Below are 57,671 nucleotides of genomic sequence, written 5' to 3'. Positions count from 1 at the left end.
CCGCAACTTCAACGGCATGCTCGACATTCCCGAGAACGAATTTCTCCGCGAGACGCGCGCGACATTCAAACTGGGGATCGAATTCGTCGACTGGGGCCGCCTGGGCGACCGCTACATTCACCCATTCGGCAATCTCGGCCGCGATTTTCACGGCATCGGCTTCCACCAGCTGTTCCTGCGCGAAGTTTTCCGGGGCGCCGCCGACCCATCCTCTTTCGCGGACTATTCGATGAGCGCGGTGGCCGCCGGGCTCAAGCGTTTCGGCCGCCCGTCGGCCGATGCACGCTCGCCGGTCAGCGAGATCAACTACGCCTTCCACTTCGATGCCACCCTCTATGCGGACTACCTGCGCCGCCTTGCCGAGCGGCAGGGAACGGTGCGCCGGGAGGGGAAGATCGTGCAGGTCCACCGCAATGGCGAGACTGGCGATATCGCGTCGGTGGTGCTCGAAAGCGGTGCAGAGATCGAAGGCGACCTGTTCATCGACTGCTCGGGCTTTCGCGGGCTCCTGATCGAGCAGGAGCTGGAAACCGGATATGAAGACTGGAGCCACTGGCTGCCGATGGATCGCGCCATCGCAGTCCCGACCCAGAACGTCGCCTCGCCCGATCCCTTCACCCGCGCCACCGCGCATACCGCTGGCTGGCAGTGGCGCATTCCACTGCAACACCGCACGGGCAACGGCCATGTCTTCTCGAGCAGATACATGGACGAGGACGAAGCCCGCTCGATCCTGCTCGACAATCTGGAGGGCGAGCCGCTGGCCGAGCCGCGGACGCTGCGGTTCACCACCGGAATGCGCAAGAAGGCGTGGAACCACAACGTCGTGTCGCTGGGTCTGTCATCCGGGTTTATCGAACCGCTCGAATCCACCAGCATCCACCTCGTACAGAATGGCATCGCCCGGCTGTTCGCGCTGTTCCCGGACAATCCCATCAGCCCGGCCGAGCGCGACGAGTATAATCGCGGGATGCGCGATGTTTACGAGGATGTGCGCGACTTCGTCATCCTCCACTACAAGGCGACGCAGCGTGACGATTCCGCATTCTGGCGCGATGTCCGCACGATGGACGTGCCCGAAAGCCTGGCGCGCAAGATGGAGTTGTGGCGGCTGCACGGCCGTGTTTTTCGCGAGAATGCCGAACTCTTCGCCCTGCCCAGCTGGGTGGCGGTGATGCTGGGGCAGAACATGTGCCCCGACGCCTATGACGCGATCGCCGACACGCTCGACGAAGCGAAGGTCCGCACCGCGATGCAGCAGATGCGCGAAGGCTATCGCGCGACCGCCGAACGCCTGCCCACGCAGGAGGAATTTCTCCGCCGGGCTGGCGCCTGGTACGAGGACACGCCAGCCGCCCCCTCGGTAAGTTTCGGGAGCTTCTCTTGAGCGCACAGCCGGTCAGCAAGATCGTGATTGTCGGCGGTGGCACCGCCGGGTGGATGGCCGCGGCGGGATTGTCCAGGGTGCTTGCCGGCCCGCGTGCACCCACGATCACGCTTGTCGAGAGCGAGGCGATCGGCACGGTGGGCGTCGGCGAGGCCACGATCCCGCAGATCATCGGGTTCAACAAGCTGCTCGGGCTGGACGAGAACGAGTTCGTTCGGGAAACCCACGCCACCTACAAGCTCGGCATCGAGTTCGTCGACTGGCTGCGCCCGGGGCATTCGTACATCCACCCTTTCGGGACCTACGGGCTCGACATGCTGGGGATCGAATTCCACCATTTCTGGCTGCGCGGCCGCGAGCTTGGCGACGCGACCGAGCTGGACGCCTATTCGATCGCGGCTGCAGCCGGGGCGGCGGGAAAATTCTACTGGCCGCAGTCCAACAACCCCAAGTCGCCGCTCTCGAAGCTGGCCTACGCCTTCCAGTTCGATGCCAGCCGCTATGCCAGGTTCCTGCGCAAGCGGGCCGAGCAACAGGGCGTCGTGCGGGAGGAAGGCAAGGTGGTCGAGGTGATGCAGGACGCTGAAAGCGGCTTCGTCACCGGCGTCCGGCTGGAGGACAATCGCTTGATCGAGGGAGAGCTGTTCCTCGATTGCTCGGGCTTCCGTTCCTTGCTGCTGGGGCAAGCGCTCGACGTACCTTTCGAAGACTGGTCGAAATGGCTGCCTTGCGACCGCGCGGTTGCCGTCCCCTGCACGCTTGCGGGCGAGCACCAGCCGCTGACCCGCTCCACCGCCCGCCCCGCCGGCTGGCAATGGCGCATCCCCTTGCAGCACCGCATCGGCAACGGGCACGTCTACTCATCCGCGCATATGGATCAGGAGGCAGCGACCGATCTGCTGCTTGCCAATCTGGATGGCGACCCGCTGGCCGAACCCAACCACCTGCGCTTCACCGCCGGTCATCGGGAGCGGTTCTGGGACAGGAACGTGATAGGCCTGGGTCTGGCGAGCGGCTTCCTCGAACCGCTGGAATCGACCGCGATCCACCTCGTCCAGTCGTCCATCGCAAGACTGCTGGCCTATTTCCCGACCACGGCTTTCGGTGGCGCCGAAATCGATCGCTTCAATGCGGAGACCGCGCGCGAATATCTCGACATCCGCGATTTCCTGGTTCTCCACTACAAGGCGAGCGAGCGCGACGACAGCGAGTTCTGGCGCTATTTTCGCCATCTCGACCCGCCCGAGGGATTGGCCGAGAAGATCGAGCTGTTTCGCAGTTCGGGCCGCGTGATCCGCGAACATGAGGAATTGTTCACCGAGGCGAGCTGGCTGGCGGTGATGGCCGGGCAAGGCATCGAACCGCAGTCCTACCATCCAGTCGCGGCCCTGCTTGACGATGCAGAGACCTTGCAACGGCTGGACCATATCAGGCAGGTTGTCGCGCATGCAGTGTCACAAATGCCCACCCAGGATCATTTCCTCGCCCAGCAAGGTAGCGCTATCGACGCGTCGGAACGCCTGACGCGATGATTCAACCGAACGACCTGCAGCCGGTCGAGGAGCGCCCTGCCCCGAAGACCCCCGAAGAACTGCGCGCCATCCGCGACGGCGTTCGACCGGTGGTGATGCGCGGGCTCGTTGCCGGATGGCCTGCGGTCGCGCGCGCCAGTGAAGGGGACGAGGCGATTGCCCGCTATCTCCTGGAAGGGGGTGTGACCCGCCCGGTCAACGCCATTGGCGCAGGCCCCGATGCGCAAGGGCGGTTCTTTTACAATTCCGATCTGACCGGTCTCAACTTCATCCGGGTTCAGGGGCGGCTCGAAACCTTCCTGCAGGATCTGCTGAAGGCCCGCGGCGTTTCCAACCCTCCCGCGATGGCCATGCAGTCGGAAACCATCAGCAATCTGCTGCCGGGGTTTCATCGCGACAACCGGCTGGATATCCTTCCCGATGTCGAACCGCGCATGTGGATCGGCAATCGCATCCGGGTTGCGCCGCATTTCGACACCAAGGAAAATGTCGCGTGCTGCGTCGCAGGTCGCAGGCGGTTCACGCTGTTCGCTCCGGACCAGACCGCGAACCTCTATCCCGGTCCATTCGAGGTAACGCCCGCCGGAGCGCCGATCAGCATGGTCGACCTCGATAATCCCGATCTGCAGACCTATCCCAAATTCACGACGGCGCTCGAAAATGCCGTTCAGGCCACGCTAGAACCCGGGGATGCGATCTACATCCCCTATTGCTGGTGGCATGGGGTGGAATCGCTCGATCCGGTCAGCATTCTCGTGAATTACTGGTGGACCGAAGGCGAGCCGGAGGGGATCGGGCAGCCTTACGACGCCTTGCTCCACGCCCTCCTTTCCCTGCGCCACCTGCCCCCCGCACAGCGAGATGCGTGGCGCGAATTCCTAGATTACTATGTGTTCGACCCCGAGGGCAAAGCGGGCGAGCACCTGCCGAAACACGCGCAAGGCGTACTCGGCGCGCCGAGCCCCGCGCTGTTCGACCATATGCGATCGCTGATCCGCTCGACGCTCAGCTAGGCTGCGTTACGGCTGCAATCCACTCGGCATAGGGCGGCGCCGCTTCCAGCGCCCTGTTTGCCAGCGTAGCAAATTCTGCCTGGGCGGCTTCGACCCCGCCCGGATCGGGGGAGCCTTCCTGCGGCGACATCCGCCGCTCGAAACCCAGCGCGCCGAGCAGGTCCATCTCCTCTTCCCTGAGCAGCGCGGATTCCTCGTGGAAGGGCATGCGCCCCCTTCGCACGAATTGATCGAGCGCGATCTGCACTGCCTCGGGCACCTCGACCTCGCCGAAAACGCGGCGTGCGCGGGGCGTGGCGTAATGGAACGCGAGCAGGTCGCGCGTGGTGTCCATCATCAGCCCGGCGCGGCGGTTGTACTCCGCGCGTTCGAGCGGCTCGATCCCGCGACCGGGCAGCATTTCCAGCAGCAAGTCCAGCTGGCGGTGCGCAAGATCGAGGTTGAGGTTGGCCAGGGGTTCGAACTGCGCGCTGGAATCGCCGATGGCGATCACGTTCCCCTGCCAAGGTTCGGCGACTCGGCCGGGCGACACAGGCATTACGGCGATGGGATTGGTCCCCAGCGCCGCGATTGCCGCCTGATCGCTCGTCCGCTCGCCCACGCCCAGGATCGTCAGCAATCCGTCGCGCCCCGCCTGTTCGATCAGCCAGCCCTCTTCCAGCAGGGTGATACGATCTTCCAGCGCGATCATGGGCTCCCCGGCAGCGGCGATGAACACGCGGCGGGTGGGGAGCGATGCACTCCAGTCAATCGTCGCGAAGTCTGGCAAGGCCGAAGCGAGAAGCGCTGCCGGGCCGCTGCAATCGACGAACAGGTCGGCCTCCAGCCAGCCCAGCCCCTGGATGTTCAGGCCCCTGATACCGCCCGCCCCGTCGCGCTCGATCGTTTCGATCGGCGCCTGCACATGGCCGATGCCCAGTTGCCCGGCGTGCTCGACCAGCAGGGCGCGGTAGGCGGGAGGGTTCCAGCGCAGGGCGTACTCGATCAGCGAGAGCGGCGTCTCGCGATCCGCGGGCGGCAGCGCAAAGCGCCCCACGTCGGTGAGCACTTCGGCAAGCGATCCGGCAGGCCGTTCGCCACCTTCAATATTCGGCCCACCGCCCCAGTCGCGGCCGAACCGCGCGCGCATCGCGCGGCCATTCCACCCGCCATGCGCGAAAAGCCCGCGCTGATCTTGCGAACTCCAGCCGAAGTAGCGCGTGCTCAACCGATGGCTCGCAGCGGCGGTGGCGATCATCCGCTCTTCGTCGATCCCCAAACGATCGTGCAGGCTCGCCGTGAAGGCGAGCGAAGTGGCAGCGAAGTCGGCGAAGGCTGGCCCCTGTGGCGCGACCGCCAGCAGCACCACTTCAGTGGCCGGCAGGGCCCGACGCAGAGCTATCGCGGTGAGCAGAGCAACCTGCCCGCTTCCCGCGACGACTATCCTGCGCAAGGGTTCGCGCGGTTCGCTCATCACGGGCTCCTCACGATGCTTCTGCCAGACGGGATGTCTCGCGTTCCAGATACTCGCGATGGCCCGGCATCCGCGAGACCTCGCTGGCGATTTCCCGGCGCAGGCGCTCGGCGGCAGCCTTCAACCTTTCCGGGTCGACCATGCCGGTGCGGGAATCGTGCCGCTGCGGGAGCAACCCCTGCCCGACGTAGACTGCGATCCAGCTCGCATCGAAAAACAGGCCGTCGGAATATTTCTCGATCCGCCCCGTCTTTCGCCACAGTTCCAGCTTGTCGCCGAGGCTGTCGGGCACAGTCATCGTCCGCACATGGTTCCAGAATTCGGAATCGTCGCGCGTGGTGGCGTGATAGTGGAGGATCAGGAAATCGCGGACCCGGTCGTATTCCATGTCGACCAATTGGTTGAACGCATCGCGGTCTGCGGGCTCGATCCCACCGGGTTCGGGAAACAGCTCGATCAGGTAGGTAATCGCCATCTGCGCGAGGTAGATCGAGGTCGATTCCAGCGGTTCGAGGAAGCCGCTCGCCAGCCCGACCCCTACCACGTTGTGGCTCCATGACCTGCGCCGCCTGCCGGGCCGGAAGCGCAGCACGCGCGGGTCGGCCAGTGGCTCGCCTTCGGCGGCACTGCGGATCGCTTCGCACGCGGCATCTTCGTCGGTGAAGGCGCTAGAAAACACGTAGCCGTTGCCCATCCGGTGCTGGAGCGGGATCTGCCAGCGCCAGCCCGCAGGCATGGCGGTCGCAGTGGTATACGGCCGGATATCCTCGGTCGCGTGCGTGCATGGCATCGCGGCGGCACGGTCGCACGGCAGCCAGTGCGACCAGTCCTCCCACTCCTCGTCCAGCTCCTGCCCCAGCAGCAGCGAACGAAAGCCGGAGCAGTCGACGAACAGGTCGCCTTCGATCCGCCGCCCGTCGTTCAGCAGCAGCGCGGTGACATTGCCGGTGTCGCCATCGCGCTCGACATTCGTGACCAGGCCTTCGTGACGGGTCACGCCGACCGATTGGCCGAATTGGCGCATGAAGGGTCCGAACAAGGTCGCATCGAACTGGTAGGCGTAGCCATAGGTAGAGGAGAGCGAGAGGTCCTGGCTCGGCGGCTGGAATCGGTTGGCGAGTGCTGCGGCAACGCACATGGAATATTCGCCGAGGGGCGCAGCCTCGCCGCGCCGCTGAAGCTCCAGCCAGTAGTGGTGGAAGCCGACGCCGGCGAGTTCCTCTCCGAACGATCCGAACGGGTGGATATAGCTTTCGCCGATCCGCCCGAAATCGCGAAAGTCGATCCCCAGCTTGTAGGTCGCGTGGGTCGCCTTCATGAACTCGGCTTCGCGAATGCCGAGGCGTTCGACGAAACCGCGGATGTGGGGCAAGGTCGCCTCGCCCACACCGATGATGCCGATATCCTCGCTCTCGATCAGGTCGACCGAGGCGCGATCCGGCAACAGCTTGGCCAGGCTGGCGGCGGTCATCCACCCGGCGGTGCCTCCGCCGAGGACGACGACCTTCAGGGGTGCATGGCGATCCATCGCGACACGCTACCTGCCGGGGCCGCTCGCACGCAAAGCGACACGGCCCCGCACAGGGTCAGCCCTGCATGTCTTCCAATTCGATCCCCTTGGTCTCTCGCACAAGCATCCACACGAAGACGATCGAGATCGCGGCGCTGGCGGCGTAGAAGCCATAGGCGCCGGTCAGGCCGATGCTGGCGAGCATGATCGGGAAGGTCATCGTGATGCCGAAGTTGGCGATCCACTGCGCGAAGCCGCTGACCGCAAGGCCCGACCCGCGGATCTGGTTGGGGAACATCTCGCCCAGCATCACCCACATCACCGGGCCCCAGCTGAAGTTGAAGAACGCGACATAGAGGTTCGCGGCGACCAGCGCGGCCAGACCGGCATCGTCGGACAGGCTCAGCTTCCCGTCGATCAGCTCACCGCTCATGAACGACACCGCCATCACGGTCAGCGTGATCGCCATCCCGATGGAACCGATCAGCAGCAGCGGCTTGCGTCCGATCCGGTCGATCAGCAGGATCGCGAGCATCACCGCACCGATCGAGATCGCCCCGCTCAGGATGTTGATCTTGAGCGCATCGCTCTCGCTGAAGCCGACCGCCTGCCACAGCACCGCGCCGTAGTAGAACACGACGTTGATGCCGACGAGCTGCTGGAACACGGCAAGCCCGATACCGGTCCACACGATCGGGCGGATCTTGCCGGTGGTCTTGTTGACCAGATCGGACAGGCGCGGGCGGTGGTCGCTGGCGAGCGAGGCTTCGATTTCGCTCACCTTGCGCTGGGCGAAGTCCGCGCCGAACAGCCGCTCCAGCACGCCATGCGCATCGCCGCCGCGCGACCGGCTGACGAGGTAGCGCGGGCTTTCCGGGATGAACAGCAGCGCCACGAGGAAGATCGTCGCGGGCACCAGCTCGATCCAGAACATCCAGCGCCATGCCTCGAAACCGAGCCAGAATTCCTGGATCGACGACCCGGCATATTCAGCCAGAAGGTAGTTGGAGAGGAACGCGGCAGTCAGCCCGATGATGATCATCACCTGCTGGATGCTGGAAAGCCGCCCGCGGAGGTGTGCCGGGGTGACCTCGCTGATGTAAACCGGCGCGAGCACGCTCGCTGCGCCAACCGCCAGACCGCCGATGATGCGGTAAACGACGAACTCGGTCGAAGATCCGGCGATGCCAGAGCCGTATGCGCTGATGATGAAGCACACCGCCGCGATCAGCAGCGTCTTCTTGCGCCCGATAATGTCGGCCATGCGACCGGCGAAAAATGCGCCGACGGCACAACCGAGCAGCATCGATGCCACGTTGAACCCGGTCCCGACATCGTCCGAATTGAACGCCAGTCGCAGTCCATCGACCGTTCCGTTGATGACCCCGCTATCGAATCCGAAAAGAAATCCACCAAGCGTCGCGACCGCCACGATCGCCGTGATCAGCCCCATATTGGTGCCGCTTTGTGCGTTGTCCAAAATCCCACTCCCTCGCATCCGGTTGCATCACCGGCTCTTTATGTTAGCGCTACCTACGATGGAATCCCGGGCAAGCGCAAGACACCTTTCTACGCCGTGCCGCAGGATTGTCAGCCACCATAAATCGACAGGAGAGCGAGAGTGACGATTACGGGCGAAAACATGATCGCAGGCGAACGCCGCCAATCGGGAAAAACCTTCCGCGCGAAGGATGCAGCGACTGGCGAGGCTTTCGGCGAACCCTTCTTCGCAGCCAGCGATGCCGATGTCGCCGATGCATGCGAGGCTGCGGCCGAAGCGCAGAAGGCGTTCGGCGCCATGCCGCTGGGCGAGCGTGCCGCGTTCCTGCGCCTTGTCGCAGACAAGATCGACGCGCTCGGCGACACACTGACCCGGCGCGCGATGAAGGAAAGCGGCCTGCCCGAGGCGCGTCTGAACGGGGAGCGCGGGCGTACCGTCGGCCAGCTGCGCCTGTTCGCGGACGAGGTGGAGAACGGCGCGTGGCAGCTTTTACGCATCGACCATGCCGACCCGGGTCGCACGCCGCCCAAGCCCGACCTGCGCCTGCGGATGATCCCGCTGGGCCCGGTGGCGGTGTTCGGCGCGTCCAACTTCCCACTCGCCTTCTCGGTCGCAGGCGGCGACACCGCCTCCGCCTTCGCGGCGGGCTGCTGCGTCGTGGTGAAGGGTCACCCCGCGCACCCCGGCACCAGCGAACTGGTCGCGGGCGCGATCGAGCAAGCGGTTGCCGAAGCGGGACTGCCTGCGGGCGTGTTCTCGCTGCTCAACGGTACAGAGAATGCGCTGGGTGAGGCGCTGGTGAAAGACCCGCGCATCGCGGCGGTCGGCTTCACCGGGTCGCGCGGCGGCGGCCTTGCCCTTATGCGCCATGCTGCCAAGCGCCGCGTACCGATCACCGTCTATGCCGAGATGAGCAGCGTCAATCCGGTCACATTGCTGCCCGCACGCCTTGCCGAAGCGCCCGAGGATCTGGCGCGCGCCTATGTCGGGTCGCTGTCGATGGGTGCGGGCCAGTTCTGCACCAATCCCGGCATCGTGCTGGCGGTGGAGAGCGATGCGCTGGCCACCTTCATCGCCACCGCGCGCGACGAGCTGGCCAATGTCGCCGGACAGACGATGCTGACCACCGGCATCCAGCGGGCCTTCGACGAAGGCGCGGGACGTCTGGCAAAGCGTGCGGGCGCGGAGCTGGTCGGCTACGGCAAGGAAACCTCCGGCACTTGCGGACGCGCGCAGGTCTTCACCGCATCGGCGGACGCCTTCCTCGCGGACGAAGATTTCCAGGAAGAGGTTTTCGGCCCCGCCTCGCTGATCGTGCGGTGCAAGGATCTGGACCAGGTGGCGCAGGTGCTAGCAGGCATGGAAGGCCAGCTGACCACGACGCTGCACATGAATGCGGACGACCACGACGCCGCCGCGACGCTGATGCCGATCCTCGAACAGCTGGCCGGGCGCATCATCGCCAATGGATGGCCCACCGGCGTCGACGTGACGCATGCGATGGTGCACGGCGGGCCGTTCCCCGCGACTTCGGACGGACGCACGACCTCTGTCGGTACGCTCGCGATTGAACGCTTTGTGCGCCCGGTGTCCTATCAGGACATGCCCGAGACGCTGCTACCCGCCGCCATCCGCGACAGTGAAAGCGGCACGCTGCGCCGGATCGACGGCCAGTATCAGCTCTAGCCAATATAGCGGGCGGCTGGTCGCTTCCGAACAGCCGCCCGCTTGGGCCCTAACCGTGCGCGCCGAACTGATTGGCGATCGCTGTCGAGATTTTCAGGCACAGCTCGTACGCCTGCTCGATCGGTTCGATATAATCGCGCCGGATCGCGGCGTAGCCATCGCCCTCACCGGATGGATAATCGCCCGCCTCGGCAACGGGAAAATCGCTCTTGCGCGCAATGTCGGTCGGGTACGCACGGCGTAGCTGCGCGAGCGCGTCGTCGATCCGCAGCGAGAACACCATTTCGAGCACGTCGGTGCGGCTGATGTCGTTCGCCCGGCTGAACGCAGGCACCGACACCACTTTGAGGAACATGTGCTGGAGCAGTGCGAGACGCAGCGCCTGTAGCGCACCGATCGTGCGCCGCACGCTCTCGCGCTCTGGGTCGTGCGCTTCCTCGGGAAGCAATTCGAGCAGGCGGTGGAACTTGAGTGCATCGACGCGCAGGCGCGACGCCAGGCGGCGGAACACGCCCGTCCGGTCGTCCCCGATCAGGTATTCGGCCAGTGCTTCGCAGCTGCGTGCCAGATGGCCCTCGGTCCCGCGATAGGTACGGCTTGCCCAGTAGGCAGAGTTGAACAGCTCGCCATGCGCGGCAACCGTCTTGATGCTCGCCAGCGAATCGGAGGCCCGCGCCAGGCGCATGATCTGCTGGCCCCGCGCACTTTCGGAAAGCAGGGTGGCGATATCCTCGTAATTGCCTGCCGCCGCGCTCCCGATCCCGGAGATGATGTTTACCGGGTAGCCGAGTTGCTGGAGGATCGCATTGTGCGGGATCGCACGGATCTGCCGCAGGCTCATCTCGCGTTCGGCGTTGAGGTCGGACTGGCGACGCGACTTGCGGCTGCCGGTCTGGTTCAGCAGGCCCAGACCGAAACTGGTGATTGCCCGCGAATAGGTCCGGCTTTCCAGATGATCGTGCTGATGTTCCTTCACCGCACGATAGAAATCGAGGCTCAGGTCGGTGCGGCGGTAGAAGGGGTCGACCGGCGCGTCGGTGTCGCCGATCTCGGGCGTCAGCGCGGCAATCTGCGTCAGCGTAGCCAGTGCCAGTTCGGGGCCTGCGAAGAACAGGTATCCGTCGCCGCCCTGGAAACTCGCCTCGGCCTCCAGCCGGATTCCTGCTCGTGCGAAGCGGCGGCGGGCCCATGGGCTCAGCGGCCACTCAAGCCGGTCGGCAAAGCTGGCCGGATGGGCACCGCGGCCCATCCCCTCGCCATGCGTGTTGAAGATCAGCGCAGCGACATCGGTGAGGTCGTTCGCCACCATCGCTTCTGCAAGCCGCCCCTGAAGCCGCTCGATCGCGAGGCTTGCGGGCACCTGGCCGACGAAGCGGCCGGCATCGGAAAACCCGGTCTGGATGGCGATCCGCCCGCGATGGCGGGCGTAAGTCTTGTAGCTCTCCTCCGCGAGCAACGCGTCGAGGAAGCGACCGCCGTGCTCCAGCGCGCTCTCGGTCTCGAACAGGGGCGAAATGTCGATCCGGTCTTCGATCCCGAACAGGCGCGCGAAATAAAGCGCGGCGAGCATGGTCGCGGGCTGTTCGCATTCGGCAACCAGCATCCGGATCGGGGCATCGCCATCGATATGCTTGAGGATCTGCGCCATCGCGAGGAACTGGCGAACGGCGGTGCTGCTTTCGACGGCAAGGCTGGCGAAGTTGGCGCGCTGCGGTTCGGCGTTCGCCAGCAGATCGCGCAAGGCAGCCATCGCACCGCGGCTGGACAGGTCGATTTCCTGATCGTCCAGTTCGCGCCGGATGGCGTTATGGAGCTGCTTGGCGTTCACGCGGAAATGGATCCAGCCCATACCGAGCCCATCGGCGCGCATGGCGGCGGTCAGCGTGCGGAGCGCGACGGCCTTTTCCGGCTCCGCGTCGCGCGCGTCCGCCTCCAGCTGCTCGATCAGCGGTTCGAGCGTGAGGAGCTTGTTCTCCCCGTCCTGCGTCATCCGGTCCGCGGCGGCGGTCAGCTCGGTCGGGTTGGAGAGATCGCCTGCGAAGCTTTCTGCAAGGCTCGCTGCCCGGACCTGCGCGTCCTGGAGCGGGGCGAGCAGCGCGTGGCCGGCATCGATCCGGTCGAGCGCGTCGCCGTATCGTTCCAGTCGCTGCGCCTTTTCCGAAAGGCGGAACGCGATCGAGTTGTACCAGGTGATGTCGGTGCGCCCGTCCATGTCGTACCCGACCCAGGTGGCGAAACGGAACGGCAGCGGATCGAGCTCCTGCCAGCGATCGGGCCAGCGCTGCTGCGCTGCTCGCAGAACCGCCGCAACGATCATGTCGCGCGCATCCTGCGCGTGTGCCATCGCCGCCATCGCGCGCTCGTGTTCGTAGCGCAGGGTAATCTCGGGTGCTTCGGCCGTCTTGTCGCTCGGCGGGGTTTCGCCCGTTAGCGCGCCCTGCGCGACCGCGGCGGATTGCGCGGGAGTCAGCAGGAAGGTTGGATGGGCGGTGAAAACGGCGTGCATCCGGGGGTGCGACCACGCGTCGCGAAAAGCATCGAAGTCGTCGCCGTTCGCATCGGCCAGCGCATCGAGGCGGGTTTCGCGGGTGTCGGGTTCGAGCAGCCTGCGCAGTCGGGACGCGCGTGTATCGAGCGATTGTTCGACCAGCGCATCGACCAGCTCGCCGACCGCTTCGAGAGACACATCGCCCCCTTCGAGCGCGCGCGAGAAATCGTGCGCCAGCTGGAAGACGGGATTGAAAAGCGGTGTTTCACGCGTGCGCTGATGCAGTTCCTGCAGCCGCTCGGTGAGATCGTGCAGGCTCGTCAGGACCGGTTGATCGCTCATTATTTTCCCCTTGTCACGATGCCCGAACGGCTTCGGCGCGCGAGAGGTCCCAAGTCAAGCGAACGAGCCGCGCATGGCGGGCGCATTCGTCTGCATCGTGAAATATCGAAGGACAGCCCGCCGGGGATGGCGGCATTTCGATCCTGCGACTGCGATTTCCATGTTCCTGCGCGCTGTGGCATGGCAGACGTTTCCTTGGGAGGGGAAGACGCGCATGAAGCTGTGGCAAAAGAGCCTGATCGGGATCGCCGGTCTGGTCGTCGTGCTCGGCCTGGTCGGATGGATATTCCGCACCGATCTGCTGCTATGGGCGGTCTCGCTGAAGGACAACGGCCCGATCGCCGAAGAGACCATGGCGCTCGACTGGCATGTGCCCGGCGGGCCCGCACCCGCAACATCGGGCGATCGCCCACCCAATATCGTCCTGATCCTGGCCGACGATCTGGGCGTGAACGACATTTCGACCTTCGGCGGCGGCGTGGCCGGGGGGCTCGTCCCGACCCCGAACATCGACCGGATCGCGCGCGATGGCGTCGCCTTTACCCAGGGGTATGCCGGCAATGCGACCTGCGCCCCATCCCGCGCAATGCTGATGACCGGCCGCTACCCGACCCATACCGGCTTCGAGTTCACCCCCACGCCCGACAATATGGCGCGTGTCGTGACGACTGTGAATGCAGACATCCGCCCCGACCTGCCGCCGATCGAATACGACGCGCAGGCCAATCACGATGCGCCTCCCTTCGCCGAGCAGGGCCTCCCGGCGAGCGAGATCACCATCGCCGAATTGCTGAAAGCGCGCGGCTACAGCACGATGCATATCGGCAAGTGGCACATGGGCGAGGCGCGCGAGTTCGACGCATTGACGCAGGGCTTCGATCACAGCCTCGTCCTCAGCGAACTCGGCTATCTACCCAAGGACGATCCGCGCGTGGTCAATGCGCCGGTCGATTTCGATCCGGTCGACCGCTTCCTGTGGGCCCGGGCGCGCTTCGGCAATCGCTTCGACCGGTCGCAGGCGTTTACGCCAGGTGGCTACCTGACCGATTACTGGACCGACGAGGCTCTGTCCGCGATCGATGCCAACAAGGATCGGCCGTTCTTCCTCTACCTCGCACATTGGGCGGTGCATTCGCCGTTGCAGGCCACGCGAGAGGATTACGAGGCTGTGGGCGACATCCAGCCGCACCGGCTTCGCGTGTATGCAGCGATGGTCCGCGCGCTCGACCGAAGCGTGGGGCGTATTCTCGACAAGCTTGAAGAGGAAGGGCTCGCCGGTAACACACTCGTCCTGTTCTCCAGCGACAACGGCGCGCCAGGATATATCGGCCTGCCCGATGTCAACGCGCCCTATCGCGGCTGGAAGATCACCCTGTTCGAAGGGGGCGTGCGGGTTCCGCTGATGATGCGATGGCCCGCGCAGCTCCCCGCAGGGCGGCAGGTGCGCGCTCCGGCAACCCATGTGGACCTGTTCAGCACCATCGCCGCTGCCGCAGGCGCCACCCTGCCCGGCGATCGACCGATCGACGGGGTCGATCTGCTGCCCGTCGCGAGCGGCCGTGGCCCGCTCGAACGGCCGGACGGCGCGATCTTCTGGCAGAGCGGAACGATCCGCGCGGTGCGCGCGGGCGACTGGAAACTGATGACCGACGATATCCGCAAGTCGGCTTGGCTTTACGATCTGGCGAACGATCCGACCGAGCGGGTCAATCTGATCGGCAAACGCCCCGAACAGGAAAAGCGCCTGCGCGCCATGCTCGCCGCGCATCACCGCAATCGCGAGCCGCCGCTCTACCCGTCGGTCGTGAAAATGCCCGTCATGATCGACAAGACACTGGCGGACACCTACGAGGATGGGGACGAATACACCTATTGGGCGAACTGATGCCGGTGGGAGAAGCGCATTTCCAGCTTCACCCCCGGCCGCCTATCTCCCGGCCACGCACCTCATTGGCGGCGCACCGCGGCAAGCTGACATGCGTTCCCCGGCCGCGCTGAAGGACATAGACCTTTCGCGCATCGGCCATCGCGCCTATTCAGCGCACTCCATCGAACCCCGACGACACCGACAATGTCCGCCCCCACCCCCCTCGGCCTGGCCTTCCACGAGCATCGCGACCAGCTGCTCCGGTTCCTGCGCGCGCGCGGTGCGGGCGATGCGGCGGAAGACCTGCTGCAAGAGGTGTGGATCAAGGTGAGCAGCGCAAAGCCCGGCCCGATCGCGTCGCCCAAAGCCTACCTGTTCAGCACCGCGAACCGGCTGATGATCGATCACTACCGCTCCGCCAAACAGGCTGCGCAGCGCGAACGCAACTGGACCGAGGCGAGCGGTGGTGCCGTGACGGACCAATCGGATGCCCCTTCGGCGGAGCGCGTGGTGCTAGGGCAGGAATACGCCCTCCTCGCGCAGCGGACGCTCGACGAGCTGGGACCCCGCCCCGCCGCGATCTTCCGCCGACACCGGGTCGACGAGGTTCCGCAGCGCAAAATCGCGGAGGAATTCGGGGTCAGCCTGAGCACGGTCGAGAGCGATTTGCGCCGTGCCTATCGCGCGCTTGCCGAATTGAAGGAGCGTATGGATGAGGTTTGACGTCCACGTCTCCGTCCTTGCAGCAGGAGATTTGCATCGTGTTGCATGACGATACCATTCGGGAAGAAGCGCTGGCTTGGGCCGTGCGTACTGGCGACCCGGCATTCGACGACTGGGACGGCTTCACCGATTGGCTCGAAGCCGATCCGGCGCATGCCGCCACCTATGATGCCGTGGCCGCTGCGGTGACCGATGGCGTCGCGGCAGAGGCGAGCCGACCGCTGGCGGACAACGATGACGATGCCATCGAACGGCGCGTCACGCGGCGCCGGTTCGGCGGCGCGATGATCGCAGGCCTCGCCGCGCTGGCCGCTTTCGGGATGTGGCAGGCGGAAGGCGGGCCGACGACCTACAGCACCCTCCCCGGTAAAACGCGCCTGATCGCGCTCGACGACGGCGGATCGATCGAACTGGCGGGCGGGTCCAAGCTGATTCTCGGCGAAGAGGGCGATCATTTCGCAAGGCTGGAGGACGGGCAGGCGCTGTTCACGCTCCACCACGACGCCAGCGAGCCCTTCACGGTTGCTATCGGGGAGGACCGGCTGGTCGATATCGGCACCGTGTTCGACGTGCGGACCGGCGATGGTGATTTGACCGTCGCCGTGTCGCAAGGGGCCGTGCTGTTCAATCCGCAAGGCCAGAACGTGCGGGTCGATCCGGGCGAAGTGCTTACCAGTGCAACCGGTTCGAGCGATTACGAGGTGAGGAGCGTCCCACCCGAGATGATTGGCGAATGGCGCGACGGGCGGCTGACCTTCCAGCAGGCAAGCCTTTCCCGCGTCGCCACCGATCTGAGCCGGGCGACGGGCATCGATTACACGGCTGCGCCCGGCAACGAGACGCAGTCGGTCTCCGGCAGCGTGCTGATCGCGCCGCTCAAGGACGATCCGCAGGCGATCGGGGCCTTGCTGGGTATCTCTGTCCGCAAGGGCAAAACGGGCTGGGTGCTGGACGCGCGCTAGAATGCGGATCGTCTGGATCCTTCTGGCCGCGTTCGTCGCGCTGCTGTCTACCCCCGCCGCGGCGGAGCGCGTCGCGGTGCAATCCCCTGCGGGGACGCTTTCGGATGCGGCCATCGTGCTCGCACGCCAGACGCGCACCAGCATCGTCATTACCGACCCGGCCCTGGCCAGACGACACGTGAAGGCGCTTCGCGGCCAGATGGAAACGGACGACGCGATCCGACGCCTTGCCCGGATGGCCGACGCGCGGGCGGTCTCCGTCGGGCCGTCGGCTTGGCGGATCGAAGCCGGCGAAAAGCGACCTCGGAAGGCCGCCCAGCCCCGTACCCGTAAGCCGCCCCCTGCCGTGGCGCCCAGCGAGGCGGCGCCCCCACCCCCACCCCCGCCCCCGGTCGAGATTTTGGTCGTCGCCAGCAAGCGGAGCGCCCGGCTGGAAGAGTTCGCCGGGCAGGTCTCCATGCTCGATGGCGACGATCTCGAATTCGGGGGGATCGGCGGGACCGAGAAGATTGCGGAGCAGGTCGCGACCGTCTCCTCCACCTATCTCGGCAGCGGGCGCAACAAGCTGTTCATTCGCGGGATCGCGGATTCGAGCTTCACCGGGCCTACACAGGCGACCGTGGGGCAATATCTCGGCGACCTGAGGCTGAGCTACAATTCGCCCGACCCCGATTTGCGATTGTCCGACCTGAGCCGGGTCGAAGTGCTCGAAGGCCCTCAGGGGACGCTTTACGGTGCAGGATCGCTCGGCGGGATCATCCGGCTCGTGCCCAACGAGCCCGAACTGGGTTTGTTCGATGCATCGGGTATGGTGGGCGGATCGGTCACGCAGCACGGCCAGCCGGGTGCAGACTTGAATGCGATGCTCAACATGCCGCTGGCAGGCGACAGCGCCGCGTTGCGGCTGGTGGTCGATGCCGCGACGCAGGGCGGCTATATCGACAAGCCTCTGCTGGGGCGAAACGACGTCAACCGGACGGACATCCTCGGCGGTCGCGCGATTGCCCGGCTCGAATTCGCACCCGGGTGGACGGCAGACCTGATCGCGCTGGGCCAGTCGACTCGCGCTGCAGACAGCCAGTATGCCGATCGCTTCGGCCCTCCCCTGACGCGGGCGGCGCGTGTTCGCGAAGGGGCGGAAGCAGACTACAGGCAGGGGCAGTTCATTATCTCCGGCGCATTCGGTGCCGTTCAGTTTAGAACCTCCACCGGTATCGCGTGGCACGATCTCGAAGAACGGTACGACGCAACCGCACCCGACGGCGCGCCGCGCCTATTCACCCAGCGCAACGACACGCGCATGATCGCGAACGAGACGCGGCTGTGGCAGCCGCTCGGCAGCCGCTTCGGCTGGCTCGCGGGCATCAGCCTGACCGAGAACCGCACCCAGCTGAACCGGTCGCTCGAAACCGACGAGCTCAGCGCCAGCGCCACCGGCGTTCTGAACGAGGTTTCCGAATTCACGCTTTACGGGGAGGCGAATGCGCGCCTGTTCGACGGGCTGATCGCCACCGCAGGCGCACGCTATACGCGATCGCAACTTGGCGGCGCGGGCGAGGACGTCCCGCTTGCCGTCGCCATCGCCGGACGCGAGATCACCGCCAGCCGCGACGAGACGGCCTTCCTCCCGTCTTTTTCGCTGCTCGCCGAGGTGTTACCCGAAACCAGTCTGTACCTCCGATATCAGGAGGGGTTTCGCCCCGGCGGGCTCGCCATCGAAGGCAACTTCGTGCGCCGTTTCCGCAATGATCGGGCGGCGACCTTCGAATTCGGCCTGCGTCATGGGCGGCCGGGGCGCGGGCCTTTCGATCTGACCGCCAGCATCGCGCATACCCGCTGGCGCGACATCCAGGCCGATTTCATCGACGCCTTCGGCTTGCCGAGCACCGCCAATATCGGCGACGGACGGGTCTGGACCGCCAGCATTTCCGGCAGCGTGGAGCTTGCGCCTGCGCTCCGCGTGAACGGCGGCTTCACCTATAACGACAGCGCGATCGACCAGCCCGATGCCGCATTTCTGACCCGCACGATGCAGGTCCCCAACATCGCCCGGTATGCCGGGCGGGCCGGTGTCGATTATCGCAGGACGATCTCGGGCAATCTTGAACTGACCGCGAAGGGCTGGGCCAGCTATATCGGCAAGTCGCGCCTCGGCCTGGGTCCGGAACTCGGCGAGTTGCAGGGTGACTATTTCGACAGCGGTCTCGTCGTCCGCGTGGGGCGTGACAGCCTCGGCATTTCCCTGGGCATCACCAATATCGCCGATGTCGAGGGCAACCGTTTTGCGCTTGGCACGCCCTTCGCCGTCGGGCGCGAGCACATTACTCCGCTCCAGCCGCGCACCATCCGCCTCGGCATCGACGCCAGCTTCTGAAAATAAACTTGCCGCAGCGCCAAGGTTGCGCCGCGCGGGCTCCGTCATGCGGGTCGATACGATCCGAGACGAGGACCCCAATGCGTACCACACTGCTAGCCTCTACCGCCCTTCTGGCGATTGCCGCCCCCGCCCATGCGGAGGACATCACCACCAAGCGGACGACCCCGGTCCAGACCTCCACGGTCAAGAACAACACCCCCGACTCGATCACCATCACATCGACCGGATCGGTCGTCGTGACCTCGGGCACGGCGGTGACGATGGACAGCAATCACAAGGTCGTGAACCAAGGCACCGTGACCATCGGCAATGCCAGCAATGCAACCGGCATTCTGGCGGTCTCCGGCACGAGCGGCGAGATCAACAACTCGGGCACGATCACCATCGACGAGCCCTACACCCCGACCGACACCGATAACGACGGCGATCTGGACGGGCCCTTCGCACTCGGTTCCAACCGCTTCGGCATTCGTACCGATGGCACGCACACCGGCGCGATCACCAACACCGGAACGATCACCGTCGAAGGCAATGATTCCGCGGGCATCTGGCTGGGCGGTACGCAGACCGGCAAGGTGCGCAACGACGGCACGATCAAGGTCGTCGGCGACCGCACCACCGGCCTCTACGCGCAGGCGGTGACCGGCGACGTGCGGGTTGCCGGATCGATCAGCGCGCAGGGCAAGGATGCGGTCGGCGTGCACTTCGCGGGCGACGTGACCGGTGCGATGGAGATCCAGGGCACCATCAGCTCGACCGGATATCGCTACACCACCGTGCCCAGCGACCCTTCCAAGCTCGACGCGGACGACCTGCTTCAGGGCGGCTCGGCCGTGCTGATCGAGGGCGATGTCACCGGCGGAATCGTGTTCGCGGTTCCCCCTGCGAACAACAACGCCAGCAATAACGACGAGGATGGCGACGGGATCGAGGATTCCAAGGAAGGCACCGCCAAGATTACCAGCTACGGGGCCGCACCCGCTGTGGTGATCGGCGCTGCCGGGCGCGATATCGCGATCGGCCCGGTCCAGAGCACCGCAGCGAAATTCGGTGTCCAGATCGACGGTACGATCGTCGGGGCCGGTCTCTACACGGGTGTCGACGCCAACGGCCTCGTCATCGGTGGACAGGGCGGCGCGGTGACCGTCGCCAACGGCATCGGCATTACTGGCGGGGTTGGCGCAACCTCCAGGGACGCAGACGCGACCGCGCTGCGCCTGGGCACCGGGGCAAGCGTACCCAAGCTCCAGAACGCGGGCGGTATCGAAGCCAAGAGCGGGGCGACAGCGAACTCTTCGGCCATTGCAGTCAAGGTCGATACCGGCGCGCAGCTCGGGACGATCGCGAATAGCGGCCTGATCAAGGCCACCGTCGGCGAAGGTGGAAGCGCGACCGCCATTCTCGACGCCAGCGGGACCGTTACCCTGATCGAGAACAGCGGCGGGATCGAAGCAAGCGGAGCGAAGGCCGATTCCGATCGGAACATGGCCATCGATCTTACGGCGAACACCACCGGTGCGACGGTCAAGCAAACGGTCGTGGCCTCCGGGAAGCCGGCCCCCTCGATCAAGGGCGACATCCGTTTCGGCACCGGCAGCGATACGCTCGAGCTGGCCGACGGCACCTTCGAGGGCGATGCCTTCTTCGGTGCGGGCAGCAATACCTACATGCTCTCCGGCGACGCCTGGCAGTATGGCAACGCTACCTTCGGGGCAGGCAACGACACGATGAGCCTGTCGGGAAGCTCGCTCTTCAGCGGAACCGTCGACTTCGGAGGGGGTGCCGACACGCTCTCCCTTGCCGGGACCGCCTATTTCACCGGCAAGCTCGTCAACTCGGGCTCGCTCGCCGTGAGTGTTACCGGCGGTGCGCTCGACCTTGCGTCGCCCACCTCGCTCGGCTCGTTGAACGTGGGGGCCAACGGCACGCTCATCGCCACGCTCGACAAGGCTGCCGGCGCAGGCTCGCTCTACGACGTTGCGGGGGCGGCCAGCTTTGCCGACGGAGCAAAACTGGGCATCAGGCTTGCCAATGTCGATGATGCGGAAGGTAGCTATCTGGTGGTCGAAGCCGGATCGCTGACCGGGGCTGGCGATCTCGAACTCGCCACCGGCGCAATGCCCTTCCTGTTCAAGGCAGACTTCGGCACGCCTGCCAATGCCAACCAGATCGTGATCGACATCGTGAAGCGAACGGCAACCGAGCTAGGCCTCAACCGTTCACAGACCTCCGCATACGACGCGATTTTCGCCGCGCTTGGGAATGACGACGATATCGAACAGGTCTTCCTCGGCATCAGTGACGGTGACGCCTTCCGCGCGACCGTCAGCCGGATGTTGCCCGATCATGCGGGCGGGACCTTCGAAGGGATCAGCCTCGGATCGCGCACCTTTGCCCGCCAGGTCGCCGATCCGCCAAGCCCCGTCTATTCCATCGGCGGTGTCGACATTATCCTCAGCTCGGCCCTGTGGAGCAGCGACAAGGATGCCGGTGAAACGGCAGCCTACGACCTCGGCGGTTTCGGCTTCTCCGCCGCTGGAGAAGTGGACACCAAGGTCGGCGCATTCGGCCTCTCGGCGACCTGGATGTGGAACGAGTACGACCAGCTGGGTGGCGACCAGAGCGCCAACTCGGACACCTACGAACTGGGTGCCTACTGGCGCGGTCATTGGGGCGGCTTCACCGCCTTTGGTCGCGGATCGATCGGCAAGGTGGATGCCGACGGCTGGCGCCTGTTCCGCTACACGCTCGACGGCAAGGACGTCGAGCGTCAGATACGCGGCGACTGGGGCGGCACGCTGATGACGGCCAGCGCGGGCATGGCTTACGAGATCGGCGGCAGTGGCGCCTTCTTCGCACGTCCCTCCGTCTCGGCCGACTACGTCAGCCTCGACGAGGATGGCTACACCGAAACAGGTGGGGACGAGGCGCTGGATCTGACCGTCGAGGATCGCAAGAGCGACGAGTTCGCAGTCAACGGCGGGATGACGGTTGGCATCAACTTCACCGGCAATGGTCCTCGCGACGAGAACTGGTTCCGCACCGAGGTCGAGGGTGGCTGGCGCGAGGTCGTTGGCGGGGAACTTGGCTCGACCACCGCAAGCTTCGAAGGCGGCACGCCCTTCACGCTCGATCCCGAACAGCGCAGCAACGGCTGGTTCGCGCGTCTGCGCGCTCTGGGCGGCAGCGACATGTTCGAGATGAGCGGTGAAGTCGGCGCCGAAGACCGCAACGACAAGACCGCACTTACCCTGCGCGGGTCGCTGCGGCTGGCCTTCTAGGCAGAAGTACCGAAAAGGCGAGACGGGCCTGCGACCCATTGCCGATCCCGCAATGTGTCGCGACCTCGGTCGATCCCGTACTCGTCGTTGCGCCGAAACCGCCCCCCGGTTTCGGCGCAACACACCGTCCGTCGGGAGTGCAAGCCCGTGAAGAGGGACGGCGACAGCGCCGCCCCCCGATCTCGTTCATAACCTTTGGTCGTTTTCGGACCCCTTGCCCTTCCGATGAGTTAGGCGGGGGAAGGAGGCGAACTTGGCCCAGACAATCTCCGTAAATGGTACGCCGCATAACGCGCCCGAAGATCCCCGCGTCACCCTGCTCGATTTCCTGCGTCAGGACGTGGGCCTGACCGGAACCAAGAAGGGCTGCGACCACGGGCAGTGCGGGGCCTGCACGGTCATCGTCAACGGCGTGCGGATCAACAGCTGCCTGACGCTGGCCGCGATGCACGATGGCGACGAAGTCACCACGATCGAAGGGCTGGGTACACCGGATGAGCCGTCCGCGCTTCAGAATGCCTTCGTCGAACATGATGGCTATCAGTGCGGCTACTGTACGCCGGGACAAATCTGCTCGGCAACCGCAATGCTCTCCGAAATCGCCAATGGCTGGCCCAGCGATGCGAGCGAGGACCTAGAAAGCGGCATCGAGATTTCGGGAGAGGAAATCCGCGAGCGGATGAGCGGCAACCTGTGCCGCTGCGGCGCCTACGCCAACATCGTCGCGGCCATTCGCGATGTGGCGGAGCAGAGCGCATGAGGCCGTTCTCCTACGCCCGCGCCCGCACCCTGAACGATGCCGCGCAGACCGTCGCGGACGATGGAACCATGGCCATCGCTGGAGGCACCAACCTTCTCGACCTGATGAAATTGCAGGTCGAAACGCCGAGCCAGCTCGCCGACATCAATCGCATCGGTTTTGCCGAGATCGAAGATACCGACGATGGCGGGCTATCCATCGGGGCGCTTGCCACCAATACGGAGACGGCCGTTCACCCGAGAGTGCGGGCCGATTATCCCGTGCTGTCGCGCGCCATTCTGGCGGGCGCGACGCAGCAGCTGCGCAACAAGGCGACCAATGGCGGCAACCTGTGCCAGCGGACCCGGTGCTATTACTTCATGAACATCGACCAGCCTTGCAACAAGCGCGAACCGGGCAGTGGCTGCGGCGCGATCGACGGCATTGCCAAACTCCACGCCGTTCTCGGCACGAGCGATCAGTGCATCGCCACCTATCCGGGCGACATGGCGGTGGCGCTTTCTGCGCTCGATGCGCAGGTCCAGATCGCTACTTCTGATGGCGATAGCCGGACGGTGCCCGTGCGCGATTTCCACTGCCTTCCCGGCGACACGCCCTGGCGCGAGAATGTGCTCGAAGCCGGCGAGATCATTACCGCGATCACCCTCCCCGCCCCGGTCGGTGGAACGCAGCTCTATCGCAAGGTGCGCGAACGATCCTCCTATGCTTTTGCGCTGGTTTCGGTCGCTGCCATCGTCGAAATCGAAGACGGCAGGTTTTCCCGCGCCGATCTCGCGTTCGGAGGCGTGGCGCACAAGCCCTGGCACGATCCACGCATCGCAGAGGCGCTGATCGGCAAGGCCCCCTCCCCCGAACTTTTCGATAAGGCTGCCGACATATTGCTCGAAGATGCGCAGGGCTTCGGGGAGAACGATTTCAAGATTCCGCTGGCGCGGCGCACGCTCCACGCCGTCCTCGAACAGGCAACGGAGGCCGCGGCATGACTGTGCATTGCAAACAGGACAAGCCGGACGAGGCCAACCGTCTCGACCAGATGAAGCAGGGCGTGATTGGCAAGCCCCTCCCCCGCGTCGAGGGTCTCGCGAAAGTCACCGGGACGGCGACTTATGCCGCCGAATATCCGGCCGATAATTGCGCGCAAGGCGTGCTCGTCACCTCCACCATCACCCGCGGCAAGGTGACCTCGATCGACAAGGACGCCGCGCTCGCCATGCCGGGTGTGATCGCGGTGATCGACGATCAAAGGCTCACCACGCGCGCAGCGCAGGGCACAGCCGACGAAGCACCGCAGCAGCAGCCCAAGACCGTCTGCTACTGGGGGCAACCGATCGCGCTGGTTGTTGCGGAAACCTTCGAACAGGCGCGCGATGCGGCCAAGCATCTGACGGTCGATTATCACGTGGAGGAAGGCGTTCCGCTCGATCCCGACGCGGTCGAACCTGAAGAGCAGGAGGACGAGACCGTCCATCAGGGCGATCTGGCCCACGCGATGAGCGAAGCCGCTCATTCGGTCGATGTGACCTACACCACCCGTGGCCACGCCTCCGCTGCGATGGAGCCCCACGCCGCCATCGCGCAGTGGGATGGCGACAAGCTGACCGTCTACGCATCGCTCCAGATGCTCAACTACAACATCAGCGAACTGGCCGACGCGCTCGATATGGAGGAGGACGATATCCGCCTCGTCTCGCGCTTCGTCGGCGGCGGGTTCGGATCGAAACTCGGCATCAGCGAGGAGGCTGTGGCCGCCGCGCTGGCGGCGAAGGAGCTTGGCCGCCCCGTCCGGGTCGTGATGTCGCGCCAGCAGGTGTTCCAGTGCATCATGCGCCGGTCGGAAACCACGCAGCGCCTGCGGCTTTGCACCGACGCGAACGGCACGCTGACCGGGTTCGGCCACGAAGCGCTCGTCTCCAACCTGCCTGGCGAGGAGTTTGCCGAGCCAGTCCTGCAATCCTCGCACTTCCTCTACGGCGGGGAAAACCGCGAACTGATGCTGAAGGTCGCACGCATTCACCGGATGACCGCCGGTTCGGTCCGTGCGCCGGGCGAGGCCGTCGGCATGCCGGCGCTCGAAGCGGCGATGGATGTGCTGGCCGAAGAGGCAGGGATCGGCCCTGTCGAACTGCGCCTGAAGAATATCCCCGAGAAGAACCCGGAGGAAGGCCTGCCCTTCTCGTCCCACAAACTGGCCGAATGCCTCCAGCAGGGCGCGGAAGCGTTCGGCTGGGACCATGGTCCGCGCAAACCGCGCCAGACCCGCGAGGGCGAGTGGTGGGTCGGCACGGGCATGGCCAGTGCGGCCCGCGTCCACAATGTCTCCGAGGCAAAGGCGCGCGTCACGCTGAAGGCTGACGGAACCGCAGTGGTCGAGACCGACATGACCGACATCGGCACGGGCACCTACACGATCCTCGCACAGCTTGCGGGCGAGATGCTGGGGCTGTCTCCCGATCATGTGCTGGTCGACCTTGGCGATACGCAGCACCCGCGTGGACCGGGTTCGGGCGGAAGCTGGGGCGCGGCATCCATCGGCTCCGCCGTCTATGTCGCATGCACCGCGATCCGCGAGGAACTGGCATCGCGCCTTGGTGTCGAAGAGCCGGACCTGAACCTGTCCGACGGCAAGGCAGCATCGGGCAAAAGCATCGCAGACATCCTCGACGGCAAGGATCTTGCGCGCGAAGGGCATTACGAGCCCGGCGAGATCGCGGATGATTACACGGCCTCGGGCTTCGGCGCATTTTTCGCGCAGGTGCGCGTCAATCGTTTCACCGGGGAAACCCGCGTAGATCGTATGCTCGGTGCATTCGGGTTCGGGCGAGTGCTCAACCACACAACCGCCCGCTCGCAGTGCCTCGGCGGGATCACGTGGAGCATCGGTGTCGCGCTGACCGAAGCGCTCGAATTCGACCCGCGCGACGGCCATCTGGTCAATCCCGACCTCGCCGAATACCACGTGCCCGTGCACCGCGACGTGCCCGATCTCGACGTGATCATGGTGGAGGAGCGCGATCCTGCTGCCAGCCCGATCCAGGCCAAGGGCATTGGGGAACTCGGCATGTGCGGCGGCGCGGCGGCAATTGCCAACGCGATCTACAACGCGAGCGGCGCACGTGTGTTCGACTTCCCGATGACGCCCGACCGTGTGCTCGCGGCCATGCCGGACTGATGCTCGCCGAGCTGGCCCAAGACCTGGTACCGGGGGAGGACCACGAAGCCCTCCTCGCGGCCTGTGAGGCGGGCGTCGGCCTGTGTACCATCGTCGGCATCGACGGCAGCTTTTCGCGCCGACTTGGCGCGCAACTGGCGGTGTTGCCCGACGGGAGCACGCGCGGCAGCCTCGCCGATGGGTGTCTCGAAGCGCAACTGGCGGCGGATATTCGCAGCCTCGAGCACCCTACGATCATCCGCTACGGGCGCGGCTCGCCCAAGATCGACTTTCGCCTGCCGTGTGGCGGGGGGCTGGACATCCTGCTCGATCCCGAGCCCGACCGGACCGCCTGCCGCCGCGCGACGAAAGCACTGGCGGATCGCGAACCAGCGAAACTGCCGCTCCCCGACATTTCGCCCGTGCCAGAGCGTCGCTACATCCCCGCGCTCAGGATTGCGGCCCTTGGCGAAGGGCCCGAACTCGCCGCGCTGGAGGCACTCGCAGCTGCTGTGCGCATCGATCTGGTATCCTACAGCAAGGACAGCCTGACGCTGGGACAGCCAGCGAAAGCCTGCCAGCCAGACCGCTGGACGGCGGCGCTGCTGCTGTTTCACGATCACGAATGGGAACTGCCGCTGCTCGAACAGGCGCTTGCCAGCGACGCCTTTTACATTGGTGCGCAGGGTGGCGAGAACGCGCGAATTCAGCGCACGCTCGCGCTGGCAGAGCGCGGCATAGCGGAAGAGCAGATCGCGCGCATCCGCAGCCCCATCGGGCTCATCCCCTCGTGCAAGACCCCGCAAACGCTTGCCCTCTCGGCCCTCGCCGAGATCGTCGGACACTACGAGCGGCTGCATGCCACTGCTTGATCCGGCCATCGCGCTGATCCTGCTCGCCGCGGGCCGCAGCGAACGGTTCGGAAGTGACAAGCTGACAGCTTTATTTCGCGGCAGGCCGCTCTGGGAATGGGCCGCCGCAGCAGCGGAGAACGCAGGGTTCGAAAGTCTGTACCTCGTGATCGGGGGGCATTCCGGCATTAGCGGTCGCGACGGATGGGAGGTCGTGATGAACAATAATGCAGAGCGTGGCCTCGGCACATCGATCTCTGTCGGGGTCGGCGCTGCCAGCCATCACGAGCGCGTCGTGATTGCGCTCGCGGACATGCCGCTGATGAAACCGTCGCACCTGCGTCTTCTGGGCCAGGAAAGCGGAGCGATTTTCACTTGCCAGCCGGACGGCACCGCGGGAAACCCCGCTGCGTTCGGGCACGAACACTTCCCGCAACTGCGCACCCTCGACGGTGACCGGGGCGCGCGCAGTCTTTCGCTCGATAACACGCTGGTGATCGCACCCCCGACCAGCGACATGCTGATCGATATCGATACGCCTTCCGACCTGGCTGCCCGGCAATAAGCCCGTGGCAGCAAGACCGAACTCTAGCGGTCGTCGCCCCCACCCAGCGCCACGAACAGCGTCGCGCGGTTCTGCAGCCATGCGCGCTCGGTCGCGAGCAATTGCTGGCGTGCGCTGAACAGGTTGCGTTCGGCGTCCAGCACTTCGAGATAGTCCGCCACGCCCTCGCGATACCGCAGGCGGGCAAGGCGGGCGATCCGCTCCTGCGACTCTACCGCGCGCTCCAGCGTCTCGACCTGCTCGGCAAGATACCGTCGCCCGGCGAGCGCGTCCGACACTTCGCGGAAGGCGGTCTGCACCGTCTTGTCGTAATTCGCGACCTGCTCCACCTCGAGCGCCTTCGCCAGATCGAGGTCGGCCTCGCGCCCGCCCCAGTCGAAAATCGGCAGCGAGATGCTCGGCCCGAAGCTCCAGCCAAGGCCATCGGACGAGAACAGGCCGTCTAGACTATTCGAAGAGAAACCGGCGTTCCCGGTGAGCGAGATCGTGGGGAAGAACGCCGCCCGCGCCGCGCCGATATTGGCCCGCGCCGCACGCAGCTGTTCTTCGGCAGCGATGATGTCGGGCCGTACCAGCAGCAGGTCGGACGGCAGCCCGGCGGCAAGACGACGCTTGTCGCCCTGTTCCGCCAGCGTGCGGCCTTCGGGCAATCCCTCGGGCACGGTCCCGCCGACGAGTACGCCAAGCTGGTTGCGCAACTGCGCCAGCGACAGCTTCTCGTTCGCCAGCTGCTGCTCTGCCTGAGTCAGCAGCGTTTCCGCCTGACGATAGGGCAATGCCGAGGTCACCCCGGCATCGAGCCTGAGCTTGGCGATCCGCAGTCCTTCACGGCGGCTCTGTGCGGTGGCTTCGGCCAGCGCGATCTGCTCCTCGGTCTCGACGATTTCGTAATAGGTCGTCGCGGTATCGGCGATCAGCGACAGGTAGAATGCCCGCTGCGCCGCGACGGTGGCAAGGTACTGCGCGCGCGCCTGCTCGCTCAAACTCGCGATGCGGCCCCAGAAGTCGAGTTCGAAGGCGCTGACGCCCACGCCGACTTCGAACCGGTTGGAGGTTATCGAAGCCGGTGCCCCCTCGACATCGCCTGCGTTGAGCGCCGGATTGGCACCCAGCGGCTGGCGCGAACGGGTCGCGCTGCCATTGGCAACCACCCTCGGCAGGCGGCGGCTGTCCTGAATGCGGTAGCGTGCACGCGCCTGCTCGATCCGGGCCGTCGCGGCGAGGAGGTCGCGGTTGTTCTCCAGCGCGGTGCCGATCAGGCCGACCAGTCGGGGATCGGTGAACCACTCGCGATAGGAAAGCTCCGACGCGACCACCTCCCCATCGGGGCGATATTCCGGCTCGAACTGCGGTGCGGTCGCCGCCTCCGGGCGGACATGTTCGGGCGCCATGCTCGCGCAGCCTGCCAGCGCAGTGGACGATAGCGCGAGAGCGACAAGGGTTCTTACGGGACGGTTCATCGCGCGGGCTCCCCTTCGCTATCGGATGCGTTCGGCTGGGCAGTGGGTTCGTCCAGATGCCCGGCTGCGTGCGGCTGCTTGCGGCTGATGTTCCGCCGGACCAGCAGGTAAAGCATCGGGATCAGGAAGATGCCCAGCACGGTCGCGGCGATCATGCCGCCCATCACGCCGGTGCCCACCGCAATGCGGCTGGCGGCACCCGCGCCGCTTGCCAGCACCAGCGGGACCATGCCCATGGTGAAGGCGAGCGAGGTCATGATGATCGGGCGCAGGCGCAGGCGTGCGGCAGCCTTGACCGCATCGATCCGGCGCAACCCGCGTTGCTCCTCCTCGATCGCGAATTCGACGATCAGGATGGCGTTCTTCGCGGCAAGGCCGATGATGGTGATCATCCCGACGTTGAAATAGACGTCAGCCGAGAGACCGCGGAGCATCGAGAACAGCACCGCGCCCAGCACGCCCATCGGCACGATCAGCAGCACGGCGAGCGGCACTGCCCAGCTCTCGTACAGCGCAGCCAGCACCAGGAACACGACCACCACCGACAGGCCCAGCAGCAAGCCGATCTGTCCGCCTGCCTGCTTCTCCTCGTAGGAAATGCCGGTCCATTCGTAGCCGATGCCCTGCGGCAGCTGCGATGCGAGCTGTTCCATCTCCTTGAGCGCCGCGCCCGAAGACTTGCCCGGTGCCGCCATGCCGGAAAGCGTCATGGCCGGATAACCATTGTAGCGCGCGAGGCTGGCCGGCGATGCCGACCAGTCCGCGCTGGCGAAGGCGCTGAAAGGCACCAGTTCGCCATCCACATTGGGAATGCGCAGCGCCAGCACGTCGTCGGGCGTCATGCGATAGGGTGCATCCGCCTGCACGAGGACTTGCAGCACGCGCCCATCGCGGTTGAAGTCGTTGGCGTAGGCTGACCCGAAAGTGATCGAAAGCGCCGCGTTCACATCGCTGAGCGAGAGGCCCAGCGCACGTGCCTGCACGCGATCGATTTCTATCTCGACCTCCGGGCTCGGCCCCTGGTCCTCGGGCCGCAGGTTCGCGATCGTCGCGCTTTGCGACGCCATGCCGAGCAGCTGGTCGCGCGCAGCGGTGAGAGCCTCGCGGCCCAGCCCGCCACGGTCTTCCAGCTTGAGCGTGAAGCCGCTCGCCTGCCCCAGCGACTGGATCGCCGGCGGCTGGATCACGAAGGCGAGCGCTCCGTCGATCTGGCTGAACCTGGCTGTGGCATCCGCCAGCATCTCGCCTGCGCTGCTGCCCTTGCCCGTGCGTTCCCCCCAAGGTTTGAAGGATGCGAACATGATCGCATTGTTCTGGCCCTGTCCGAAGAAGCTGAAGCCGCGGACCACGACGAGATCGTCGACCTCTTCACGGCCCATCCAGTAGTCGCTGATCGGCTTGAGCGACTCCTCGGTGCGTTCGCGCGTAGCGCCCGGAGGCGCCTGAATGGCGGTGATCAGGTATCCCTGATCCTCCGTCGGCAGGAAGGCGGTGGGTAAGCGGAAGAAGAGGAGGACGGTGACCAGCGCCAGCGTTACGAATACCGCGAAGGCACGCCACGGGCGCGACAGAATGCGGTCGTTGGCGCGCCCGTATTTGTCCCGCGTGCGCGAGAACCAGCGGTTGAACCCGGCGAAGAAGCGCGCAGACCTGTTGCGCACCCGCGCCACACGACCCCGCCAGCCGGGCTGCGCCTCGGCCTCTTCGTCCACCTCGATCTCGGCTGCGTCGTCGTGGCCCTTTTCGATGGGCTTCAGGAACGTGGCACACAGCGCGGGCGTCAGCGACAGCGCAAGGAACGCGGAGAAGAAGATCGCGATCGCAAGCGTGACCGAGAACTGGCGATAGATTCCCCCCGTCGAACCGGGGAAGAACGCCATCGGCACGAACACGGCGATCAGAACCAGCGTGATCCCGATGATTGCACCGCTGATCTGCGCCATCGCCTTGCGCGTTGCCTGCACCGGCGGCAGGCCTTCTTCGCGCATGATCCGCTCGACATTCTCGATCACCACGATCGCGTCGTCGACAAGGATGCCGATCGCCAGCACCATCCCGAAAAGGGAAAGCACGTTGATCGAGAATCCGAACAGCCACAGGCCCAGACACGCGCCAGCAAGAGCAATCGGCACGACCAGTGTCGGGATCAGCGTTGCCCGCCAGTTCTGCAGGAACAGGAACATGACCAGGAAGACGAGGACCATCGCCTCGACCAGCGTCTTCACCACTTCCTCGACCGATGCTTCGACGAAGGGGGTGGTGTCGTAAGGGATCGACCAGGTCACATCGCCCGGCAGAGTGCCCTGGATTTCTTCCATCCGCTCTTTCACGCCCTCGGCGGCGGCAAGCGCATTGGCTCCGGTCGCAAGCTGGACCGCCATCCCTGCCATCGGCTGGCCATTAAGAGACGTCGACGTAGCGTAGCTTTGTGCGCCGATCTCGACCCGGGCGACCTCGCCAAGACGCACCACCGCCGCTCCGTTGCTAGCGCGCAGGATGATGTTCTCGAATTCCTCGGGCGTAGTGAAGCGGCCTTCGGTGGAAATCGTCGCGGTAATCTCTTGCTCGCCAGCGACAGGCTGCGCGCCGATCGAGCCACCCGCGGTCTGCGCGTTCTGTTCACGGATCGCGGCGAGGACTGCGCTGGGTGAAAGGTTGTAGGAAGCAAGCGCGTCGGGATCGAGCCAGATGCGCATCGCGTATTGCGAACCGAACAGCTGAACGTCGCCTACGCCCGGAACGCGGCGTAGCTCGTCCACGACCTGCGTCGATGCAATATTGCCGAGATCGGTCGTATCATATGCGCCGCTCTCGGAGGTCAGCGCGACGATCAACAGGAAGCCCGCATTGGCCTGTCGAACGGTAATCCCCTGTCGGCGAACCTCCTCGGGCAGGCGCGCTTCGACGGTGCTCAGCCGGTTCTGGACCTCGGTCTGCGCGATATCGATGTCGGTCCCGGCTTCGAAAGTCAGCGTAATGCTCGCCGTACCGTTCGATAGGCTGGACGAGGACATGTAGAGAAAGCCCTCGACCCCGTTGAGCTGCTGCTCGATGACCTGGGTGACATTCTCTTCCAGCGTCTCCGCGTCGGCGCCCGGATAGACCACATTGATGGCCAGCGATGGCGGGGCGACTTCGGGATATTGTTCGATCGGGAGCGCCCGCAGAGCCATGAAACCTGCGAGCAGGATGCCAAGCGAAACGACCCAGGCGAAAATCGGCCTGTCGATGAAAAAGCGTGGCATCATTTACTCGGCTCCGCCGGTGCGTGCGGTCTGCTTGGCGGCGGGCTTCGTGGCTGCGGGCTTCTGGCCAGCCGGTTTCTGACCTGTCGGAGCATTGGCGATCTGCACCGGGGCACCGGGGCGGATTTTCTGCAGATTGCTGACGATGACCTTGTCACCCGGCTTCAAACCGCTTTCGACGATCCAGTTGCCGTCCACCATGGCGCCCAGCTTGATCGGGCGCATGGCAGCATGGCCCTGCTTGTCGACGACGTAGACCGTGCCGCCTTCCTTGGTCAGCGAGACGGCGCGCTGCGGCACGGTAAGCCCGTTCTGCACCTGCCCGGCATAGATTTGCGCGCGGACGAATTCGCCCGGCAGCAGCAGCCGATCCGGATTGGGAAATTCCGCGCGAAGCTCGACCGTGCCGGTCTGCTGGTCGACCGAGAATGCGAGGAAATCGATATAGCCGGGGATCGGGTATTCTGTGCCGTCCGAGAAGCTCAGCCGCACCTCGATCTGGTCGTTATCGTCGAGGTCCACGTCGCCGGCAGCGATCGCGCGGCGCAGCTTCAGCACCTCGCTCGCGGCCTGCGCAAAGCTGACATAGACGGGCGAAATCTGTTCGATTGTCGTCATCAAGGTGCCCTCGCCCTGGCTGACGAGCGCGCCTTCGGTCACCTGCGCCCGGCCCGCGCGCCCCGAAATCGGAGCACGTACGGTGGTGTAACCGAGCTGGAGTGACGATGCCTGGAGCTGGGCACGAATTTGCGCGACGTTGGCTTCGGCCTCACGCGCAGCGGCGAGCGCGGCATCGTATTCCTGGCCGCTGATGGCGTTTTCTTCCACCAGCGGGCGATAGCGGTCGACCACGGCGCGGGCATTCGCGGCAGTCGCCCTGGCACGGGTCAGCGCGGCCTGCGTCTGCGCGTAGCTGGCGCGCAATTCGCGTGGGTCGATACGGAACAGGGGCTGCCCCGCCCGCACGTCGGTTCCTTCCTCGTACAACCGCTGCTGCACGATGCCGGTCACCCGCGCGCGGACCTCGGCGGTGCGCACCGGCTCGACCCTGCCGGGCAGTTCGATGACGTTGGGTACCGCCTGGCGGGCGACGGTCACGGTTTTTACCGGCACGGCCTGGGGTGCCGGAGGCTCTTCACCGGACGAACACGCAGTGAGCAGAAGGCAGGCAGCCAGGCCCGCAAGGATGGACTTCATGGGAGAAGCTTTCAGTCAGCTATTGTGCAGGTGCGAAGGTGTAATAGCGATTACACCCTTGCCCCGCAACCCGTAATGCTAGAGATTCGCAAATATGACTGACGTGCCCGAATTCTGCCGCCTCGATCGTCGCAAGAGGGCGATCATCGACGCTGCTCGGAGCCTTTTTGTAGAGCAAGGCTACGAGCGCACGACGTTGGGCGAGATTGTTGAGCGCGCAGGAGGCTCCCTGGCAACCGTCTACAAGGTGTTCGGGAGCAAGGACGGACTGCTGGAAGCCGTTGTTTTCGAAAAGGCTGCTTCGGGTGATCTCATCATCCAGCATGCCTTTGCCCAAGGCGGCACCCCCAGCGAAGTGCTCCATCGCGTCGCGCAAGGTTTGCGTACGCATTTTCTCGACCCCGAAGTGGTCGCGCTGGTGAGGATCGTGATTGCGCGCAGCGTAGAGGACGTCGACTTTGCGCGAAGCTTCTTCGAATGCACCGCGAAGCGCGATCACGCTTCACTTAAAACGCTATTCGATTACTGGGCGGGTCTCGGCATCCCGATGAAGGGTTCGCCCGACCTGCTGACCGACATGTTCCTCGACCTGTTTTTCAGCGACGTTCACACCGATGCAATCAGCCACGGTGCCGGACTGGACCATTCCCCCGAACGCCTGCGCGCACGGATCGACTTCTTCATCAGGGGGGCGGGCCTGGAGGCCGCGCAGCTCCAGCACGCGGGTTCCTGACGCATGCATAGGGGAGCAACCCTCGAAGACGCTCCCCACCCGCCAGGCCCCAGCGAGGATTCCCTCGCCGGGGCCGTCATCGGGAATTCCTCAGGCGGAAAGCCCGCTCGATTCCGGCCCTTCCATCGCGACCGGAAGATTGATCTGCGGGCGACGCTCTGCTTTCCGCTCGGCCGGACGTGACACCGTGATGCTCGCATTATGCGGCTGGTGCATGGCCGGAACGATCCCGGCGGCGGGCGCCGGTGTCGTGGGACGCTGCGTCGGAGCGCGATCCTGCAATGCCCCGGCCTCTTCGGCGAGCATCGCGAAGCGAGGATCCGTGCGGACGAGCAGGCCCATTTGATCAAGAATTGGCGGCGCTTGCCCCGGACAAGCAAAAGCGGCCGCCGGATAGCCCCGGCGACCGCTTTTCTTGTCCACTAAAGGATCGTCAGAAGGCGATCTGGACGGTGATCTGGCCCGAGTGATCCTGCCACTCGCTGCCGATATGGCCCGCATAGCCGGCACTGGCGGTCACGGGACCATCGCCCAGTTCCAGTCCCAGCAGCACCTCTGCGGCGTCCTTCTCGATCATCGGGCCGAAGGTGGTGAAGCTGGACGAGCCCGCGAAGGCGAAGCTGTTCGCGCTGTCGCGATCGCCCCATGCATGCCGCCAGCTGGCCGAAGCCATCGGACGTACCTTCGCGCCAACGCCTTCCAGCTTAAACCCGATCGAACCGTAGGTGACATCGCGCTCGGTGGCACCGGTGGTCAGCGCCAGCGCGCCTCCGGTTTCGCTGAACCCGTCGACCTCGGTACGCACGTAGCTCAGCCCCGCCGTAGGCCCAACCGCGAGCGATCCGCCGATCGGGAACAGCAGATCGACCTGTCCATAGGCCATCAGGCTGGTCGCATCGTAAGTCGCCATCAGGCTGTTATCGATCACCCCGAGTGCCGCGCGGCGCTGGGTATCGACGTCGTGCCACGTGTAGCTTGCGCCGATCTTCGCCGAGAGGCCCTTGCCGTTATCGAAGCCGGCCTGGCCGATGAGGAAGGTCGAGGTCGCATCCGCAGTGCCGTTCTGTTCGAAACTGTCGTCGGTCACGCCGCCGCCAATGCGGGCCTCGAAGCCGCCGCCGCCAATGCCGAGCCCGCCCATCAAGCCGACGGTCCGGGTCTTGAGATCGGTCGTGTTCGAGGTTGCATCGGCATTCCCCAGGCTGCCGATCATCGAACCCCAGCCGAACGCGCCGTTTGCCCGAGCGGACGGTGCCTGCAGCATCTGACGACGCAGGGTCTGGTTGGTTTCAACCAGGGCCGAGGACACGGCCGGGTGCAGCTCGCCCGTCGCAGACTGGAAGCCGGTCTGGGCGCCGGTGTCGGTCAGCAGGAGAACTTCCTCGAACACCGTATTGCCGACGCCGAGAGATTCGAGCGCAGCCGCAACGTTTCTCTGGTTCACGTTCACGCCCACCGCAGCAAAGTCGATATCGTTGCGTGCAAGCGTGAGCGTGACGTCGGTGCCGGAGTAGCTGAGCGACGGGGTCAGGAAGGCAAGATTGCTGGTGACGGACCCGAAGGTGCCGTTCAGCCCGCCAGCCGCGCTCAGGATCGTGTAGTCGGTGCTTCCGCCATAGCGGCCGTTCGCCGCCAGAACGCTGACCGTCGCACCGCCGAGCGTGGCGGTGCCGGTCATATTCGCCCGGTCGTTCTGACCCGCTGCATTGACTTCGACTTCGTAGACGGACGTGGCATCGAGTACGAGATTGCCTGCGACCGTGATGGTGTCGATCGAGTTGCCCGGAGCGAAAGTGCCGCCGTTGACGGTCACCGGTCCCAGCGTCCCGTTGCCGCCCAGCGTGCCGCCCGAGTTGACCACGAAAGTGGCGTTGGAATAGTTGCCGTTTACCGACAGCGTGCCGCCTGAAACCGACGCCTCACCCACATAATCCGGCGAGTTCCCTTGCAACTTCAGATCGCCCGTACCGGTCTTGGTGAAGGTCCCGGTGCCCTGCAGCGAGCCGGTGAAGGTGGTGTCGCCATTCTGGGCAACCGTAACCGAAGTGGTGCCCAGGACCAGCGTACCGCCGCTGCCGGTCAGTCCGGCAAGGGTGGCACTGCCACCCGAGACCTGGCTGAGGTCGAAGGTTGCCCCGCTCGACAGGTCGATGGTGGCTTCGGGATCGATGGTGCCCGACAGGCCGATTACACCGTTGAGGACGGTGGTAGTGCCGGTGAAGCCGTAGGCGCCGCCGAAATACAGCGTCCCTTCTCCATCCTTCACCAGCGAGCCCGAGCCGTTGAAATCGCCCAGCATTTCGTAATCGTCGCTGCGATTGAACACGAAGGTGCCGTTGTTGGTCAGGTTTCCGGTGTAGTCGCCGTCGGTCCCGCCGGTCCCCAGCTGGAACGTGCCTTCGCCGGAGGTCGTGATGTCGCCATCGTACTCTGTGGTGAGCAGCAGCGTGCCGTTCTCCACGAAGGTTCCGCCGGTGTACTGGAGGCCGGTCGCATCGTCGACCAGCAGGGTCGCGGGACCCGAGAGCACGACCGAACCGGCGCCGGAGATCATCAGTCCGGTAAGTTCGCCAGCTTCGGTATCGCTGGTCAGATCAAGATTGAGCGTACCGTCGAGTTCGACCACGGGCGCCGCTACCGCAAGGTATCCATCGACTTGTGCGACGATAAGTTCGGCTCCCTCTTCGATTTCGATGAAATCGTAGAGCGAGTTGCCCGTTTCCGCACGCCACGTCCCGGTGTCTACGTTCAGGCCCTCGACGTTAACGGACGCAGCCACCTGGCCGACCGCACCGTCTTCCGCTTCATCGTTGAAGTCGAGCGTCAGGCGGTCTTCCCCCTCGCCCAGATCGACCACGCCGTTGACGACCGAACGTTCGGTCAGTTCGAGCGTGTCCGAACCGGCGCCGGTATAGACGGCATACCCGCTCGTGCCGGTAATGGTGCCGTCGTTCAGCATGTAGACGTTGGCGAATAGACCGCTCTGCGTCGGGTTGGAGTAGACCGCCGCGCTGCCAGAGATCGAACCCTCGTTGCGAATATATACGGTGTCGGAATACTCTGGCGAACTGTTCGTGATTGCGATTGCCGCGCGCGCCGCCGTGATGCTGCCGCCTTCCGAAACGGTGATATCTGACGTTTGGGCGAAGCTCGTCACGCCGATGCCGGTTGTCGAACTGAGCGACCCGTTGACGGTCATCGTGGCAGTCCCGCCAACACTGCGCAGGTTGACGGCATTGCCGCCGATCGACACGTCGCCGTCGATGGTCAGATCGACATTGGATGCCGATGCGTAAATACCGACAGACGTCTCGCTGGTGGCGGTAATGTCATCCACCCGCACCACTGCGGAGCCGCCATTATTGGCTATGGCGTAAAGAGCTGCGCTATCATTGCCGGACATTTCGATCGTCTGGCTGTCGATGTTGACCGTACCGCCTGGCGCATTGCTCAATCCGTAGACTGCAACCCCATTCTCCCCGGAAGTCCGGGCGAGGGCGCTGTTAATCGAGACATTTTTGCCGATACCGACGACGGCGCTGCCACCAAAACCGGCAGACGACGCGTCCTGGCTGGTGATGATTACGTCGCCGCTGTTGGATTGCGCAAAGACCGCATCGGCGGTGTAATTGCCGAAGATACCTTCCGCGGTGAGTGTCGTGGTGCCCGCATCCACCGTGATGTTGCCCGAACCGCTGCGGGCAACAACGCCGGAACCGCTCATGCCGTTGGAGATCAGCGTGTCGCTGGTCACCGTGACGTCGCCGCTCCCGCCGAGGATGAAGATGCCTGAAGAATCGGCAGCCTCGTAGGTAAGCGAGCCCGAGGTGACGTCGATCGGTCCATCGCTCTGCGCGTAGATGCCGAAGCGGTGGTCGCCCGACACCGTCGCTTCGGCGCTGTCGATCATGATCGCTCCGTCGGTGATCGCGACGATGCCACCCTGACCCTTGCGGAAACCGGTGGTTTCATCTGCGCCCGGGTCCGCGCCTTCTCCGGAAAGAACGACCGAGTTGGATGTGATCGAGATGTCGCCAGTGGCAGTGGCATAGATAGCGCTGCCGGTTCCTGCAGAAGCGGCTGCGGTGCCAGCGTTATCGATTGTCACTCCGCTCTGGCCTGCAGCCAGGAGGCCGTGATCCACACCCGTGCTGGTCGTGCCCTCAGCGGTCGTGATGTTGGCCACGTCGCCTCTCGCATAGACAGCGTAGCTCAGCCGGCCGTTGTTGTAGTTCCCGCCTGCAGAGATGTCGCCCTGCACGTCGACACTGGCGACATTGGTCGCATCGGCGAGCACGCCGAAGCGACCGGCAGTGATCGCCCCGGTTGTGATGGTCACATCCCCGTCGAAGGTCGATCCGATCACGCCCGAACCGTTGAGACCGGCAACTGCCGTGCCTGAATTGATCGTGATGTCGCCGGCATCGCTGCCACCGTAGATTCCCGAACCCAGGTCCGAAACGACCTCTGCGCTGGTGATCGTGACGTCGCCGGAACGGGTGCCGGCATACAGCGCCTGCGAAAGTTCGCCGTGCGAGATGGTGGTCTCCGCAGTGATCGAGATATCGCTTGCCGAAAGAGCCACGATGCCACTGGCAGCGAACCCGTAAACTTCGCTCAGCCCGCTATCGATCGTGATGGCACCACCGGTGTTGGCAAAGATACCTTCGGCGAACAGTTCAGCCTCCACATTGCCGCCGCCCTCTGCGGTGTTGATCAGGCTTTCGCTCGTAATCGAAACGTCGCCGGACTGGCTGATCGCCTCGATACCCTTCGCCGAAACGCCGTCGTTGACGATCGAACCACTTTCGATCGTGATCGCACCGCTATCGGTCTGCGCCCGGATGGTCGAGAATTCGTCCGCCTCGTGGGTGATCGTTCCGCTGGTGACGGAGATACTGCCCTCACCAATGGTGTCGGCCGCGATACCGTAGCGTTGCTGACCGCCAACTTCGATGCTGTTCGAAGCGATCGAAATGTCGCCCCCCATCAGGCTGGCCGCGTTGATGCCGCCGGACTTGAACTGGCCCGAAGGCGCAGTAGCCCCTTCGACCGTGACGATGTTGGAGACGATCGTGACATCGTCACGGGCGGTGACGCCGATCCCGCTCTCGGTATTGCCGAGCCCGACAACGGTGCCATCGTTGGTGACGCTGGCGCTGCCGCCGAGGGCTCCGCCCGCAATCACCGACGTCCCGTTTCCGGTTATGGTCGTATCGGCTGCGGTGGTCACCGTGAAGCCGCCCTGGCTGGATATGCTGATCGCGTTGCCAGACGTTCCGGTGACGTCACCGGTGGTATTGATGGCAATGTCTGCGCCGTTGGGCGTTTCCGCGCGGATGCCCCGGGCACCAGTTACGGTGCCTGCGTTGATCGTGACGGCCGTAGCGCCCGACTCGGCCGTGCTCCGGCCCAGAACGGCGAAGGAGTTGCCCGTTTGGGTCACATCGCCTGCATCGATGTTCAAAATGCCGCCGCCGATCACATAAAGCGCAACAGCGTCGTTTTGCGCCGTAATCAGACCATTGTTCGTAACAGTCGCGTCGTTGCCCGCCTGGACGTTCACGGCGGACAGGTAGGTTCCGTTATTATCGGCACTGTTGGGCGCGGTGCTGGACACCGTCGTACCATCCCCGATGGTAAGGTCGACGTTCAGGCCCCGCAGGTCGATCGCGGTGGTGTTGGTCGACGAGATGTCGCCCGTAGTCACCAGTTTGACGGTCCCCTCGGCCGAGTTGCCATAGATACCGACGCCGCCGACGTTCACCTCACCCGAGGCAATGTCGACCCCGTTGCGTCCACGGGCGAAGATGCCGAGCACTCCGGTTCCCGCACCTGTGATCGTCCCGCTCTCTACCGTCGCCACGCCATTGTCTGCGATCGAGTCGATCCCGGCGCCGCGGACGCCAGTCATTTCGATCGAGCCGCTGATGACCAGTGCGTCGCCGTTATTGCTGCCAGCATACAGCACGACGCCCTGGTCCCCGCTGGTCGAGGCCGATCCGCTTTCGACCCGTGCGCCCTCACCGCCGATCGCGACGGCGACGGAACCATAGAGGGCGTCCGTGTGGCCCTCGTCGATCGATACATCCGCCATGCCGCCTGTGACGGCAACAAGACCGTCACCAGTCGAACCGCCAAAATCTCCTAGGTTGGTTCCGGCAAGGTTGACGCTTTCGGCTGAGAGGGAGATGTTACCTGTTTCGCTTTGTGCGATCACGCCAGCCGTGAAATCCCCAGCCAGATCGATCGTGCCGACATCGACATCGATGTCTCCCGACCCGCTTTGCGCGCGAACGGCGAAAACTTGTCCCGTCCCGGTCGAAGTGATCGAACCGAAGGTCGCGTCGATGGCCCCACCCGAGGTTTCAAGCGAAATGATATCGAGCGTATTATCGGGATCCGTCGAAGTCGCAGTCGTCGAATCCACATTGGCGGTGATGCCGCCCTCGTTGCTCTTGAGGACCAGCGCCTCGGGCGAGCCTTCCAGCGTCTCCGCAGTGTAATCGATGGCTTCGTCCTGGTCGATTACGACCGGCTCTGCGGCGAATGCAGAGGACGCGAAAGTGAGGGACATCGCCGTGGAGACCAGAAACCCCTTACGGAGGCTGGTGTGTACCGTCACGGACGAAACAATTTTGCTGCTCGACATGAAGACTTTCCCTGACTTGTGCGGAAATACGGAACGAAATTAATCACTTAAGATCGCGCACATCGGCTCTCGGGCCGGCGCACGGGTAAATATCTGCTATTTCTCATTTAGGTTCGCTGGGCCCGATGGGCGACTACAACGCCCAGAGGCGTTGGGCAGCGGCCCAACGCAAGACAACACTACTTCGCAAGCTACGCCACCTCGAAAAGTGTACGCGCTCGCAAGTCCTCTCTTGGGCAACTGATCATCCCCCCAGAATCACTGGAATTTTTTTATTGAGCCACCCCAAGTGGCACAACCCCCATTTGGGGTAGGTTTTCAGGTCTGGACATTTTTTTCTGGCCAACGCACTTCACACCCACAACAGGGGGGATTTGACAGTGCCGACAAAGGCAATCGACGAAGCGTTACATCTGATTTCGCGAGCTGCGTTCGGGCTCGCCGCCTGGGATGAAGCGATGGCATCGTTCGCTGCGGCGACGGGCAGCCGGACCGGGCAGCTTATCGGGATCGGGACGCCCTCTGGCATCCAGTACAACGTCATGACCGAGACGGACCCGGCGGCCTTGGCCACGTTCGTCGAGGTTGGCGGGGCCGATCCGCACATCAATTCGCGGATGCGGGTGGGTCTATTCGCGCCCGAGATGGTCGCCTTCGACGACCGTTCCCTGACGCCCGACCTCGATGCCTCGCGTTCACCGGATTTCGGCGCATGGATCACGGACAACCGGATGGGCTATTGCAAGCTCATCAATATCCGCAAGGACGAGAACCTGATCATCGGTGCCGGCGTCATACGCGATCCGGCGCAAGGCGAAATGTCGCGCGAACAGGAGAAGACCTTCGACCTACTCGCGCGCGCCCTCCGCAATGCAGTAGATTTGCAGCTCTCACTCGAAGGCGACCAGATCCAGCTGGTTGCGCAGAGCTTCGAAAGTCTCGCCAAGCCGATCTTCATCTGCAATGTCGGTGGGCAAATCGTGGCAATGTCTCCGCAGGCAGAGGCGATGCTCGCCGAGGGACACTGGCTGACAGTCCGGCATAACCGGCTTCTGCCTGCCTACGCGAAGGACGCCGGCCAATTCGAAAGCGCGTTCCAGCGCGCGGTCGATCCGCTGGGATCGGGCAGCAGCGTCGTCATTCACGATGCTGGCGGTGCGCCGATGCATGTCCTGCTTCGGCCCCTCCCTGTCACCGAGCGTCTGCGACTGACGCGTGCGGTCATCGTCGTGCCAAGCGTGGTGAGCGACCAGACCGAGCGGCTCGCCACGATCGCGCAGCAGGTGTTTGCCCTGACCAACACCGAAAGCCGGATCGCGGCGCTGATCGCGCACGGCCAGTCGCCGAACGCCATCGCCAAGGCAACCGGCATCGCGCCCAGCACCGTGCGTTCACACCTCAAGCGCATCTTCGCGAAAACCGGCGTTCATGGGCAGGTTGAGCTTGGTTCGCTGCTAAACAGCCTGCGCTAGGCGGCGCCATCCGGCAGGGTGGTCTCCGCCCCGCGGATGATCGGCCGGCGAAGGCTAACGCAAAGAACTGCCGGGCTTTGCACGCAACCCCTGGCGAGCTACTGCAATTTCATGGAAATGCAGGACCTCTTGCTGCGCTATTTCGGTACCGTGGATCTGGCAGAGGTGGGGCCCGGTGCATTGCCGGCTGGCATCGATCGAATGCTGGTCGACCTTGGTCTGGAGCGCGATCGGGCTCGGCGCTTCGCGCTGTGGACGCTGCTTTACATGCTGGACTCGGCCCCCGATCTCGATGTCGCGTTCGAAGATCCAGCCGACAGGGATGCTGCCCGCAACATGATGGACATGATCGCTGCCGCAGAACCCGATTGAAGGGCGCAGGTAGCGAAGCGCCTGATTGCTCTGCGAACGAGCCCGGCTTTCCCGGCAAAGCCGGGCCGCCCGTCGTCACCGATCGGGCGGCCCGAAATCGCCCGCCTCTGGGCGGACGGGCGATGATCTGACCCTAAAGGGACATGCTCAGAAACGGATGCGTGCGTGCATTTCCACGGTCCCCTGAGTGACGCGATTTCCAACGCGCGCACCTGCGCTTGCACCGATTTCGAAGCGATCGTTCGGACGCACATCGAAGCCTGCGCCGACGACGCCGACCGTCTCTTCCAGCGGGGCGCCGATGATCCGGAATGAACCCATGTCGCCCGCAGCACCTGCGAAGCACATATCGCTCACCGCGCGCCGATCGCCCCAGTAGCGTTCGACCCCGCCAGCGAGATACGGCTCGAACGTGCCGCCCGCGACAGGCATTACCGTGCTCAGGCGCAGTTGGGCGGTGCCGTAGGTGACTTCGCGTGTCTCTTTCGACACTTGCAGGTTCAGCGGGTTCGCCCCGGTTTCGTCGAAGCCGTCGCGTTTGATCCGGATATTGGTCACACCCACCATCGGCGCGAGGACGAGGCCCGCCCCAACCGGCGCGCGGTAGCCCGCGAAGCCACCGAACGTGCGGCCCGTCATGTCGATGTGCGCCTGTGCAGTCAGCGGGGAGGTATTGGCCGCGGTGACCGCACGCGTGCTATCGAGGTCGCTCTTCTGATAGGCGCCGAACAGCCCCGCGAAGGCAGCCTCGCCTTCGTAACCCAGATAGCCACCGACGTGCACGGTCTCACCCTGCATGTTCGCCCCGAGCGACCGGACGTCGTAGCTTCCATCGGTGTAGCCACCGGCCACCCCTGCCTTGAACACCCCGTAGCGTGCCTCGATACCACCAGCGAAGCCGCTGGCGTCGGTGCGCAGATCGCGCGTCACGGCATCTCCATCGAGCTGCGTGGCGCCGCCAAAGCTCTGCATCCACATCGAGACGGTCGCGATAGACGGAGCCGTCAGCGCGCTTGCTTCGCCCGCTTGCACGGGTGCCAGTGCACGGGCCTGCGTCGGAGCCGCACTGTCCGCCTTCATCAGGGCCTTGGAGTAAATGCGCTGGGTCAGCAGGTCGGCGAACCGCTGGCCTTCGATGAAGGCGGCAGTCGTTGCGCCGGTCAGGCTTTCGCCGCCCAAGCTGTCGAACGCGCGCAGCTGGTCGGCCTGATCCAGATCGGAAAGCGGCAGGATCGCATCGGCGAACGCATCGCCGATATCGAGTTGCCCGCTGCTGAGCGTGGTCGCGACCGCGATCTGGTTCGGCGTACCCCCATCGCCGAGAGCGGCACCGAAATCGAACATCCGCCGCACTTCCAGCGCCACGCCGTTCTCGACCAGATCGTAACGCAGGCGCCAGAACAGCTGCGGCGCTTGTGCCATCTGCTGGAAGCTGTCGCCATTTGCGAAGGTGCCCGTCAGGCTGTCGCCCTGCACGATCGCGTAGCGCTGGACTGCCGGGAAGCTGGTCCGCGGGTCCTCGCTCGAGATCGCCACTTGCGTGCCCGAGATGGTGATTGCACCGCTGGCGAGAAGCATGTCCGCCCCGCCGCCGAATTCCGGCGAGCGGAAGTCGAATAGCGCGGTGCCGCCGGTGAGGTCGATCGTCTGCGCGGCAATCACGCCTATCGGTGCATCTGCGATGCCGGGGGAAACCGTGCCACCCGTCATGGTCAGTCCGGATGCAAAGCTCGCATTGCCGGACAGCATCCCGCCCGAAATCAGCGCCCCGCCGCCGCTATTGCCGACGAACCGCAGCGTACCGCCCTGAACCTCGAGATTGCCGGTCCAGCCCAGCTGGTCGCCCAGCAGCGTAAACATGCCGCTGCCCGTCTTGGTCAGCGTCCCGGTGCCGGTGAGCAGGCCGCCGAAGCCGGAATCGAGCCCCGTGCCGCCCAGGGTCAGCCGCCCGGCCCCCAGATCGAGCGTGCCCATCCCGTAAAGCGCGGCAATCGTCTCGCTCGTCCCGGCAAGGTCGAACGTTGCGTTCTCGTCGACCTGCACACTCGCGCTATCGGCGAGCCGCTCGTTGGCCCCGAGGCGAAGCGTGCCAGCACCGATCGCTACGATGTCTGCCGCCGACGTCCCGCCGAGCACGGACGTGCCGCCCGTCTGGAACAGCGTGCCCGTGCCGAGGTTGGCATCGACCTGCGCATCGGCAAGCCGGTATCCAGTTGCGCTCAGCGTCCCCGAACCCGCCAGGACGCCATCGACCAGTTGGACCATGCCAACGGTGTCGGAATGACCTTGCAGATCGAACGTCGCGTTTTGAACCGCCACCACCGTGTCGTCCGAAAGCGCATTGTCCGCGCCGAGAATCAGAGCCCCGTCCGTTACCGCGGTAATGCCGGTATAAGTGTTGGCCCCGGTGAGGGTCAGCGAGCCCGTGCCGGTCTTCACGAAGTCGCCCGTGCCCGAGATGGTGCCACCGAAGGTGGTGTCGTCGCCGTTGAGGCCGGTGATCAGGCTGTTCTCGCCAAGCGAGACAGCGGTGGCCGCCCCGCCGTCGAGCGAACCGACTGCTTCGTCGTCGGCGATCTCGAACCGCGCATCCCCGCGCAGGACGAGGGCGGAGGCGTTGGAAACGGCCGCGCCGCCGCTTGCTCGCAACGTACCGCCCAGCACCGCGATGGTGCCGGTCAGCCCCTCGTTATTGCCTGCCAGCTCGAGCGTGCCCGCGCCATCGACAATCAGGCCCGTGGTAGGGGACACACCCGCGATCCCGGCTTCGACCCGCGCGATGCTGTTCGCGTCGGCCACCGTAATCGTGCTGGCGATGCCACCGTCGCTGCTGGCAATTCCTGCAAAGGCGTTCGTCGCAGAGCCGTTCGCGCCGAGAACCGGGGTCGCGCCGTCACCCGCGTCGGCGATGACGTATCCGTCCTCGTCGAAGCGCATTGCGCCGAAGCCGACATAGCCCGCGCCGTCATCGACCGAGACCGTGCCCGCCGTTCCGCCAAATACTGCGGTGACCGGAGGGTTGGCAGTACCCTGCCACGAGTTGTTGAGCGCGCCGGTGGCGGCGGTCCAGTTGGTTGTCCCAAGCGCATTGGTCCACACGCCCGCTCCACCGTCAGCCACCCCGTCGCCGACCGAAGCCGAGCCGTCCCAATACTGGGTGGAGAGGTAGCCCACCTGCACGTTGAGGTACTGTCCGTTGCCGGTGGTATAGATGCGCGAGCCTGCCGCCGCATTGGCGAGAGTGACTGCGCCGACCGCGATGCTGCCTGCACTGCCGGTATTGACGAGGCGATAGCTCCCCGCGCCCGCATTGTTGAGGTCGAAGGTGCCGCCGTCGATCACCGCGCTGCCCGCCAGGATCAGGTCGTTGGTGGCTCCCCCGATGACATCCGCCGTGCCGAGATCGTAGGTGGCCGTACCGCCAAGCCCGAACGTCCCGTCGATGCCGACGGTTGCTGCGCCACCGATGGTCCCGGGGGCGAAGGTAGCATCGGCGAGGATCGTCACATCGCCCTCGAAGCCCCCGATGCCCGCGACCGCGCCGCCATTGGCGACCAGGTCGCCCGCGATGGTGCCGTTGTTGGTCAGCAGGCCTGCGGTCTGCTCGACCCGCGCCGCGAGAGTGCCGGCAACCATGATCTCGCCGCTATTGCCGATCAGGTCCGCCGCCAGCGTGCGGCTATCGGCGATGGTCAGCCCGGCATTGCCGCCCGCGCCATCCGCTCCGGACGAGGTGTTGACCAAGGTGCCGACCCCGGTGAGGTCGCCACCGGTCACGGCCAGCACTGCATTGCCGCTATTGCCGATGTCCGAACCGTTCGATGCCAGATCGCCGGTGACGGTGAACCGCCCCGCACCTTCGTTGGAAATCGTACCATTCGCCGCACCCTGTGCGCCGAACGTTCCTGCGTTGACGACCGCTCCGCCCAGGGTGCCGCTCGACGATAGAGTCGCTCCGGCACGGTTGCTGACGCTCCCGGTGACATTGCTGGTCGCGCCGAGGATCGCGGAACCCTCGTTAATGAGGCTGGCCAGCGTGCCGCTGTTGTCGAGCATGCCGGTGTTGCCAACGTCACCTGCGATGCCGCTGTTGGTGAAGGCTGCACGGTTGATCACGGCTGCCACCGTGCCGCTATTCGCCAGCATCCCCGCCTGCACGTCGATCGTGCCTGCATAGGTGTTTGCGGCCGTCAGGTTGAGCGTGCCGCTGCCAACCTTGGCCAGCGTGCCGCTGCCGGACAATACGCCATTCTGTGTGACGCTGTTCGCGTCGGTATCGAAGGCAACCGTCCCGTCGAGAGCAATCGCGTTGGCGATGGTGAGATCGGCGACGAAGCCGATCGCCGTCCCATCCTCCGCGCTCAGTGTGCCCGTTCCTAGTGCCGTGTCGCTACCCAGCACCAGCGCGCCGTCTTCCAGGCTGGTTCCGCCGGAGTAGCTGTTGTCGCCCGACAGGACGAGCGTGCCGAGATCGGTTTTGACCAGGCGGGTTGCGCCCGCGATATCGGCTATGATGGTGGTGGTGACATTCGCACCGGTTGCGGTGCCATCACCCACGCGGATAATAGATTCCGCGCCGCCGGTCAGCGTCAGCATATCGCCGTCGATGACGTAGCCATCGGTCACGAACTGCGCGCCCGAAGCGGTCACATCGCCGAGCGAGGTATCGATGGTGACAGTACCCGCCGCGCCCTGGAAGATCGCATAGGTCCCGTCGTCGTACGCGCCGTTGAAGGCACCGTTTGCGCCAGTCCAGTTGAGGTTACCCGTGCTGTTCTGCCAGACGCCGTCGCCGCCATCGATCGTGCCGTTGCTGGCTCCCGCAGCGCCATCCCAGAAACCGAAGGTCATCCCGACGGTGTTGATCAGGTTGACCTGGTTCGCGACCGAGGTCTGGATGTACAGGTTGGCCGTCGGCGCCGACCCGAGCACGAGACCATTGTCGGTCAGCGCGCCGTCGTAATTGAACATGCGGTAGATGCCGGCCCCAAAAGTGCCGCCCGCCGTCCTGCTGACGTTGAGCGTCCCGTCGAGAGTCAGATCGCCGCCGACATTGACCAGATCGTTGAGCGAACCGCCCGCGACCCCGGCTTCGCCGAATTCGAAATTTAGGATCGACCCGGACGAAAGCGCGAGGTTACCGTTGATGGTCAGCGTGCCCGGGCTGGTGCCCGGATTAAGCGACGCACCATCGGCCAGCGTCACGTCGCCGCCGATCGTGCCGTTGCCGCCCAGCGTCGCACCGTCGAACACGCTCGTCAGACCCGTCGCCGTGCTTTGGTCGCCGTTCACCAGCAGCGTGCCGCCCGCGACGTTGGTGCCGCCGGAATATGTATTGGCGCCGGTCAGCGTCAGTGTGCCGGTGCCGGTCTTGGTCAGCCCGAGGGTCCCGCCGAACGCCTCGCCCAGCGTACCGCCGAACGTGGTCGACGTATCATCGCCGCCTACGCTGAGGGTGTTCGAGCCGAACACGCCAGCCACCGTCAGGCCCGAGCCCGAAAGCGATCCGATCGTCTCGTTCTGGCCGACGTAAAGCCGCCCGCCATTGCCCACAACGCGCGCAGTGTCGGCAATGGTGCTGGCACCCGATGCCGTCAGCCACAGCGAGCCGCCGTTCATCGTCACATCGCCGGTGAAGCTGTTGCCGGAATTGAATTCGACATTCAGATAATCGACCGTGACGCCGCCCGATCCGGTCGCGATTCCGCCGTTGACGTTCACATCGCCGAAGCCGCCGGAACCACCGAACGTGACGTTCCGATCCATGCCCGCGATAGCGCCATCGAGATCGAGATCGCCACCGGAGGCGGCCGTAATCGTCGCGTCGCCATTCAGGGTCACCGTGCCGGTGATGGTTCCGCTACCGGTGAGCGCGCCGGTTCCCAACGCGCTACCACTGATCGAAATGTTTTCTGCAATCCGGGCGTTGTCCAGCACCAGCGTTGCACCGTCTTCGATCGTCGTGCCGCCGATGGTGCTGCCCAGCGCCTTGTTGCTCGCCACCGTCAGCGTGCCGGACCGGACGATGGTTTCGCCATCATAGCTGCTGTCGCCCGAAAGCGTCAGGTTGCCAAAACCGGTCTTGTTGAGGGTTCCAGCGCCTGAAATCGCGCCCGACAAGGTGCCTCCATTGGCGGCGGTGTCGACCGTATATTCAAAGGGCAGCGCAATATCGTTCGTCAGCGTCAGGTTCGCAGCAGCGAATCCGAGCGTCCCACCTACGGCCGAAAGCGTGCCCGTGCCGAGCGCGCTGTTATTGCCGACGAGGATCGTCCCCTCGGTCATCTCTGTGCCGCCGCTATAGGTATTGGCCCCATTGAGCGTCAGCGTTCCGGTGCCGAACAGGCTCAATGTGCCGGAGCCCGAAACGACGCCGTTCTGTGTGGCAGATTCCCCTTCGTCGACGCCCAGGAGGGAAATTCCGTTGAGCGTCAGCGCATTCGCCAGTGCGATACCATCGCCGTACGTCAGCGATCCGAAATCGCGGATACTGACATTTCCCGTACCCAGCGCGGAATCGTTCAGTACGGTGATCCCGTAGGTCTGAATGTCGGTTCCGCCCGAATAGGTGTTGGCACCGTTGAGGGTGAGCGCCGCGTTGGTCGTCAGGCTGCCCGTACCCGAGATGACACCGAACTGGTCCGCCCTGCCAGCGGATGAAACCGACAGATTGCCGTTCAGGACGATCGCATTGGAAACCCTGAGATAGCTGGCCCCGTATCGAAGCGACGTGCCGTCGGCTGCCGTCAGGGTACCATTACCGAGCGACTGGCCGCTTCCGAGCACGAGGGTGCCCTCGTTGAGGAAGGTGTCGCCGGTAAAGGCGCTTCCCCGGCCGATGGTGAGGCTGCCCGAACCGGTTTTGGTCAGCGGGCCATTGCCCATCAGCTGACCGGCAATGGTCGCGCTGCCGCCGCTCTGGTGAATGTCGAGTGCGCCATCCATCCACACGCCGTTGGCCATCCGGATTCCGTCGGCAAAGGCGACGGTGGTGCCATCGCTGGCCATCAATGTGCCGTAGCTGAGGGCCCGATCGTTCGCGATCGTGAGCGTTCCGGCGACGAGGGCATTATTGCCATTATAGGCGTTGGCGGCCGAGAGAACGAGATTGCCGTTGCCGCTCTTCGTGAAATTGCCGAGACCGGAGATGACGCCACTCTGCGTCGCCGTTCCACCGCTCTGGTCGAACGTGACCGTGTCGGTCGTGATCACCCCATTGGCGATGTCGATGCCCGAACCGTACGAGATCTTCGTACCGCCGATTGCGTTCAGCGACCCTGCGCCAAGCGCATTATTGCTCGCCAGCGCCAGCGTTCCGCCGTTGAGATACGTGCTGCCGGTAAAGGTGTTATTGCCCGACAACGTCAGCGTGCCTGCGCCGGTCTTGCCGAGGTTCCGAGCGCCCGAAATCACGCCGCCGAACGTGGCGGTGGTACCGGCATCGGTGTCGATCGTGCCGTCGATGATGAGAAGCACGTTACGCGACGTTGTGAAATTCGCCGAAGTCTGCAGCGTTGAGCCCGACCCGGCGAAGGTCAACTCGCCGCTTTCAGCGCCCAGTGCGGCGTCGTCGGCAACGCGGATCGTCCCGGCGTCGATCCTGGTTCCACCGGTGTAGCTATTGTCGCCAGAGAGGATCAGCGTTCCGAAATCGGTCTTCACGAGCTGCGTATCACCCGCGATCTCTGCCGAAATCGTTGCGGTGGTGTTTTCTGCTGCGGCGGTACCGTCGCCCACACGGACGGTCGATTGCGCGCCGCCGTTCAGGGTCAGCGTATCGCCATCGATTATGTAGCCGTCGGTAACGAACTGGAGGCCAGACGCCCTTACTGGGCCCAGCCCGGTATACACCGAGACCGTGCCGGCAGTGCCCTGGAAGACCGCGAAAGTGCCGTCGGCGTAGGTGCCGTTGTACGTGCCGTCCGCGTTGGTCCAGTTCCTGTTGCCCGCGCCGGACATCCAGGATCCGCTGCCGCCGTCGACAGCATCGTTGTCTTCTCCCCCGGCACCATCCCAGAAACCAAGGTTCGCACCGGCGGTGTTGATCAGGTTGACCTGGTTCGCGACCGAGGTCTGCACGAACACGCTGTCGTTCGGCGCCGTACCCAGGTCCAGGCCGTTGTCGGTCAGTGTGCCGCCGTAGTTGAACACACGGTAGACGCCCGCACCGAAGGTGCCGCCCGCCGAGGTTCTCACATTGAGCGTGCCGTCGAGCGTCAGATCTCCACCGACATTGACCAGATCGTTGAGCGCACCGCCAACGACCCCGGCTTCGCCGAATTCGAAATTGAGGATAGACCCGCCCGACAGAGCGAGGTCCCCGTTGATGGTCAGCGTGCCCGGGCTGGTGCCCGGATTGAGCGAAGCGCCATCCGCCAGTGTCACATCGCCGCCGACAATGCCCTTGCCGCCCAGCGTCGCACCGTCGAACACGCTTGTAAGACCTGTCGCCGCGCTCTGGTCGCCGTTCACCAGCAACGTGCCCGCCTGAATGTCGGTCGCTCCGGTGTAGGTATTCGCCTCCGTCAGCGCGAGAATGCCGCTGCCGGTCTTGGTCAGACCGCTATTGTCACCCTCGATCAGGCCGCTCTGCGTCGCGGAACCCAGACCTTGGTTCAGGATGACACCGCCGGTCAGACCCACGCGATTGCCGATCGTGACACCGTCCGCGTAATCGACTGTAGAACCTGCTGATGCCAGCAGCGTGCTGGTGCCTAGTGCCGCATCGTTCGCCAGCGTAAGCGTGGCGTCCACCAGCCCCGTATTGCCGCTATAGGAATTGGCACCGGACAACTGCATGTTGCCGGAGCCCATGATGAGGAACATCCCGGCGCCCGAGATGCCGCCGTCCACACCTGCATTCGTGTCGCCGATATCGAGTGTCAGCCCACCCTGAAGATTAATCGCGTTCGACAGCGCTAAGTCGGTTGCGCCGAAGCCGATGGTCGCATTGCGGGCCGTGATGGTCCCGGTACCAAAGGCGCTGTCGTTGCCGATGACGACGGTCCCGGCATTGAGCACCGTTCCGCCGGTGTAGGTGTTGGTGCCAGTCAGGGTCAGCGTAGCCCCGCCGTGCATCGTCAGCGTGCCTGCGCCGATCTGCACGTCGGATGCGATGTTCACATTGCCTCCGATCGCCAGGTCGTGGGCTCCCGATACACCGCCGTTCAGCGTGAGCGTGCCGGAGTAGGAAGCGATCGTGGATGCTGCGTCGAGCGTGATCGAACCGTCGATGCCGACTTGCCCGCCTCTCTGTTGCAGCGCGCCGAGACCGAGCACACCCGTGCCGGAGAGATGGAGCGATTCGGCAAGGTCGAACGTGCCATTCAGCGCAAGCGAGGCGCCGTCGCGCACGATCGTGCCACCCTCCGTGCTACCCAGCGCAGACGCACTGGTTGCGGTAAGGGTGCCTTCGGCAACCACGGTATTGCCATAATAGGTGCTCGCCCCTGACAGGACCAGATTGCCCGCGCCCGTCTTGGTGAGAGAACCTGTATCGAACTGGGTGATCCCCCCAGCGAAACTTGCGTCGCCCGCGGACTGGTCGAACGCGATATCGCCCGTAAATTCGAGATCGTTGTCGAGGCCCACGGCGCTCGCGAGGCTGATGGTGGTCGCGTTGTTGGCGAACATGTCGCCGGTTCCGACAGCCGAACTGTTCGTCAGCACGAGCCTGCCGCCGTAAAGGTACGTGCCACCCGAATGGGTGTTGGCGCCCGAGAGCGTGACGGTGCCCGATCCGAACAGGGCAAGCACGCCACCACCCGTGATCGTTCCGGCGATATCGGCATCGTAGCCGAAATTGTCGATCTTGGCGCTCACCGCGTTGATGTTGATCGCGCGCGAGGTGTTCCAATAGCCACGCAACTGCAAAGTGGCATTATTAAAGCCTGAGAAGGTAAGCGCACTCGATGCAGCGCCCAGCGATGCGTCGGATCCGATTGCAAGCACGCCGCCGCTGATCCGTGTCCCGCCGGTATAGGTGTTCGCGCCGTCGAGCAGCAGCAGGCCGGTACCGACCTTGTTCAGGGTCCCGTCGCCCGAAATCAGCCCGGTCTGTTCGGAAGTACCAGTGGTGGGACTGAGCTCGACGACGCCGTTCAGTGCGATCGCGTTGCCGATCGTTACGCCGTTCGCATATTCGATCAGCGTGCTGTCGGAAGCGGTCAGCGCTCCCGTGCCCAGTGCGCCATCGTTCGCAAGACGCAGCCCGCCCGAGGTAAGGAAAGTGCCGCCTTCGTAGGTATTGTCGCCCGAAAGGGTCAGCGTTCCGCTCGACTCGTTGGTGAGCGACCCGCTCCCCGAGATGATTCCGCTGAGCGTTCCGCCGGACAGGTACACTCCGACGCCGAGATCGCCGTTCAACGTGACGTCGTTTGCAAGATTTGCTGGGTTGTTGAAGGTCAGCCGGGTGCCATCGGCAGCGGTCAGCGAACCGGTGCCGAGCGCGCGGTCCGACAACACGAAGAGCCTGCCTGCATTCAGCAGCGTACCACCCGAAAATGTGCTGTCGCCACCTAGGGTGAGGTTTCCGGTGCTGTCTTTCGTCAGCATGCCGGTGCCGATGTTCAGGGCACCCTCGATAATGGTATTGCGGCCCCCGATGATTTTAAGGTCGTGATCTCCGGTAATCCCGCCGGCGATCCGGAAACTGGTTACCTCCGAGCCGATCGTGGATGCGTCGGCGAGCGTGATCGGCCCAGAAACCGTTGCACTGCCGCGGGTGGCGCGCAGCGCGCCCGTGCCGCTTAGACCAGCGCCCGAAATCGTGACGCCTTCCGTCAAGGTGACCCCATCGAGGGTAAGCGAGGCCCCATCCAAAACCCGCACACCGCCATCGGTCGTGCCAAGGGTTCCGGTGCTGACAAGCTTCAGGCTGCCAGCCGACACGAGCGTTTCACCGGTGTAGTCGTTCGCGCCCGAAATGGTCAGTTCGCCGGAGCCGGTCTTGGTAAGCCCACCCGTTCCCGAAGTGATATTTCTGAGTTCGGCAGTGCCTCCCTCCTGATCGAAAGAGACCTGTCCATTGAGCGTCATCGCATTGGTGATGCGCAGGTTGTTGCCGAAGGAAAGCCGGGTGCCGTCCGCAGCGGTCAGCGTGCCCGTGCCAAGCGCGCTGTTGTTTCCGAGGGCGAGACCGCCCTGCGCGAGCGTCGTGTTGCCGGAGTAGGTGTTGGCACCCGAAAGCCGGACGTTGCCAGCGCCGATTTTCCTCAGCCCTCCCGCGCCGGAAATTACACCGCTTTGCGTGCCTGTGCCGAAGTCTGCGTTGACGCTGACGGTACCAGCAATCGCGACCGCATTGGCGATGGTGTTGATCCCGCCATAGGTGATGGTCGTGTCATCGCTGGCGAATAGCCGACCGGAGCCAAGTGCATCATTGCCGTACAGCTCCAGCTTTCCTTCGGTCAGGAAAGTATCGCCGCTGTAGGTATTGCCGTCGAGCAGCGTCAGGGTGCCGGCGCCTACTTTGGTGAGGTCGCCCGTGCCCCGTATGTAGCCGAACATCGAGGCGTTCGTGTTTGCGTCGGTGCTGATGCGGCCCGACCCGTCCAAAAACACGTCGCGGTAGATGAAGAAATCGCGCGTCGTCCGCAGCGTCCCGGTGCCGCCGGTAAAGCGGATCGCCCCGCTCTCGTTGCCCAGCGCCGCATCCGCTGCGATGGAGATGGTGCCACCGGCAATCGTCGTGCCGCCCGTATAGGTATTTTCGCCGGTTAGAACGAGCGTGCCCGGATCAACCTTGAGCACTCCTGCCGTGCCGCTGATGATGCCCGCAACGGTCGCCTCGCCGCTTCCTACACCGAAACTTACCGTGCCCGACGCATCGCCGGTCAGCTCGATCGCGTTGGCCAGGTTGATACCATCGGCGAAGGTCAGGCCTGCACCATTCGCAGCCCGAACCGTCCCGCTGCCCAGCGCACTGGACGCTTCGATGCCCAGCGTTCCTCCGCTCAGAATAGTACCGCCGCTATAGGTGTTATTGCCCGTCAGCGTCAGCGTGCCGGTGCCGGTCTTGGTCAGCGACAGCATGCTATTGTTCTGCTCGCGCAACCGCCCGCCGAATGTGGTCGACGTGTTGGCGCCGCCGACAGTCAATCGCGCGAGCCGTCCGCTGGTCAGGAACCCGTCTATATAGACATCGCCGCTTCCTGCGAGGGAGCCGATCGTCTCGTTGCTCTGGGCCAGCCGCCAGGACGTCCCTGCGCCCAGCGTGACCGCAGCGCCATTGCCGATGGTGTCGTAGAGGTTGCCGTTGTCCGCGCCCGAAACCAGACGCCCGCCGTTTACCGTGACATCCCCGGTGAAGCTGTTGGTGCGCGTCAGCGCCACGATGCCGGTGCCGCCGAGAATCAGATTGCCGTCGCCGATCGCGAGATCGGAATTGACCTGGATTTGCGATCCCGAATTGAGGGTGAGATCGTGGTTTCCGTCGATCCCTCCTGCAAGTTGCAGCGTCGAGCCACCCGATGTGATCGTGGCATCGGCGGCCAGCGTCACGCGTCCGTTGAGTGTGGAAAATAGGGCGGAATTGCGAAGCGCACCGGCACCATTCACGCCGTTACCGGAAATCGTGATCGCTTCGGGCGTGGATACTCCCTGCAGATCGAGCGTCGCACCATTTTCCACGATGGTGTTGCCCATGGTGGTGCCAAGCGAGAAATCGCTGTCGGCAATCAGCACCCCACCGGCGATCCGCGTGATGCCGTCGTACAGCTGATTGCCCGAGAGCCGCAGGGAGCCTGCGCCGGTCTTGGTGATCCCTCCGGCCCCGGTGATGGCACCCGAATGAGCCGAGCTGCCGCCCGACTGGTTCAGAGTGAGAACACCGTCCGTCACGATATTATTGCCGATTGTCACGCCGGAGGCGAAATCCAGCGTCGTGCCGTCGGCAGACGTAAGACCATTCGTTCCAAGCGCATTATTCGACCCGACGCGGATCGTACCTGCATCGAGCGATGTGCCACCGGTGTAGGTGTTCTGACCCGTAAGTGCGAGAGTGCCCGCGCCGATTTTGGTTAGGCTGCCTGCGCCCGATACAATGCCGGCAAAGGTCGCAGTGGTGCCTGGATCCGTATTGAAGATGCCGCCGGTGTCCAGCGCGATATTGCGGGCGCTGCTGAGGTCGGCTAGCGTCCTCAGCGTTGCGCCTGTACCGTCGAAGGTCAGCGCGGCAGAATCCGCGCCCAGGACCCGATCCGCCGAAATGGCAAGCGTACCGCCCGCAATGGTGAGCCCGCCCAGGAACGGGTTGTTCTGGAAGTTGGAGGCACGCGACAGCGTCATTGTGCCCGTACCGGTCTTGACCACCGACAGGGTGCCGCCCCCGGTGATGAATTCGCCGCCGAAGCTGGTGCTGGTGTTGTCTCCACCCAGCGTCAGCACACGGTCTCCATTCCCGGCGGAGATGAAGCCGCTGGAGCCCGCAAGCGAGCCGATAGTTTCGTCCTGGTAAAGCGTCAGCCGCACGAACCGGCCCGAAGCGGTCATCGTCAGACGCGCATTGTCGTCGATCGTGCTCGCGCCACCTGCCGCCAGCTCCAGCGTGCTGGAATTGATCCTGACGTCCCCGGTAAAGCTGTTACCGGCGTAGAATGCCACTGTGATATTGTCGGCGATCACGTCGTTGTCGCCAATATCGAGATCGCTGCTGAAGGCCACCACACGCTGCAGGTTGCCGAGCCCGTTGAGCGTGAGATCGTAATCGCCGGTCACGCCCCCGCGGAAATTGATCCCGCCCTCGTTCACGACGACCCTGCTATCACCCGTCAGCGTGACGAGACCGTTGAGCGAAGTATCCCCGTTCTGGAGCCGGAACGCCCCCGCTCCCGAAGCGCCGGTGCCCGTGATGCTGATCGCATCGGCTATGTTGAGAACCGGCGCATTGAACGCCAGCGTCGCCCCATCCTGCACGATGGTGCCGCCCTCGGCGGTGCCCAGGGCGCCATTATTGGCAATGGTCAACGTGCCTTCGGAAACCGTAGTGGTGCCGGTATAGGTGTTCGCACCTGAAAGCGTCAGATTGCCGCTACCGGTCTTCCGCAAGTTCGCGGATGGGCCCGAGATCTCACCTGCAATGATGGCGCTGCCGCCGGTCTGGTTGATGGCGACAAATGCATCGGGGATTGGCCCCGTGTTTATAAGGCTAAACCCGTTCGAGAGGGTCAGCCCATCGATCAGATCGACCGTCGTGCCCCTGTCAGCGGAAACATTGATACTTCCCAGAGCGTTTGCACTGGCAATGCGGAGCGTGCCCTCTCTTACGTACACACCGCCCGACCTGGCGCTGCCGTCGCCCGACAGGACCAGCGTTCCGGCACCCCTTTTGAACAGAATCCCGGCGCCAGTATAAACGCCAGAAAATGTGGCTGTCGTCCCGGCGGAGGTCCTGATCACACCATTGCGGCTCAGGACGAGATTGCGACTGCTGGTCAGATCGGCATCGGTTCGCAGGGTACTGACATCTGTCAACGCTGTGTACGCCTCGGTGAACGTCAGCGCCCCTGAGCTGTCACCCAACGCCGCATCGCTGGAAATCGCGAGCGTCCCCGCACCGATGGTCCACGGTGTCACCTGCGCCGTGGTGCCGGTCAGCGTGAAGACAGAGGCGCCGGTTTTCTCGAAAGTGCCGAAACCCTGGTAGGTCGAGCCGAGCTGGCCGACGTTGAAGTTGCCGTCCGTGTCGCCGCCCAGCCTGAACAGATCGTCGCCATCACCAACGACATTGCCGGTGACGCTGCTGCCCGCGCGATATTCGAAGATGTTGGTGCCCGCGCCGAATGTGACGGCGTTGGCGCGGATGATACTTCCGGCACTACCGGTCCCACCCGAACCGCCGCCGCTGATCGAACCTTCGTTAATGACGGTTAGATCGGCACCGGTAATGCCCACTCCACCGAAGCCCGAGGTGCCACGACGGCCAATAAAGGTGTTCTGGGTTGCGAAACCGCCATCACCACCCGTCACCGTGCCGCTATTGGTGAAGCTGTTGCCCGCGCCGGTAAAGGCGATCCCGATGCCGCCATCGCCGCCATCGCCGCCGGCGCCGAAATCGGGAATGCCGCCATCTCCGCCATCGCCGCCGGTAACCGTG

27 protein-coding genes (2 of these 27 running past the window's edge) are annotated in these 57,671 nt (G+C 64.6%); 17 read left to right on the top strand and 10 right to left on the bottom strand.

Annotation, left to right across the window (positions count from 1 at the left end; translation table 11 throughout):
* The 3 genes in view from AAG591_RS09340 to AAG591_RS09330 are tightly spaced (each overlapping or abutting the next) and all read left to right on the top strand, a layout consistent with a single transcriptional unit that may run on beyond the window.
* Positions 1-1,387, top strand: partial view of a tryptophan halogenase family protein gene (locus AAG591_RS09340; protein WP_342530921.1) — the 3' portion only. 191 nt of this gene lie to the left of the window's left edge; the window shows 1,387 of its 1,578 coding nt (coding positions 192-1,578); its start codon lies beyond the left edge, outside the window; its stop codon occupies positions 1,385-1,387.
* On the top strand, positions 1,384-2,919 hold the full coding sequence (locus tag AAG591_RS09335) for a tryptophan halogenase family protein (protein WP_342530920.1): 1,536 nt from the start codon (positions 1,384-1,386) through the stop codon (positions 2,917-2,919). The genes AAG591_RS09340 and AAG591_RS09335 overlap by 4 nt, the downstream gene beginning before the upstream one ends.
* On the top strand, positions 2,916-3,932 hold the full coding sequence (locus AAG591_RS09330; protein ID WP_342530919.1) for a cupin-like domain-containing protein: 1,017 nt from the start codon (positions 2,916-2,918) through the stop codon (positions 3,930-3,932). Before AAG591_RS09335 ends, AAG591_RS09330 begins: the two co-directional genes overlap by 4 nt.
* Here AAG591_RS09330 and AAG591_RS09325 read toward each other — a convergent pair.
* The 3 genes from AAG591_RS09325 to AAG591_RS09315 are packed head-to-tail and all read right to left on the bottom strand — an operon-like array spanning position 3,925 to position 8,378.
* Positions 3,925-5,385, bottom strand: a complete 1,461-nt coding sequence (locus tag AAG591_RS09325; RefSeq protein WP_342530918.1) for a tryptophan 7-halogenase — start codon at positions 5,383-5,385, stop codon at positions 3,925-3,927. The two genes, AAG591_RS09330 and AAG591_RS09325, sit on opposite strands and share 8 nt — an antisense overlap.
* A 10-nt stretch (positions 5,386-5,395) precedes the next feature.
* Positions 5,396-6,913 carry a tryptophan halogenase family protein gene (locus AAG591_RS09320; protein ID WP_342530917.1) on the bottom strand — a complete coding sequence of 506 codons (1,518 nt, stop codon included), beginning with the start codon at positions 6,911-6,913 and terminating at the stop codon, positions 5,396-5,398.
* A gap of 58 nt (positions 6,914-6,971) precedes the next feature.
* Positions 6,972-8,378 (bottom strand): sugar porter family MFS transporter, encoded by a 1,407-nt coding sequence (locus AAG591_RS09315; protein WP_425341657.1) that lies wholly within the window; start codon positions 8,376-8,378, stop codon positions 6,972-6,974.
* Positions 8,379-8,537: 159 nt separating this feature from the next.
* Between AAG591_RS09315 and AAG591_RS09310 the strand changes: the two genes are divergently transcribed.
* Positions 8,538-10,082 (top strand): aldehyde dehydrogenase (NADP(+)), encoded by a 1,545-nt coding sequence (locus tag AAG591_RS09310; protein ID WP_342531252.1) that lies wholly within the window; start codon positions 8,538-8,540, stop codon positions 10,080-10,082.
* A gap of 49 nt (positions 10,083-10,131) precedes the next feature.
* Here AAG591_RS09310 and AAG591_RS09305 read toward each other — a convergent pair whose 3' ends face one another.
* On the bottom strand, positions 10,132-12,912 hold the full coding sequence (locus tag AAG591_RS09305) for a phosphoenolpyruvate carboxylase (RefSeq protein WP_342530915.1): 2,781 nt from the start codon (positions 12,910-12,912) through the stop codon (positions 10,132-10,134).
* Positions 12,913-13,126: 214 nt separating this feature from the next.
* On the opposite strand from AAG591_RS09305, the gene AAG591_RS09300 reads away from it, so the two are divergent.
* From AAG591_RS09300 to AAG591_RS09255, 10 genes are all read left to right on the top strand, one after another.
* Positions 13,127-14,797 carry a sulfatase gene (locus AAG591_RS09300; protein WP_342530913.1) on the top strand — a complete coding sequence of 557 codons (1,671 nt, stop codon included), beginning with the start codon at positions 13,127-13,129 and terminating at the stop codon, positions 14,795-14,797.
* A gap of 186 nt (positions 14,798-14,983) precedes the next feature.
* Complete coding sequence (locus tag AAG591_RS09295) at positions 14,984-15,502, top strand: RNA polymerase sigma factor (RefSeq protein ID WP_342530912.1); 519 nt, start codon at positions 14,984-14,986, stop codon at positions 15,500-15,502.
* 38 nt (positions 15,503-15,540) lie between these two features.
* On the top strand, positions 15,541-16,464 hold the full coding sequence (locus tag AAG591_RS09290) for a FecR family protein (protein WP_342530911.1): 924 nt from the start codon (positions 15,541-15,543) through the stop codon (positions 16,462-16,464).
* 1 nt (position 16,465) lies between these two features.
* Positions 16,466-18,838: a TonB-dependent receptor gene (locus AAG591_RS09285; RefSeq protein ID WP_342530910.1), complete on the top strand. Its 2,373-nt coding sequence runs from the start codon at positions 16,466-16,468 to the stop codon at positions 18,836-18,838.
* Between the two features lie 80 nt (positions 18,839-18,918).
* Positions 18,919-22,122: an autotransporter outer membrane beta-barrel domain-containing protein gene (locus AAG591_RS09280; RefSeq protein ID WP_342530909.1), complete on the top strand. Its 3,204-nt coding sequence runs from the start codon at positions 18,919-18,921 to the stop codon at positions 22,120-22,122.
* 253 nt (positions 22,123-22,375) lie between these two features.
* Entirely contained in the window at positions 22,376-22,882 is a 507-nt protein-coding gene (locus AAG591_RS09275) for a 2Fe-2S iron-sulfur cluster-binding protein (protein ID WP_342530908.1), read from the top strand.
* Positions 22,879-23,865, top strand: a complete 987-nt coding sequence (locus AAG591_RS09270; protein WP_342530907.1) for an FAD binding domain-containing protein — start codon at positions 22,879-22,881, stop codon at positions 23,863-23,865. Before AAG591_RS09275 ends, AAG591_RS09270 begins: the two co-directional genes overlap by 4 nt.
* On the top strand, positions 23,862-26,051 hold the full coding sequence (locus AAG591_RS09265; protein WP_342530906.1) for a xanthine dehydrogenase family protein molybdopterin-binding subunit: 2,190 nt from the start codon (positions 23,862-23,864) through the stop codon (positions 26,049-26,051). Before AAG591_RS09270 ends, AAG591_RS09265 begins: the two co-directional genes overlap by 4 nt.
* A complete protein-coding gene (locus tag AAG591_RS09260; RefSeq protein ID WP_342530905.1) occupies positions 26,051-26,902 on the top strand; it encodes an XdhC family protein in 852 nt (283 codons plus the stop codon). The genes AAG591_RS09265 and AAG591_RS09260 overlap by 1 nt, the downstream gene beginning before the upstream one ends.
* Positions 26,889-27,446: a nucleotidyltransferase family protein gene (locus tag AAG591_RS09255; protein WP_342530903.1), complete on the top strand. Its 558-nt coding sequence runs from the start codon at positions 26,889-26,891 to the stop codon at positions 27,444-27,446. The genes AAG591_RS09260 and AAG591_RS09255 overlap by 14 nt, the downstream gene beginning before the upstream one ends.
* Before the next feature lie 23 nt (positions 27,447-27,469).
* On the opposite strand, the gene AAG591_RS09250 is transcribed toward AAG591_RS09255, so the two are convergent.
* From AAG591_RS09250 to AAG591_RS09240, 3 genes are read right to left on the bottom strand one after another with little or no spacing between them, the layout of a single operon-like run.
* A complete protein-coding gene (locus tag AAG591_RS09250) occupies positions 27,470-28,906 on the bottom strand; it encodes an efflux transporter outer membrane subunit (RefSeq protein ID WP_342530902.1) in 1,437 nt (478 codons plus the stop codon).
* Positions 28,903-32,151 (bottom strand): multidrug efflux RND transporter permease subunit, encoded by a 3,249-nt coding sequence (locus AAG591_RS09245; protein WP_342531251.1) that lies wholly within the window; start codon positions 32,149-32,151, stop codon positions 28,903-28,905. Before AAG591_RS09245 ends, AAG591_RS09250 begins: the two co-directional genes overlap by 4 nt.
* 3 nt (positions 32,152-32,154) lie before the next feature.
* Complete coding sequence (locus AAG591_RS09240) at positions 32,155-33,348, bottom strand: efflux RND transporter periplasmic adaptor subunit (protein ID WP_342530901.1); 1,194 nt, start codon at positions 33,346-33,348, stop codon at positions 32,155-32,157.
* A 94-nt stretch (positions 33,349-33,442) separates the two neighbouring features.
* Between AAG591_RS09240 and AAG591_RS09235 the strand changes: the two genes are divergently transcribed.
* Positions 33,443-34,081 carry a TetR/AcrR family transcriptional regulator gene (locus AAG591_RS09235; protein WP_342530900.1) on the top strand — a complete coding sequence of 213 codons (639 nt, stop codon included), beginning with the start codon at positions 33,443-33,445 and terminating at the stop codon, positions 34,079-34,081.
* A 90-nt stretch (positions 34,082-34,171) separates the two neighbouring features.
* Here the strand turns inward: AAG591_RS09235 and AAG591_RS09230 are convergent, their stop codons facing one another.
* Both AAG591_RS09230 and AAG591_RS09225 read right to left on the bottom strand, forming a co-directional pair.
* Positions 34,172-34,423, bottom strand: coding sequence for a hypothetical protein (locus AAG591_RS09230; RefSeq protein WP_342530899.1), 252 nt, complete (start codon positions 34,421-34,423; stop codon positions 34,172-34,174).
* A gap of 91 nt (positions 34,424-34,514) precedes the next feature.
* Positions 34,515-40,733 carry a hypothetical protein gene (locus AAG591_RS09225; protein WP_342530898.1) on the bottom strand — a complete coding sequence of 2,073 codons (6,219 nt, stop codon included), beginning with the start codon at positions 40,731-40,733 and terminating at the stop codon, positions 34,515-34,517.
* 380 nt (positions 40,734-41,113) lie between these two features.
* Between AAG591_RS09225 and AAG591_RS09220 the strand changes: the two genes are divergently transcribed.
* Both AAG591_RS09220 and AAG591_RS09215 read left to right on the top strand, forming a co-directional pair.
* Complete coding sequence (locus AAG591_RS09220) at positions 41,114-42,205, top strand: helix-turn-helix transcriptional regulator (protein WP_342530896.1); 1,092 nt, start codon at positions 41,114-41,116, stop codon at positions 42,203-42,205.
* A gap of 111 nt (positions 42,206-42,316) precedes the next feature.
* Positions 42,317-42,577: a hypothetical protein gene (locus AAG591_RS09215; RefSeq protein WP_342530895.1), complete on the top strand. Its 261-nt coding sequence runs from the start codon at positions 42,317-42,319 to the stop codon at positions 42,575-42,577.
* Between the two features lie 147 nt (positions 42,578-42,724).
* Here the strand turns inward: AAG591_RS09215 and AAG591_RS09210 are convergent, their stop codons facing one another.
* On the bottom strand, positions 42,725-57,671 hold the 3' portion of the coding sequence (locus tag AAG591_RS09210; RefSeq protein WP_342530894.1) for an autotransporter-associated beta strand repeat-containing protein. It continues 656 nt past the right edge of the window; the window shows 14,947 of its 15,603 coding nt (coding positions 657-15,603); the start codon falls outside the window, past its right edge — the gene reads right to left on this strand; it ends in the stop codon at positions 42,725-42,727.

Source organism: Citromicrobium bathyomarinum (assembly GCF_038594485.1).
GTDB classification, from domain to species: domain Bacteria; phylum Pseudomonadota; class Alphaproteobacteria; order Sphingomonadales; family Sphingomonadaceae; genus Alteriqipengyuania; species Alteriqipengyuania bathyomarina_A.
The sequence above is the reverse complement of the archived record's forward strand: the minus strand, read 5'-3'. Positions and strand labels throughout refer to the sequence as shown.

Excerpts from the sequence above, each read along its gene's own strand:
- AAG591_RS09330 (WP_342530919.1), top strand. The coding sequence starts at position 2,916 with ATGATTCAACCGAACGACCTGCAGCCGGTCGAGGAGCGCCCTGCCCCG.
- AAG591_RS09325 (WP_342530918.1), bottom strand. The coding sequence starts at position 5,385 with ATGAGCGAACCGCGCGAACCCTTGCGCAGGATAGTCGTCGCGGGAAGC.
- AAG591_RS09320 (WP_342530917.1), bottom strand. The coding sequence starts at position 6,913 with ATGGATCGCCATGCACCCCTGAAGGTCGTCGTCCTCGGCGGAGGCACC.
- AAG591_RS09310 (WP_342531252.1), top strand. The coding sequence starts at position 8,538 with ATGATCGCAGGCGAACGCCGCCAATCGGGAAAAACCTTCCGCGCGAAG.
- AAG591_RS09305 (WP_342530915.1), bottom strand. The coding sequence starts at position 12,912 with ATGAGCGATCAACCGGTCCTGACGAGCCTGCACGATCTCACCGAGCGG.
- AAG591_RS09300 (WP_342530913.1), top strand. The coding sequence starts at position 13,127 with ATGAAGCTGTGGCAAAAGAGCCTGATCGGGATCGCCGGTCTGGTCGTC.
- AAG591_RS09295 (WP_342530912.1), top strand. The coding sequence starts at position 14,984 with ATGTCCGCCCCCACCCCCCTCGGCCTGGCCTTCCACGAGCATCGCGAC.
- AAG591_RS09285 (WP_342530910.1), top strand. The coding sequence starts at position 16,466 with ATGCGGATCGTCTGGATCCTTCTGGCCGCGTTCGTCGCGCTGCTGTCT.
- AAG591_RS09280 (WP_342530909.1), top strand. The coding sequence starts at position 18,919 with ATGCGTACCACACTGCTAGCCTCTACCGCCCTTCTGGCGATTGCCGCC.
- AAG591_RS09270 (WP_342530907.1), top strand. The coding sequence starts at position 22,879 with ATGAGGCCGTTCTCCTACGCCCGCGCCCGCACCCTGAACGATGCCGCG.
- AAG591_RS09265 (WP_342530906.1), top strand. The coding sequence starts at position 23,862 with ATGACTGTGCATTGCAAACAGGACAAGCCGGACGAGGCCAACCGTCTC.
- AAG591_RS09260 (WP_342530905.1), top strand. The coding sequence starts at position 26,051 with ATGCTCGCCGAGCTGGCCCAAGACCTGGTACCGGGGGAGGACCACGAA.
- AAG591_RS09255 (WP_342530903.1), top strand. The coding sequence starts at position 26,889 with ATGCCACTGCTTGATCCGGCCATCGCGCTGATCCTGCTCGCCGCGGGC.
- AAG591_RS09250 (WP_342530902.1), bottom strand. The coding sequence starts at position 28,906 with ATGAACCGTCCCGTAAGAACCCTTGTCGCTCTCGCGCTATCGTCCACT.
- AAG591_RS09245 (WP_342531251.1), bottom strand. The coding sequence starts at position 32,151 with ATGCCACGCTTTTTCATCGACAGGCCGATTTTCGCCTGGGTCGTTTCG.
- AAG591_RS09240 (WP_342530901.1), bottom strand. The coding sequence starts at position 33,348 with ATGAAGTCCATCCTTGCGGGCCTGGCTGCCTGCCTTCTGCTCACTGCG.
- AAG591_RS09235 (WP_342530900.1), top strand. The coding sequence starts at position 33,443 with ATGACTGACGTGCCCGAATTCTGCCGCCTCGATCGTCGCAAGAGGGCG.
- AAG591_RS09230 (WP_342530899.1), bottom strand. The coding sequence starts at position 34,423 with ATGGGCCTGCTCGTCCGCACGGATCCTCGCTTCGCGATGCTCGCCGAA.
- AAG591_RS09225 (WP_342530898.1), bottom strand. The coding sequence starts at position 40,733 with ATGTCGAGCAGCAAAATTGTTTCGTCCGTGACGGTACACACCAGCCTC.
- AAG591_RS09215 (WP_342530895.1), top strand. The coding sequence starts at position 42,317 with ATGGAAATGCAGGACCTCTTGCTGCGCTATTTCGGTACCGTGGATCTG.